Annotated in this window: 41 protein-coding genes, 1 tRNA gene and 1 riboswitch (1 of these 43 running past the window's edge); of the genes, 39 read left to right on the top strand and 3 right to left on the bottom strand. The window is 63.1% G+C overall.

From position 1 onward, the window contains the following. From KGZ40_06145 to KGZ40_06065, 17 genes are all read left to right on the top strand, one after another. Window positions 1-502: the 3' end of an aminotransferase class V-fold PLP-dependent enzyme gene (locus KGZ40_06145; protein MBS3957090.1), read on the top strand. The gene continues 713 nt to the left of window position 1, outside the view; the window shows 502 of its 1215 coding nt (coding positions 714-1215); its start codon lies beyond the left edge, outside the window; its stop codon occupies window positions 500-502. Then, window positions 502-747, top strand: a complete 246-nt coding sequence (locus KGZ40_06140) for a DUF3343 domain-containing protein (GenBank protein ID MBS3957089.1) — start codon at window positions 502-504, stop codon at window positions 745-747. Before KGZ40_06145 ends, KGZ40_06140 begins: the two co-directional genes overlap by 1 nt. A gap of 204 nt (window positions 748-951) precedes the next feature. Further along, entirely contained in the window at window positions 952-1815 is an 864-nt protein-coding gene (locus KGZ40_06135) for a cytochrome b/b6 domain-containing protein (protein MBS3957088.1), read from the top strand. Beyond that, a complete protein-coding gene (locus KGZ40_06130) occupies window positions 1812-2711 on the top strand; it encodes a hypothetical protein (GenBank protein ID MBS3957087.1) in 900 nt (299 codons plus the stop codon). The genes KGZ40_06135 and KGZ40_06130 overlap by 4 nt, the downstream gene beginning before the upstream one ends. Before the next feature lie 58 nt (window positions 2712-2769). Continuing rightward, window positions 2770-4032, top strand: a complete 1263-nt coding sequence (locus KGZ40_06125; protein ID MBS3957086.1) for a hypothetical protein — start codon at window positions 2770-2772, stop codon at window positions 4030-4032. A gap of 9 nt (window positions 4033-4041) precedes the next feature. Continuing rightward, entirely contained in the window at window positions 4042-5640 is a 1599-nt protein-coding gene (locus tag KGZ40_06120) for a hypothetical protein (GenBank protein MBS3957085.1), read from the top strand. Window positions 5641-5685: 45 nt separating this feature from the next. Then, entirely contained in the window at window positions 5686-6693 is a 1008-nt protein-coding gene (locus KGZ40_06115) for a tetratricopeptide repeat protein (GenBank protein MBS3957084.1), read from the top strand. Between the two features lie 12 nt (window positions 6694-6705). After that, window positions 6706-8235: a hypothetical protein gene (locus KGZ40_06110; GenBank protein MBS3957083.1), complete on the top strand. Its 1530-nt coding sequence runs from the start codon at window positions 6706-6708 to the stop codon at window positions 8233-8235. A gap of 196 nt (window positions 8236-8431) precedes the next feature. After that, window positions 8432-8552, top strand: a riboswitch (molybdenum cofactor riboswitch). A 255-nt stretch (window positions 8553-8807) separates the two neighbouring features. Continuing rightward, on the top strand, window positions 8808-9449 hold the full coding sequence (locus tag KGZ40_06105; GenBank protein MBS3957082.1) for a twin-arginine translocation signal domain-containing protein: 642 nt from the start codon (window positions 8808-8810) through the stop codon (window positions 9447-9449). A 48-nt stretch (window positions 9450-9497) separates the two neighbouring features. Continuing rightward, window positions 9498-12320, top strand: a complete 2823-nt coding sequence (locus KGZ40_06100; GenBank protein ID MBS3957081.1) for a molybdopterin-dependent oxidoreductase — start codon at window positions 9498-9500, stop codon at window positions 12318-12320. 15 nt (window positions 12321-12335) lie between these two features. Next, the gene (locus KGZ40_06095) at window positions 12336-13196 is read left to right on the top strand and encodes a hypothetical protein (protein MBS3957080.1); all 861 of its coding nucleotides are present in this window, start codon (window positions 12336-12338) and stop codon (window positions 13194-13196) included. Window positions 13197-13201: 5 nt separating this feature from the next. Continuing rightward, a complete protein-coding gene (locus KGZ40_06090; GenBank protein MBS3957079.1) occupies window positions 13202-14350 on the top strand; it encodes a hypothetical protein in 1149 nt (382 codons plus the stop codon). Beyond that, window positions 14335-15855: a hypothetical protein gene (locus KGZ40_06085; GenBank protein ID MBS3957078.1), complete on the top strand. Its 1521-nt coding sequence runs from the start codon at window positions 14335-14337 to the stop codon at window positions 15853-15855. Before KGZ40_06090 ends, KGZ40_06085 begins: the two co-directional genes overlap by 16 nt. 22 nt (window positions 15856-15877) lie before the next feature. Beyond that, window positions 15878-16765, top strand: a complete 888-nt coding sequence (locus KGZ40_06080) for a hypothetical protein (protein MBS3957077.1) — start codon at window positions 15878-15880, stop codon at window positions 16763-16765. Window positions 16766-16835: 70 nt separating this feature from the next. After that, window positions 16836-18326: an NHL repeat-containing protein gene (locus KGZ40_06075; GenBank protein MBS3957076.1), complete on the top strand. Its 1491-nt coding sequence runs from the start codon at window positions 16836-16838 to the stop codon at window positions 18324-18326. Window positions 18327-18435: 109 nt separating this feature from the next. Continuing rightward, window positions 18436-21714: a cell wall-binding repeat-containing protein gene (locus KGZ40_06070; protein MBS3957075.1), complete on the top strand. Its 3279-nt coding sequence runs from the start codon at window positions 18436-18438 to the stop codon at window positions 21712-21714. A gap of 106 nt (window positions 21715-21820) precedes the next feature. Next, window positions 21821-25288, top strand: coding sequence for an FG-GAP repeat protein (locus KGZ40_06065; protein ID MBS3957074.1), 3468 nt, complete (start codon window positions 21821-21823; stop codon window positions 25286-25288). A 7-nt stretch (window positions 25289-25295) separates the two neighbouring features. Here KGZ40_06065 and KGZ40_06060 read toward each other — a convergent pair whose 3' ends face one another. Then, the gene (locus tag KGZ40_06060; protein MBS3957073.1) at window positions 25296-26336 is read right to left on the bottom strand and encodes a L,D-transpeptidase/peptidoglycan binding protein; all 1041 of its coding nucleotides are present in this window, start codon (window positions 26334-26336) and stop codon (window positions 25296-25298) included. Window positions 26337-26529: 193 nt separating this feature from the next. Here KGZ40_06060 and KGZ40_06055 point away from each other — a divergent pair, with 193 nt between their 5' ends. The 14 genes from KGZ40_06055 to KGZ40_05990 all read left to right on the top strand — a co-directional run bounded on the left by KGZ40_06055 (window position 26530) and on the right by KGZ40_05990 (window position 49435). Continuing rightward, entirely contained in the window at window positions 26530-27459 is a 930-nt protein-coding gene (locus KGZ40_06055; protein ID MBS3957072.1) for a GGDEF domain-containing protein, read from the top strand. A gap of 88 nt (window positions 27460-27547) precedes the next feature. Next, window positions 27548-27916 (top strand): response regulator, encoded by a 369-nt coding sequence (locus KGZ40_06050; GenBank protein ID MBS3957071.1) that lies wholly within the window; start codon window positions 27548-27550, stop codon window positions 27914-27916. Between the two features lie 2 nt (window positions 27917-27918). Next, window positions 27919-29049, top strand: a complete 1131-nt coding sequence (cheB, locus tag KGZ40_06045) for a chemotaxis-specific protein-glutamate methyltransferase CheB (protein ID MBS3957070.1) — start codon at window positions 27919-27921, stop codon at window positions 29047-29049. Then, complete coding sequence (locus KGZ40_06040; GenBank protein ID MBS3957069.1) at window positions 29042-30346, top strand: Hpt domain-containing protein; 1305 nt, start codon at window positions 29042-29044, stop codon at window positions 30344-30346. The genes cheB and KGZ40_06040 overlap by 8 nt, the downstream gene beginning before the upstream one ends. A gap of 666 nt (window positions 30347-31012) precedes the next feature. Next, window positions 31013-34426: an Eco57I restriction-modification methylase domain-containing protein gene (locus tag KGZ40_06035; protein ID MBS3957068.1), complete on the top strand. Its 3414-nt coding sequence runs from the start codon at window positions 31013-31015 to the stop codon at window positions 34424-34426. Continuing rightward, window positions 34419-38060: a hypothetical protein gene (locus KGZ40_06030; protein ID MBS3957067.1), complete on the top strand. Its 3642-nt coding sequence runs from the start codon at window positions 34419-34421 to the stop codon at window positions 38058-38060. The genes KGZ40_06035 and KGZ40_06030 overlap by 8 nt, the downstream gene beginning before the upstream one ends. 113 nt (window positions 38061-38173) lie before the next feature. Further along, window positions 38174-38647 carry a hypothetical protein gene (locus KGZ40_06025; protein ID MBS3957066.1) on the top strand — a complete coding sequence of 158 codons (474 nt, stop codon included), beginning with the start codon at window positions 38174-38176 and terminating at the stop codon, window positions 38645-38647. 418 nt (window positions 38648-39065) lie between these two features. Then, window positions 39066-40199, top strand: coding sequence for a hypothetical protein (locus KGZ40_06020; GenBank protein ID MBS3957065.1), 1134 nt, complete (start codon window positions 39066-39068; stop codon window positions 40197-40199). A gap of 228 nt (window positions 40200-40427) precedes the next feature. After that, complete coding sequence (locus tag KGZ40_06015; GenBank protein MBS3957064.1) at window positions 40428-41210, top strand: DUF1837 domain-containing protein; 783 nt, start codon at window positions 40428-40430, stop codon at window positions 41208-41210. A gap of 548 nt (window positions 41211-41758) precedes the next feature. After that, entirely contained in the window at window positions 41759-44650 is a 2892-nt protein-coding gene (locus KGZ40_06010) for a DEAD/DEAH box helicase (protein MBS3957063.1), read from the top strand. A gap of 131 nt (window positions 44651-44781) precedes the next feature. Further along, window positions 44782-46275 carry a GGDEF domain-containing protein gene (locus KGZ40_06005; protein MBS3957062.1) on the top strand — a complete coding sequence of 498 codons (1494 nt, stop codon included), beginning with the start codon at window positions 44782-44784 and terminating at the stop codon, window positions 46273-46275. After that, a complete protein-coding gene (locus KGZ40_06000) occupies window positions 46272-47153 on the top strand; it encodes a peptidoglycan-binding protein (protein MBS3957061.1) in 882 nt (293 codons plus the stop codon). Before KGZ40_06005 ends, KGZ40_06000 begins: the two co-directional genes overlap by 4 nt. Before the next feature lie 2 nt (window positions 47154-47155). Further along, window positions 47156-48253: a C40 family peptidase gene (locus tag KGZ40_05995; GenBank protein ID MBS3957060.1), complete on the top strand. Its 1098-nt coding sequence runs from the start codon at window positions 47156-47158 to the stop codon at window positions 48251-48253. 78 nt (window positions 48254-48331) lie between these two features. After that, on the top strand, window positions 48332-49435 hold the full coding sequence (locus KGZ40_05990) for a PilT/PilU family type 4a pilus ATPase (GenBank protein MBS3957059.1): 1104 nt from the start codon (window positions 48332-48334) through the stop codon (window positions 49433-49435). On the opposite strand, the gene KGZ40_05985 is transcribed toward KGZ40_05990, so the two are convergent. Continuing rightward, the gene (locus tag KGZ40_05985; protein ID MBS3957058.1) at window positions 49429-49848 is read right to left on the bottom strand and encodes a VanZ family protein; all 420 of its coding nucleotides are present in this window, start codon (window positions 49846-49848) and stop codon (window positions 49429-49431) included. The genes KGZ40_05990 and KGZ40_05985 overlap by 7 nt on opposite strands. Before the next feature lie 136 nt (window positions 49849-49984). Here KGZ40_05985 and KGZ40_05980 point away from each other — a divergent pair, with 136 nt between their 5' ends. Then, window positions 49985-50887, top strand: a complete 903-nt coding sequence (locus tag KGZ40_05980) for a DMT family transporter (GenBank protein MBS3957057.1) — start codon at window positions 49985-49987, stop codon at window positions 50885-50887. A 123-nt stretch (window positions 50888-51010) separates the two neighbouring features. Further along, complete coding sequence (locus tag KGZ40_05975; GenBank protein ID MBS3957056.1) at window positions 51011-51313, top strand: J domain-containing protein; 303 nt, start codon at window positions 51011-51013, stop codon at window positions 51311-51313. Between the two features lie 42 nt (window positions 51314-51355). On the opposite strand, the gene KGZ40_05970 is transcribed toward KGZ40_05975, so the two are convergent. Continuing rightward, window positions 51356-51601 (bottom strand): DUF1462 family protein, encoded by a 246-nt coding sequence (locus tag KGZ40_05970; protein MBS3957055.1) that lies wholly within the window; start codon window positions 51599-51601, stop codon window positions 51356-51358. Window positions 51602-51889: 288 nt separating this feature from the next. Between KGZ40_05970 and KGZ40_05965 the strand changes: the two genes are divergently transcribed. The 6 genes from KGZ40_05965 to KGZ40_05940 all read left to right on the top strand — a co-directional run. After that, window positions 51890-53101 (top strand): methyl-accepting chemotaxis protein, encoded by a 1212-nt coding sequence (locus tag KGZ40_05965; GenBank protein MBS3957054.1) that lies wholly within the window; start codon window positions 51890-51892, stop codon window positions 53099-53101. A 1-nt stretch (window position 53102) separates the two neighbouring features. Beyond that, the gene (locus KGZ40_05960) at window positions 53103-53564 is read left to right on the top strand and encodes a RidA family protein (protein MBS3957053.1); all 462 of its coding nucleotides are present in this window, start codon (window positions 53103-53105) and stop codon (window positions 53562-53564) included. A 205-nt stretch (window positions 53565-53769) separates the two neighbouring features. After that, window positions 53770-55776, top strand: coding sequence for a NapC/NirT family cytochrome c (locus tag KGZ40_05955; GenBank protein ID MBS3957052.1), 2007 nt, complete (start codon window positions 53770-53772; stop codon window positions 55774-55776). 300 nt (window positions 55777-56076) lie between these two features. Continuing rightward, window positions 56077-56760, top strand: coding sequence for a hypothetical protein (locus KGZ40_05950; GenBank protein MBS3957051.1), 684 nt, complete (start codon window positions 56077-56079; stop codon window positions 56758-56760). Between the two features lie 462 nt (window positions 56761-57222). Beyond that, window positions 57223-57299: transfer RNA gene (locus KGZ40_05945), tRNA-Pro, on the top strand. 63 nt (window positions 57300-57362) lie between these two features. Then, a partial coding sequence (locus tag KGZ40_05940) for a DUF2085 domain-containing protein (GenBank protein MBS3957050.1) occupies window positions 57363-57671 on the top strand: 309 nt, incomplete at its 3' end.

Here is a 57671-nt window from a genome sequence, read left to right as displayed (position 1 = left end):
TAGGCCCGGCCTCATCCTCGACGAACAGATCGAGGGCGGTACCGGCGCAGGCGCGTCGGAGTCACTAGAGATGCCCCCGGAGCTTCCTGACCGTTACGAGGCGGGAACCGCGAACATGCCGGGGATCGCAGGCCTAGGTGCGGGGGTGCGATTTCTCGCCGCTCAGGGCAGCGCGCAACGCGAGCGCGAGGCGGCGCTTGCCCGGCGCCTCCACGAGGGGATACTGGGTATTCGCGGGTTTCGCGTCTTGGGCCCTCCACCCAAAGTCGACCGTGTGCCGCTCGTTGCGGCGGTGCATGCGGAGGTCGAGGCAGACAGGATAGCCTTCGAGCTTGACCGTGCGCACGGTATCGCGGTGCGAGCGGGCCTTCACTGCGCACCATGGGCGCACGACACCGTGGGTACGCTTGCGTGCGGGGCCGTCCGGTTTGGCATTGGGTGGGACACCACGCAAGCCCAAGTTGATCGCGTCCTCGAGGTGCTCGCGGGGACGGTCGCGTGATGGCCGCACGTTGCCAACACCACTTCGTGATCTTTGGGTTTACCACCACACATGCTGCGCTCGACGCGGAGCGTGTGTTACTTGACCTGGGAGTGCCGCTTATCCCGGTACCCGCCCCCAAGGGTTTCGGGGCGCTATGTGGCATCGGGCTGAGGCTGGATGTGGCTGACGCGGTGCGTGCCGCCGAGTACCTGGACCGCGCGGGAATCGAAGTCGCGCGCAGCGTAGAGGTGGCGGATTTGTGAGCGTCGCGGCGGTGAGTTGTCACCTTGCCCTTACGGGGGCGCTGTGTTGAAATGTAACCGTTGTTACTAGCCCCTCAAGCCGGGTGTCCGGCACACACCCGGCTTCCAGATCGTGAGCGTGCGAGCGCGTCTGGCACGGGGGCTTGTCCGATGGGCTGCGAACGCGATTGTTTCAGCGTGCGTGGCGGCGATAGGGAGTAGGGGGTGTCAGAGATCGCACTGACAGAACTGAACGTCTGGCTGGATGTCGGATTCACGGCATTGTATGTCGTGATGGTCGTGGCGCTCACGGTCCACTTCTTCGGCAATATCCTTAGCGGGCGTATCAAGAAGAGGTTTGTCCACAAGCAGTGGCCGCACCACGACGGCCCGCCGATTCCGTTCCTCCCGAAGTTCCTCCATTTCCAGCACGTGTTCTCGATGTTCGCGCTTGGATTCACCGGTCTTTACATCCGGTTCCCGTTTTTTGACGGCGGCCGTACCGCCATGCGGTGGATCCACTACGTGTTCATGATCATCGTGACGATCAACCTGATCTGGCGTTTGTGGTATGCGTTCTTCGCGAAGCAACGCGACTACAGGGAGTTCGCGATCACCAAGCAAGACATCGTGACCGCGCCCAAAGTCGTCCTCTACTACATCTTTGTGAAGAGTTCCAAGCCGCATCTCGGCAAGTACAACGTCATGCAGAAGGGCACGTACACCTTGTTTGTGCCGCTCCTGATCGTTCAAGCGTTCACCGGCTTTGCGCTCGTCGTGGCGCCACTTCCGCTGATCGACATGAGTCCTCGCGACCTTCTCCTCGGCTGGTGGCTCGGCGCCCTTCTCGGCTCGACTGATCTCGCGGGGTGGTACGCTCGGACGGTGCACTACATCATCACGTGGCTGTTCATCATATTGACGACGATCCACGCGTATCTTTCGATGACCGAGGACTTTCCGGCGTTTCAGAGCTTCTTCGGTCTCCCAAGCTCTCACGACAGCCACGGCGGCCACGATCACCCGCCTACGTCCACTCACGCTAGCGGCACCGGGGCACTCGCGCCGTCGATGGGTGAGCGTGAATGAAGCTCAGTGCGCGCGCATACGCGGCGACTGCGATTGCGAGTTTGGCGTTCGCGTGCGCGATGGTCGCGGTTCACGGGTCCGCTCATGCTGTCGAAGACGACGCGACGCGGACTCACGTGGTGCCGGTGAACGGCTACGACGTCGACTTCACCCTTCCGACCGCTGCGAAAGCCGGGTGCATGGTCTGCCATGGCGACGAGAACCTCATCCGCCTGAAAGAGGATGGGCTTAGAAGCTTTTACGTGGACCCCGCGCAGCTAGAGGCGGGTCCCCACGCTGCCGTTCAGTGCGCTGGCTGCCACCTTGACTTCGCGTTTACGGCGCCTCACGTCCAATCCGGTGAGGATTGGCAACGAGTGTCCCGCTCGGCGTGCAAGAACTGTCACCAGGATCAGAACCGCGCGTTGGGTCAAGGCGTGCACAGGGGAGAAGTGGACGCTGGCGGCGTGACGCCGTCAGCTGAAACGACGATCGTCCCGCTGTGCGGTGATTGTCACGGCGGGCACGACATCGTCGCGCTCACAGACAACCCCGCAGGACAGAGCGGTATGCACGCCAACGGGTGGGAGGTCTGCGGGCGCTGTCATGAGGAGCACTGGGAGAACTACAACGATTACTACCACGGCAGGGCCTACCACAGGGGTGCGCTCGATGCCCCCGCGTGCTGGGATTGCCACGGCTACCACGACATATATCCGTCGGACGACCGACGCTCGCGAGTGCACCCCGACCGCCTCGCCCAGACGTGCGGCGCGTGTCATCTGGGCGATGTCAACGAGGGGTATCTTGAGTACGCCGAGCTAATACATGGCCAGGGCGAGATGCTCGCCGCCAACCCCCTCTACAGCCTTATCCAGCGGCTCCGCTCCGCGGTCGCTGACATGTTCAGCCGATGAGCTCGCGGGAGGTGTCCCGCGGTCAGTATTTGACACGGAATCAGAAAGGGTAGGGGAGATGACCTACAGGCTCAAGGCGTGGACCGGCATCCTCGCCTTCGCCGTCGCGCTTGTGTGCGTGGCGGCACTCACGAGAGTTCCGCATGCGTACGCCGAACAGGTGACGATCGACACTGGCGCTCCCGTGGTTGCGAGCGCGTGCAAGGTCTGCCACGGCCAGATCGCGGAAGTGGAGAGCGATCTTGTCGACTTCACTCACGCGACGCACATGTGGTTCGCGTGCTCCAACTGTCACTTGAGCTACCCCCACACCCCGGCCGGAACGGATGTTCCGGCGATGGTCGAATGCTGGAACTGTCATGGCCTCCAGCATGGGCCGATGGGATTGATCGCGGGGGACACCTGTGAGAAGTGCCATGGTGCGCGCGTCGAACGGCTGCGTCCCGAGTCCCACGTTGCCGAGTGGGCGGAGACGCCTCACGTGGATCCCGCCGAGAACGCTCTTCGCACGGAGTGTGCGATGTGCCACGATCGTGCCGATTGTGATACGTGCCATGCCGAGCGTGACGTCGAATGGCGCTCTGACGGCTTGACGTACGACGTGGGCGACGGATGTCTCGCGTGTCACGGCAATCCGGATCTCGCCAAAGCGTCGCGAGGCGGCTCGGAGTCGTACTTCGTCGATGAAGACGTTCTCGACTGGTCAGCGCATCGAGACATCACGTGTGTCGAGTGCCACGTCGACTTCAACTACACCGGCGAGCGTGGGGCGACACCGCTGTGGCAGGTGAATGCGGGCCTGGCGTGTCTCGCGTGCCACGAGGGTGCGTACGGCGAGCGGCCCGCGCAGGCTGAACTCGTCTCGGCGTACGAAGCGTCGATTCACGGGACACTGATCGCCGAGGGCGACTACACATCCGCGACGTGCGGTTCGTGTCACGGAGGACACAGTATCGCGCGCCTCGATACGGACGCCGCGAGGCGCGAGTTGCACTTCGCGTCGGAGCGGATGTGCGCTCAGTGTCACTCGGCCGAGTGGGCCACGTACGATGACTACTATCACGGTGCGCCTTACAAGCGCCGCGCTGGCCGAGACACCCCTTCATGCTGGGACTGCCACGGCTCTCACGAGGCGCTGCCGGTAAGCGACCCGAACTCGATGATGTACCCGGTCAACGCCGTCGCGACGTGCGGGGAGTGCCATCGCGGTTCCGGAGAGGCGTTCATAGAACACTCGGCGGGGCTCATTCACGGCCAGAGCGTCGCGAGGGACGAGAACCCGCTTCTCAGGTGGTGGCGTTCGGTGAGGGGTGGGAGTTAGCGTCGACTGATGAGCATCCGCCGCCGACATGCGCACACGATTGCGGCGGTCGCCATCATGGCGGCCATCTTCGCCGTGTCCGGCTCAGTACAGGGCGCAGGCACGACGATACCCAGTGAGATCGATCTCACTGGACCGGTTACCGCGAGTACCTGCTCGGCGTGTCATGCGCGGATCGCCGAGTCCCCTAACCCTGAGCTTGTGTTCAGTCACGGCGTTCACATCAAGCTCGAGTGTTCAGTGTGTCACGTCCGTCCGGCTCACGAGGCGGGCGTGACGTACTCTCCTTCGATGCGGACGTGTTTCGCGTGCCATGGTCTTGCGCACAGTGGCGCGGGAGTTATCGCCGCCGATGACTGCGGCTACTGCCACACAAGTGCGTTCCGCTTGCGGCCCGCGTATCACGGCGATGACTGGATCGCCCAACCGCACGCCCGGGCGGTTTCGCGCGGCGGGTTCAATGATTGCTTGATGTGCCACGACGCGCGTGCCCAGTGCGATGCGTGTCACCAGGAGATGGAGGTCGACACTCCTCCCACTCCGCCGATTTACCTCCGCGTCGTTCCAGCGCCGGAACCCCGGCCCTCGCTCGTCGTGCGTACGGAGGATCCGGTTGCCATCGGGCAGTGCGTGTTCTGTCACTCGGGGATTGATGAGGGGCTAGCGGAAGACGGCCTGATCTTCACCCACACCGTCCATCTCGAGCGTGACTATCGATGCGAGGTGTGCCACGAGGCGTTTCCCCACACTCCCGACGAGACCGCGCTGCCTACGATGCGCTCGTGCTACCGGTGCCACAGCGTCCAGCATGCGGGGAAGGGCGAGGTGGCGCCGGAAGAATGCCTTGCGTGCCATCCGTCCGATTTCAACCTCGTCCCGGCCGATCACACACCTGATTTCATAGCGCGCGACCACAGCGGACCGGCAGGTGAGGACCTCGTCAACTGCACGATGTGTCATACATCGCCGGTTTGCGCCGAATGCCATCGAGGCGAGAGGCAACTTGCCGATGGCTCCTTGAGCGCGCAGGTGATCCCTGACACCCACGAGCGTGTCGAGTGGATTGCGCAACACGGCGCGCCGTATCTCGGCGGGCGCGGCGGGTGTTCGATATGTCACACGAGCGAATCGTGTTCTCGCTGTCACCAGACGGCCATGCCGCACCCGACCGCGTGGCTGGCGTCGCACGCGGCCAACGGTTACTCGCGCGACGATTGCGGGGTGTGCCACACCGACCGTGCGACGTGTCAGGAGTGCCACCATGTGTCCGTGCGCGACGCTGAGCTGCGAGCAGAGAACTGCGTCGAGTGTCACCCCGAGGCGACCACCGAGCCGCCGACCGCGATACGGCGGATGGGCTTCGTCTCCCACGCGGTGCACTTCGATGTCGCCGAGCGGGTCGGCCGTTCGTACGTGTGCGACGACTGCCACATCGGCCTGACTGTCGCGCGGGTGCGGGGTGCGGGACGTCAAGCGTACGACACCGGGGCACACGATTTGCGTGTCTGCTATGACTGTCATGGTGCTCTCGATTTCCGTAACGTCGAAATCGCGCCGTGGCCCGGCTCTCAGCTGTGCCGCCGGTGCCATGCTGACCTGAACATCTGAAACGCCGTGCGCCTGCCCGGCCGTCGCTGACGAGGTGAGTGAGTCATGAGAATGTTTGACAACGTGCGATGGCTCGATGTGGGGATCAAGGGCGCGGCGGTGCTTGTTGTCGTCGCGGTGGGATACCTTGCGTACTCTGTGGTGATCACGCAGTCAGCCGAGCGCCGCGGGGCGCCCGCTTCGCGTGCGGTCGACAACTTGATCGCGGCGATCGAGGAGAGTCCGGATGACGCAGGTTTGCGCATCGCGCTTGCCGAGGCCTACGCCGCGGCAGGACAGCCACGGGAGGCCATCGATCAGTTCAACGCCGCGTTGGAGCTTGAGGCGAACCATCCCGACGCGCTCACGGGACTTGGCCTGATCGCCATGTTCCAAGGTGAGTGGGAGACCGCCGAGGGATACTGGCGCACGCTCGTCGATGAGCTCGAAGGCGGGCAGTTCTCACGCCTTGACCAGCGGCTCGGGACCGGGTACCACCAGCTCGGCATGACGCTCCTCGAGCAGAAGCGCTACGAGGAGGCCGCCCAATCCTTGCACGAGGCGCTCCGCATCAACCGCTCGGCCGCCGACACCCACTACGCGCTCTCAGTCGCGTATCGGGAGATCGGCTCGGAACGGAATCAGCGCACCTACCTTGAGAGCGCGCTCATGTTCGATCCGGTGATGCCCGAGGCCAACTACGATTACGGACTCCTGCTACTGGCCGAGGGATACGTGGCCGCCGCCGCCGAGCGCTTCCGCACATCGGCGGATGGCGCGCCTCCGGGAGTTCGCGAACCGTTTCAGGAGCTTGAGAAGCTTGGTCAGCACGCGGATCGTCTCGAGGCCGCGCGCGCGCTCGTCTCGAGCGACCCAGTGGCCGCGCTCACGGAAGCGCGCATCGCGCGCGCCTTGGAGCCGACCGATCTTGAGTCCGCGCGGCTGGTCGCCACGTTATATGAAAGTACTGGAGACCTCGATGCGGCAATGGACGCGTGGCAGCGCGTACTCGATCTGGCACCGGACGACGCCGAGGCCGCCTCGGCCGTAGAGCGTCTATCAGACACGAAGTGACGGGAAGCGCTCATGGTAAACGATCCCACATACGAAAGTGATCCTTTCGGCCGCTCTAACGCGCCGGCCTCCAGACGCAAGATCGTCGCTCTGCTGGTGCTCCTCGCCCTTCTCGGCACGGCGCTTTGGGCGATCTACTACCACAACACCTACCGGCGCCTTCCCGTGCCTGGTATCGGGGGAGGCGCCGAGGAGGTCGTTACCCCTCCCGAGTACTTGTACTCGATCACCGGACCCGAGGGGGATGGCGCTTTGAGCGAACCGCTCGGTGTCGACGTCTCGGCCGAGGGACTCGTCTACGTCACCGATCCCACTGCGGGCGAGGTGAAGGTCTACACGGTCGAAGGCGAGTATCGGTTCTCGTTTTCCGGCATCAATGACGAAGACGCGACGTCGCTCGTTACGCCCGTGTACGTCGAGGTCGCTCCCAACGGCGAGGTATACGTCACGGACCGCCGCCACCGGTCGCTTTACGTGTTCAGCCCGTCCGGCGAGTACCTGCGCAAGGTCGAGCCCGCTGACGCCGAAGAGGCCCGCATTTGGGCACCGCTTGCGATCGCTTTCGACGATGCGGGCAATCTTTGGGTGAGCGACGTGGGCCGCAACGACCTTCACCAAATCATCGTATTCGACCCTCAGGGAGTTGAGATCAGGCGGTTTGGAGGATTCGCGGCCGCCGAGGAGATCACCGACGCCCCCGGGCGCTTCTACTTTCCAAACGGGATTGTGGTGAGAGATGGCTTGGTGTTTGTGGCCGACAGCAACAACAGGCGCATCCAAGTCTTCGACGAGACGGGTGCGTTCGAGCGCATTATTCGCACATCCGGCATTCCGCGCGGCATCGACATGGACGGACAGGGGCGCCTCTACGTCGCCGATGCGCTTGCTCACCAGGGCGACATCTACGATGCGGCTGGTGAGCGGATCGCGAGCTTTGGCGGTCCTGGCGTGGGGCCTGGGCAGTTCCGCTACACCAACGATCTGGCGGTCGACACTCGAGGCTTCATTTTCCTCACCGACAGGGTGAACCATCAGGTGCAGGTGTGGGGGTGGCCTGATCCTATCGCGCCTGTCCCAATCGTGCCGGAGACTCCCGTGCAGTGGGCGTTTTGTCTGAGCCCGCTCGTGCTTCTTCCCCTGCTGCTCCTGGCGCGCCGCCGCCGTTTCGTAGTGACCGAGGAGTTCCTCGAGCAGATCGCCGCCGCCGGTCTCATCGGCAAGATGGCCGAGAGGAAGCGTTGGCGGTGGATCGTTCCCGCCGAGGAGTTCGAGCGCTACAAGGGCCGCGAGATCAACGGCGTGGCGCTCGGTGATCTGCTCACCCCGGAGGTCTACTCCGACTCGGATACGAAGAACCTCATGGATCGAAGCGGCGTGTCACATGACGTAGCGGCATTGCTCGTGCTTGCCCGGCGCGCGAAGACGTTGTGCACCCAAGACCCGGAGATCGCGCGTGTAGCTCGCGCGCTCGGCATCGACGCGTACGATGCGCGCCTGTTCGCGGAGCGGGTACTCGGGACCTCACCTGAACGGTCCCGATAAGGGGACGAGGCGCGAACGGTCTCACACGCAACGGTCTGCCTGGCCGAGCGGCGCCCCGGCGTTGCGGAATACGGTACAGGGTATGTGATCCATCGGTTGACACGGGTGCGCCATATGGTATCCTATCCGTGGATGGTATTGTAACATTTGTTACAATACCGCTCGATACAGCAAGTACGTAGCTCGAAAGTGACAAATGGCTCATTGTTCCCGAGCTCCGTTCACCTAAAACCGGAATGGTCATGGTGGCGGGGCCGATAGGGTGTCGTGGGAAACTGCGGCGCCTCCCGGCGGAAAGGGAACTGATGCATCTAGCGGGCTCCCCGGCATAGGGGCCTGCGGTGGTCGGTGCGCGGGGTAAGGGAGCGGAGATGAGATGAAGACCGGTTCAGTGGCAGCCGCATGAGCGGTCGTCTTCTGTGCCGGTTTTTGTGTTTCTTCTCTCAACCCCCACGATGTGCGAGGGGAAGGAGGCGTTCTACGGCGACGCGCGATGCGGGCGGACTGGCCGCTCGAAGGACGATCCGCGAGGTCTCATGAGAGAAGCGCGGAAGAGAAGAGAGGGTAAACGCATGGGTACTCACGACAAGGGCAAGGATGGAGGGAAGTTGCACCTATCGCGCAGGGATTTCTTGAAGGCAAGCGCCGCCACCGCGGCTGTTGGCGCCGCGGGTCTTGAGTTCGCGGCCAAACCTTCAAGCGCCTTTGCTGCGACGGTAGCGGCCACCTACCACACCACTTGTCCGTACTGCTCGGCGAGCTGTGGACAGCTCGTGGATGTTGATTCCGCAGGTAACGTGCTTGATGTATACGGCGATCACATGTCGCCGATGAACGATGGAGGATTGTGCGCTAAGGGCGCCGGCGCGTACCAGCTCGTGACCAATCCGCGCCGCATAGGCGCATTTTCGAGCCATCCTGAAAACCCGGTCTTTAACTACGACCCGAGCTTCACTGATGGCGTGGCGTATCGCCGCGAGGGCAACGGGCCATGGAACAAGGTGAGCCTCGATGCCGCCATGACCGAAATCGCTACTGGGATGAAGGCGGCTCGTGACGCGAATGGTAGAGCGCCGTCGGTTGAGAACGGTTACAACTCCAAGCAGGTGGCGTTCTTTGGCTCATCACACCTGAACAACGAGCAGAACTTCACGTATCGCCGCTTGATCGCTCAGTTTGGAACGACAAACATCGAGCATCAGGCGCGTGTTTGACACTCGTCCACGGTGGCCGGTCTGGCCGCCGCGTTTGGACGAGGCGCCATGTCGAACAACTGGAGCGACATAGGCAACGCTTCGCTGATCGTGGTCATGGGAGCGAACCCCGCCGAGAACCACCCGGCGTGCATGGCTCACATCAACCACGCTCGGGACAGGGGAGGCAAGCTCGTCGTTCTTGATCCCCGCAAGACACGAACGGCGCTGCAGTGCGATCCCGCGAAAGGCGAGCGCTTCATCCGTTTCCGGCCCGGAACCGATGTCGCGATCATCAACGGCATCACTCGTGGAATCATGGAGAGGATGAACACCGGCACTGGAGTCGCACCGGCGGTTCGTGCGAAGTTCTTCGAGTTTCTCAACGAGACGAGTGCGAATCTGTTCTTCCCTGACGGCGGTACCGCGACGGTTTCTGTTCCGGGCGGCTCCAAGTACACGGACGCCCGCTTCGTCGTCAATCCTGCGGGAACGGACTACGTGCGCGAGACTAAAACCGACGGAGCGAACACGTTTTCAAACTTCCCGGTCAAAGCAGCGACTGTTGATGCGAATCCCGATACGGTCTACAACCGGCTCTGGGACCATGTTGCACCGTACACACCCCAGATCGTCGAGGATGTATCAGGTGTGAGTCCGGCGGATCTTGAGTTCATGGTCAACGCCTACATCGACCACAGTCGCGCTGCTAGCGTTGGGCCGGTCACGGGTACTGGTTCGCAGGATCCCAGGGTAGGTGTTGCGGGTGGCTACCGAGTCACCACGATGCTCTATGCCATGGGTCTGACCCAGCACACGCACGGCGCTCAGAACGTGAAAGCGTTCGCTGTGCTTCAGTCGATCACAGGAAATGTGGGTCGCGCCGGCGGCGGTATCAACGCGCTTCGCGGCATCCACAACGTCCAGGGCTCGACCGACATGGGAGTGCTCGCGCACCTCATCCCCTTCTACTCGGGGAACCCCACGCAGATGACCGCGGGCGGGACATATACGCTTCCGGGCACCACCCCCACCAACGATACAAACGCGTTTGGCAAGTACATGGACACCCTCTGGGGCAACTCGGTTAACTCAGGGGGCACCTACGATCGCGCGTACGTGACGACCGCAATGGGCGGCCAGCAGCGGGGCTTTACCAACCTTACCTACAATTTCTTTGGGGATGGGTCTTGGATGACCACCCCCGGTCTCGACCGTACGGTCACAAACGCGCTATACGACCTGTGGCCCAAGACCAACGGCGATCTGCACACGATGATGTTCCGCAAGATGGCCGCGGGAACCATCAAGGCCGCGGTGATCTGGGGGCAAAACCCCGCAGTCACTCAAGCCAATCTGAGCGCGGTCCGCAAAGGGCTAAGAGAGCTCGACCTGTTAGCGGTTACCGACCTCTTCGAGACGGAGACCGCTGCGTGCGATCGCAAGCCCGGCAGCGTGACTTTCTTGATTCCATCGTGCTCACATGTGGAAGAGGCAGGCAGCACCGCCAACTCCGGCCGTGTCCTGCAGTGGCGCGAGAAGGCCGTGAATCCCATCGGCAACAGTAAGTCAGATCTCGAGCTACTGTTCCGGCTCGCCTACGCGTTCGACCAGGCCGGCGCGTTTTCGCACATCACCGCACGGTGGTCTGCGATTGGCCGTCCCGAGACAAGCGCGTACGACGTCTTCTACTACAACCGCTACGGTTACAAGCCCGGCGTGTCCCCGTCGTTCGAGTCGCTCAGCGGAACCGCGGAGATATGGCGCGGTGACGATCCCGCGCCGCATTCGGGCACCGTCACCGGCAGCGAATGGATCGCCGAGCGCATCTATCGTGAGCTTTGCACCCCCGCGGTCGGCGCCTCGTGGCTCTACACGGGCGCGTACAACGCGAGCAGCAGTCCGATCAGCGGCACCGACACCCGGGAGCAACGGCTCTTTGCGAACACTCACCCCAACCAGCAGGCGTGGAAGGTCTTCAACCGCGCCAAGAGCCGCGACACCAGTGATCCTAACGGCACCCTTGCCTACCCGGGCTGGGGTTACGCGTGGCTCGTCAATCGCCGCGTTCTCTACAACAATGGCGACGTTCCCGGTGACGTGCTCGACTTCTACATGAGTCCTGATTCGATTTCTCGCTTGTTTGTAACGGACACGGCACTTGCGGGCATCAATCTCAACTACGCGAGGTGGTACCGTTTCTACCATCGGCTGTCGGACATGCCGGACAATGTAGGCTCTCCGCAGAGTGTCCATGTTATTCCGGGACGCTTCCCAGCCCATACCGAGCCATACGAGACTCCGTTGGCGCAGAGTGACCCGAAAGGTCTGCTCCCCAAATTTGGGCGCAACACCACGATGGGCACGGGGTTTGGCGGTCCTGGCGGCACGCAGTGGAACCTCGCGCCGACGGACACGCTGATTGTGGGCAAGAACGTGGCCGATTCGAGCTTCGACCTGGTGCTCACCACTATCAGGTGTGTCGAGCACTTCCAGGGCGGTCCCATCACGCGCAACAATCCGTGGAACCATGAAGCTGAGCCCGAGCCGTGGATCGAGATTAACTCGGTCGACGCAAACAGGTGGGGGATTACGTCCGGAGACTACGTCAACGTCATCACGGCCCGCGGTGAGTCGACACAGGCGAGCCAGGCGGTACTGTCGCCTAACGCCGGCACGTTCGCCAAGGGTTTTGTGGCTCGCGTGGGTGTTGGCATGGCTGACAATCAGCGGGTTGGTCCAGGCGTGGTCGCGATCCCATGGCACTGGGGCGAGCGAGGACTGTCTGTTGGTTCGCGCGCGAACGACCTTACGGTCGACGCGGGGGACGCCAACACGACGATCCCCGAGTACAAGGCGTGTCTGTGCAAGATCCGGAAGATCAATACGTAAAGGAGGTGGTGAACGATGAGTGAGATGGCGATCTTCCAAGATGTCGACAAGTGCATGAGGTGTCGCGGGTGCGTTCTGAGTTGCAAGCGCACGTGGAGGATGAAGGCTGACGACCCCGGCATACACAAGGTCGCGCCCGATTCGCGCGTGATCATCAAGTCGCAAAAGCGGATCGACAATGGTCCGTTCATCCGCTTCAGTTGCTGGCACTGTCCTGATCCACCCTGCGTGAAGCGCTGTCCGTTTGGGGCGCTTGCCAAGCAGGCGAATGGCGCGGTTTCCATCGATCCGGATCGCTGCGATCCGAGTCGCTGTAATCGTCAGTGTCAGCTGGATTGCAACCGGGCCGGTTACCCGAAGATCGGTGTGGGAAGCGACGAGTTCGCCTCCGCCAAAGCATGGAAGTGCACGATGTGCTTTGGGAGAGCCGGCTCCGCTGCTGCCATCGCATCCGCGACCACGCAACGCGGCAGGTCGTACGGCACACCGCTTCCTTCAAACGGCAACAATCTACCTGGCTCAGCACACGTCGCCGAGATGGATCACGAGCCGAGCTGCGTCTACACCTGTCCCGCCAAGGCGATGAAGTGGGATACTCGTTCCCGCATCCGCGCCTACATCAACGACCCGGCCAACGGGTACGTGTCGGCGCAAGGTGACGGAAACGTGTACTGGGCGAGCAAGAAGGCAGTCATCATCCAGCCAAAAGCTGATCCGTTCATCGAAGACCACATCACACCGATGGTGTCGAACCTGTTGAACGGACCGTTCGCGAAGGCGGCCCTAGTGCCGACCCTGCTCGCTGGCGGGTTGCTTGCCGTGATCGCACGCCGTCAAGCAAACATTGAAGAGCCAGCCGAAGTGAGAGAGAGGTGATTGGAATGCGGAAGTTGTCACTAGTGCTTGCGTTTGCCGTGGTCGCGTCCGTGCTCCTGATCGCCCCAAGTGTCGCTCTAGCGAACTTCGGTGTTCATGGTGGCTACTCGATGGATACCGACGCGTGCGCCGGTTGTCACCGCGCCCACACGGCCGCGAGCAGCATCACGTGGACGAATCGGGACGGCGATCGTCGTAGCGCGCTTTTGCTCTCGACGGCGACCGAGCTCTATCAGTTCTGCTTCACGTGCCACGGCGGTGCGGCCGCGGGTGCGGACACCAATGTGGTAGACGGTGTCTATGAAGGAACCGCTTTTGGCACAACAGGTATGGGCCTGAACAGCGGCGCGTTTGGTGACCATGTCGTTGGCAGGAACAAGCATACCTATGTTGGCGGTTCATGGGGTGCGTGGGGCGGTGGCGCCACAGGCCGAGAGGGCATCATCTCGACGGGTTACGGCAACCAGATCGTGATGACATGCGGCTCGTGCCACGATGTGCACGGCAGCTCCAACTACCGGCTCCTTAAAGACGTCGTCAACGGTGTGACGGTTGGCGGCTACACGGAGCCGACCCCGGGCAACTACGTGCCGAACCCGTACGTGATCTCAAATGAGGTCAACTACCCCGGTTCTGGTTGGTTGCTTCACGATCCCGGAGCGGTGCAGATGGGCCTGTACCAGCCCAACTACACGTCGCCGATGTATGCCAAGGCTCCCGGCAACGATCCCACTCGTGGCATCAGCGCATGGTGCGCCGCATGCCACACGCAGTATCACCGTCCAGACCTTGCGACTTCGAGCGTGTACGACGCGAACGACGGGTTCGGGTTCGTGACACGTCACCGTCATCCGGTGAACGTCGAACTCGGCAACTACAAGGGTCCGCGTTCGCTGATAGTCACCGACCAGGCGCTCCCGCTCGCTCAAGAGTTTGGCGGCTGGACTCCTGAGGGCAGCGCGACTGACTGGATCGATTGTTTGACGTGTCATCGCGCGCACGGTTCCGACGCGGAGATGACAGGGTACGCCAATGTGTGGAACTCCACGGATCCTGAGCCTGACACGGGTGTGGGCGCAGTGGATCCGGGAACCAAGAACGCGTTTCTCCGGATGGACAACCGGGGTGTCTGCCAGTCGTGTCACAACAAGTGACATTTGCGCATGATCGTAAGCGCGCCAAGCGCAATCGAGGGGAGGGCCGGGCCACGCCTGGCCCTCCCCGCTATGTCCCGCCCCTCAAGGCCGCGCTGCCGCTTGCGGCAGGCGTGTGGCTTGTCCTCGCGCTGTGCGCTACGGCGGCGTTTGTGTTGCAGACCGCCGTGGTGCCGCATGCGTCGACAGCGCAGCTCGTCACTGCGGTTACCGTAGGGGCGCTACTCTTTCTCGGTGTATTTGGAGGGATGCCCCGTGCGGGCGACTTGACGTCGCTTGGCGCGCGCGATGGGGCGTTCGTCGCGTGTGCCGGTGTTCTCGGCGCGGCGGCCGCACCAGCGCTTGTGGTGGCCAACCGTGCGAGTGACGTGCCGCCCGGCGCGGTGGTGGCATTCTGGACGATGGCGATCTGGGGCGCGCTGTTCTTGCTCATTGGGGCGGTTGCCTCCCGCATGCCCGTATACGCCGCGGCGGCTCTGCTCGGGGTGGCCGGAGCGATGGGTGTTCTTGGTAATTGGGAGCGGCCAAGCTCGTTTTCTCTGCTCGTAAGGTATCCCGATCGCGAAGTCGCGATGTTGCTTGCCGGTGTGCTGTTCGTTGGCGCTTCGTACACCCTAGCGCGACTCGCACAGAAGCACGGTCAACGCGGCGTGTACCTGCCCGCGGCCATCAGCGGGGTTGTTGCCGCTGTCGCGGTAGGGACGTTCGCGGGCGCAGGCGGTCTCACCGGGCTTGCGCCCTCGCCAGCTGTCGCTTCGTACGGTGCGGCCGGCGGACTGATGTTCGCGCTCGCCGTGCACGTGACGCGAACGGTGGGAACCCGCTTTACGGGGACCGCGTTTCTTGTCGGCCCGCCGCTCATCACGGCTCTTCTGTTCGTGGAGGAAGCGACGGGGGTTTTCGGCCCGCGACCGGTTCTGCTTGAGGCAGCCGGGTGGTCGACGTTGGTGATCGGCGCGGCGGTGGTTGCGGCATTTATTCCCGTGCCGGGCACGGCGACGCATGCCCCAGTCTGGGCGCACATGCGTGCGTCGCTCGCTCGCAACGCGCTCGCGCTCATTGCGGCGGTGTTCGCGATTGCCGGTTTGGTGGCGCCGGGGGTCGCGGTGACGGTCACGGGCCGGACAGGCGAGGGTGCCGCATTTAACGCCGAGTTTGTTCTGGAAGGGTTTCGCACGACGGGTGGATGGCTCGCGTTGGCGATCGCGATCCTCTTGGCTGCTACGTTGGCACGTCCGCTCGGACGCCGCGGGAGAGCGGCGGCGGCGGTCGCGGGCGTCTGTGCCGCAGCAGTGTACTTCTCTGTGCGCTTCACACCGATCCAGACGTGGATTCCGTGGATCCCCCCGGAGTTGCAGCACGATTACGGCACCGAGTATGCGAATATCGTGTTTGCGCCGGTGGAAGTCACACTGCAGGTTGCCGCCGTCGCCGTCGCGTGCGTCACGCTTGTCGCCCATGCGGCGTGGAAATCGCGACGCCCCGAGCCAGATGCCGAGCGTTAGCCCCGCGTACATCAGGAGGTAGATGTCAATGAGGCGAGTGACACCGATCATCCTCGCTATCGCGGTAGCAGGGGCCCTTGCCTTTGCGCCCGGCTGCAGTCGCAAGATGGTGCAGGTGGAGTCAGGCGAGATTGTTCTTTGCACCGAGGGCCACGTCGTTTCTGACACTGTCGAGCAGCGTGAGGTGCCCGCTGATGAAGTGGCCGAGCATGGCGTGACCACACGAGTGATCACGTGTGACCTTCACACCAAACTCGCGGCGCTCGATGAAGCTGCTGAGAAGGCACGTGCCGCAGGCGATCTCGAAGCGGCTGAGCGGGTGTTGGCCGAGATGGCAGAGCTGGATGCGGAGTACAGAAGCGCCGGAAGGCGCCTCGCCGAGATCAGGGGAGAGCGCGGTGCTGCGGGCACAGGCACCTCCACCGGCGCTGCGGGTGGCGGCACGTCCGGCACGTCGCCCGGGCCAGGCGACGGCGGAGGTGGGACGCCTCCTGGTGAGGGCAGCCCGGTAGTGGGTCCGATCGCGAACCTCGTTCACTACGTGCCGGACAAGATTCCCGGCTTCGTGGGACAGTCGCTCGTGTCGGATCCGTTTGTGTTGTTCCGTGACTACATGCCTGTCAATAGCGGTCCAATCGTTCAACTCTCCGTCGAGGTCGAACAGTTCAAAGACGCAAAGCAGGCGCAACAGATGCTCGGTGAGCGGGTACGTGAACGCTTCGTGACGTCAGGTGAAGACGTGAGGATCGGCTCGCTCGACGGGTTTGTTGGCACGCGCCCGAACTACGTCCGGCTCGGGATGACCGATCGTGGCATCTTGATTCTGCTCGAGTTCTACACGACATCGGACAATCCGGCCGAGCACAAGGGTGCGATCATCGAGGCCGCCAAGGCGATCGCTGGATCGTGAGCCGGTGAACGCGACCACCCGCCGCGCATCAGCGCATGATCGCGCCCGCCCCCCCTCCAGGCTCACAGGAGTGCGGCGCAGGCGAAGACGGCTGGTCGTAGCGGTATGTGCGGCGTTCGCACTGGGCGTTGCGGGTGTTTCGGCGGATGCGCGCCGGTTGCTCGCTGGGGAGGTGGCACCGCAGCTGATCGCTGACGCGGCAAGCGCGCTCATCGCGACACCTCGTTTCGCTTACGAGTTCACCGGGACGGAGGAATTGCCTCTTCAGCGTCCGGTGGGAGTGTGCGTGGCAGGGGAAACGGTCTTTGTCACCGACTCGCTCGCGGGGCACGTCGTAGCGTTTCAGGGCACGGGTATCTCGGCGCGCGCCATTGGAGGAGAGCGGCTAGAGGTTCCGGTTGGAATCGCGTGCGACGAGGCCGCCGAGCAGATCATCGTCGTTGATCGAGGAATAGGTGCCCTAATGGTGTTCGCGTTCGACGGCTCGTTCGTCGAGACGATCACGCCGGTTGATGCTGAAAGCCAGCCGGTTGAGTGGGCTCCTGTAGCGGTCGCGTTTGCCGAGGATGGCTCGATTCACGTGACGGATACCGCCAAGACAGGGCACCGTGTGTGGCACCTTGACCGCTCCGGTGAGGTGCTCGGCGTGTCACCGCCTGCAGCCGTGCTGCCTGGCACCCCAGGCGGGTTCGATCACCCCAACGGGATCGCCTCGCGTGACGGGCGCACCTGGGTTGCCGACAGCAACAGCCGCCGTCTCGTAGAGCTTGACGAGGACGGTTCGATCGTCCGTTCGATTCCCCTTGGCAGGTTGATCAGGGGAGTTGAGCTCTTGCCGCCGAGCGAGCAGGCAAGACGCCCGCACTTCGCGCTCGTCGACGCGTTCTCGCACGAGGTCGTCCTTGTCAACGATATCGGGACGGAACTCGGACGGATCGGAGGCCCCGGTTTGGGAGCCGGCGGCCTGTCCTTTCCAAACGATGTCGCGGTCAGCGCGGACGCTCTCTACGTAGCGGACACCGGGAACGCCCGAATTCAGGTGTTCGAGTGGGCCCCTCCGGACGCTCGCGTGCCTTTGGCGTGGCCGGGTGGCCCGAGCTGGTACGGTTTGATCGCGGCACCATTTCTCCTCTCGCCAATCGCGTTACTCGCGCTCGTCCGGACCGTGCGTGTCGTCGCCTCCCGTGAGGCGCTCGACCGTCTTCGTGATGTTGCCCAGGCTTCGAGGGGATGGCGGCCGGTGCGCCTCATCGTGACCCCCGAGACCGCCGATGGAGCGCGTCGCCGTCCCGGTCCCACCGCGGAGGTCTCTGAGTACTCGCATCCCGATGCGACCGCGCTCGATGAGAGGTTCGAACTCGGGTCTGAGCTCGCGGCGACGCTCTCGCTCGCTCGGCGCCACCGGGTCTTACTTACCGAGCACTCATCGCTTGCGGCGGTAGCAGCCGCGAGCGGCATCGATGTACTTGACGTGGCCGGATTCGTTGAGGAGTTCGCGTACTCGGCGCCACGCCCAGACGGGGACCGTGCTGTTAGAGACCCGGAGGACGCAGACGGATGATTGGCCGGATGCGGGGCATGTCGTTTGCTGATGTGTGCATGTTAGGTGCTCCATGTGCTCGTACTGTGCGGCCGGCACCGCACCGGCGTTACTTAAAGGGGTGTGTCGCATGTTGAATCACGTGATGGATGCTTCCGCGAGAGTTCTTCTCGCATGGGCGCTCGCGCTTTCGATGTTTCCGCTCGCCACCCCAATGGAGGCCCATGCGGTTACCGCTTCCACCGTGCGAATCACCTCGGCCAGTCTCAATGCGGTAACGTACGCGACCAGCCAGCTTGTCGTTGCCGTGGGGTCCTCGGGAACGGTCGTGCGCTCGACTGAGGGCGGCAAGCCGGGGACGTGGGTGCGGGCGGCCGTCATGCCTGGTGGCACGCATGAACTGACGGGAGTGTCGTTTATCGACGCGAATCGCGGATGGACGATCTCACGCGCGGGGGTGCTCTTTCACACTGCCGACGGTGGCAAGACGTGGGCACCGGCGTACCCTCACGGTTCGACCGGAACAGCGCAGAGCATCTTCCCTTCGCAGGGTCCCGGGGCGGTGTTCGATCTTGCGGTGATCAGCGAAAGCCTCTCCGGCGGTGAAGGGATGACGGGACTTGCAGCGGGGCGACAGGGAACGTCGTCATCGGCCGCAACGCTTATGTTCCGGCGCTTCCCGCCCGTCCTCTACGGCGAGTGGGCGACGCTCTTCCAGGCCAGGGAGTATCTCGACCCCATTACGCACAATGAGCCGGTATTCCTCGGCATGGGTGAGTTCTATTCGGTGGATGTCCGAATTGGCGCGGCGGGTCCTGAGAGGGCGTGGGTAGCTGGACACGATCGCTACCAGGCCAACCGTGACGCTCCTGTCGCCAACAACGGTTTCGTGTGGACGCGAGCGTACGATCCGGTCACCAGGCTGTTTGGACAGTGGCAATCCCAGGACAAGACCGCGTTCGCGAACGCTGGACCGCTTCTTGGCATCGCGTTTGGAACGTCGAGCGCGGGCGTGGTCGTGGGCGCGGGCGGCAGAGCGTGGCGCACCGTGAACGGCGGGGATGCATGGACCGCGACGGCGACGGGGGTGACCGTCGACTTGAGGAGCGTCGCGATGTCCGACGGGAACCGCGCGTGGGCGGTAGGGCCTTCGGGGAGGATCATCAGCACGACCAACGGTGGCGCGTCGTGGAGCGCGCAGGCCGTCTCCTCGTTCGATCTCAGGGGAATCGCCGCGCGTCCAGGCACTTCTGAGGCCGTGGCGGTGGGCGGCGTTGGCGTCATTTTGTATTCGAGCGATGGCGCGACGTGGGAACGCGCTGACTTCGCCGCACCTCCGCCTGTTGTCACAGGCCTGGTCTCATCGTCGCATCCCGACCCGTCGGCGTGGAAGTCTCAAACGGCAGTGAGCCTCGTGTGGGACGCCGGCAACCCGGAGTACATCGTCGGGTACTCGTACGTGCTTGATGCCTCTCCTGCAGCGGTGCCGCCGACCACACTGATGTGTGGCGTGAGCTCCCCTTCCGCTGGCGTGACCGCGCAAGCGAGCGGTGAGTGGTATGTGCGGGTCAGAGCGCTTGACGTGTGGGGCCAGTGGGGGCCGCCGAGTGATCCTCTGCCAGTGCGTGTCGATACCGCGCCCCCGGTCTTCTCGCACGACATCAATGCAAGCGGCTATATCTACGAGGGGCAACCCGTCGCGGTGAACCTGTCAGTTTCCGATGCGCATTCGGGCGTTACCGGGTTTGAGTACCGCATTGGCGGTGGCGTATGGACGCCGGTCATGGGAACCTCGTCAACGCTGTACTTCGATGCGATTGGGACGTACGAGCTTGCGTATCGTGCGACCGACCGTGCGGGAAACGAGCGGTCAGGCTCGATGGAGGTCGTGTTGCGCTCACCAGGCGCGCCCGCTCCGCCCGAGATAACCGCATTGAGCTCAACGAGCCATCCGGTTTCCACTGCGTGGTACGGAAACGACTCGATCGCGCTTGGGTGGGAAGCGTCTGGCACCGGTATCAGGGGCTACTGGTACTCGCTTGACCCCGCAGCCGCCCTCGAGGTGATGACGACGGAGACCTCGGCCACCCTGAGCGGCGTCCCGAGCGGAACCCATACCGTGTACGTGCGTGCCAGAGACGCCGATGTGTGGAGCGCCGCGGCAACGGTCCAGGTACGTGTCGACGTGACCGCACCTGTGGTCACCGCAACGGTGGTTTCGCAGCAACCGCTCGCAGGCACTGTCCGGATAGCGGCGGCGGACTCGCACGCAGGACATGTGGCGCACCTCGCGTACCGCCTCGATCCGAGTGCTCCTTGGGTGCCGGTCGCGGGCGCCTCGGCGGATATCGTGATATCGCGTTCGGGTGTCCACACCATCCACTTTTGGGCAACTGACTCCCTTGGCAACTCGTCGCAGGGCACGCGTGAGGTGCGGCTCGATCTGCCGCCAGCGTTTACCGAGGTCGCGGGTGCGAACAGGTACGCGACCGCCGCGCGCGCGACCGCGATCGCGTTTCCCGCCAGCCCGATGCCGCGAGGACCTGACGGCAGGCGCACTGTGGTGCTCGCCTCGGGCGAGTCGTTTCCCGACGCGCTCTCGGCGTCTGGCCTAGCCGGCGTGCGTGGGGCGGCCCTTCTGTTGACGCGCAGAGCGTTTCTGTCCGCGGAAGCTCGCGACCAGATCGTGCGTCTCGGGGCTGATCGGGTCGTCATCGTCGGGGGCAGCGCGGCCGTCGATAGCGCCGTGTCGCGCACGCTCGCACAGATGGGTCTTGACGTGCAACGATTCCAGGGGACGCACCGTTACGAGACCGCCCGAGAGATCGCCGCGCGTATTGTGGCAGAGAACACTGGCTGGGACGGTACCGCCTTCGTCGCTACAGGCCGCACGTTTCCTGACTCCCTTGCCGCAGCGCCTATCGCCGCCGCAAAGGGGTGGCCGCTCTACCTGTTCGACACATCTGACGCGGTGAATGCCGCGACCATCGCGGCGATGAAGGGACACGGAGTCAAGAGGGTCATCGTTTTGGGCGGCGAGGGCGCGGTGAGCGCGCTGTCGTACGACTCGCTCGCGGCGGCGTTCGGGGCGATTAAGGTCGAGCGTCGCTATGGCGCCGACCGCTACTCGACGGCGGTCGATATCGCGCAGTTTGCCGAGACGGTAGGGCTGGACTGGACTAGGGTTGCGCTCGCCACCGGGCAAAACTTCCCCGACGCGCTTGCTGGCGGCGTTATGCAGGCCCAAGCTGGGTCCGTGATGCTTCTCACTCACTCGGCGAGCCTTACTTCTGTGACGGGAGACGCGCTTGCCGCTAACAGGAACGCGATCGACGAGGTCCGCTTTCTCGGCGGTACCTCCGTGCTTACTCAGCAGACGCGCGACCAGGTGCGTGCACAGGTAGAGTAGGTCCTGACCGGTGCGGTGCGTGGCTTTGACGGGTATACTGGGCCGGAAGGTTCTCGGGTCTGGTCGCCGGCATGACCCGCCGAGGCACCAAGAACGGAAGAGGCCGATGACGGATGGTCGCGGCGTCCGTACGGCTCGTACGTACGCCGAGGTGGGAATACGGGGTAAGGTGAGGCCGTCGTTCGCGAGCTGCGTGGTTTTCGTGCTCACGGCGTGCCTCTATGTCGCAGCGCCCGCTCTCGCGTTTGGTTCCGCCGCGCCGCATGTCGTCGACGCGGACACTCCCGAAGCGTGTGCGATGTGCCATCGCGCCCATACCGCGCCTGGCGTGGTGGAGCGCACTATGCCGGGTACCTGGGAAACCACCGGCTCCGCGCTTGTTATCACCGAGCCTACCGGCGCGGGGGACACGACGCTGTGTTTCGCGTGTCACGGCATCGACACGCTCGGATCGGGCACGGGCGTCCAAGATGATTTTGCGCACGCATCGGCGCACGTGCTCGCACCGGACACGTCCGCCTATGGGCCCACTCCCAAACAGTGCAGCAGCTGCCACGACGCTCACGGTGCAGCGCGCACGCCGACGGATGAACCGTGGCAGGCGCTTTTGCGTGCGTTGACCTCAGACGGGACGGAGCGAAACACTGCCGAGGAGTTCTGCGCAACGTGTCACTTCGAGGCGCGCGCGCCGAGCGCTTTCCGCGGCCTTACCGTCTATCGCGACACCGCACACGCTGGACTCACGCCGCGAGCAGGTGCCGCGCAGATCACGTGCGGTGTGTGCCACGAGCCGCATGGATCGGCGATCGCTCCGCTCATCCGCACCCGTTTCTCACCCCCGTCAGCGCCGGCGACGGTGACGATTGCTTCGAATGATCGCACGATGTGCTACGTGTGCCATACGCTGGCCGGTGCGGGAACCGCGTGGAGCGGAGAGGCGACGTACACCGCTTCGTCGCACGGTTCTACCATAGCGACGGTCGCGCCGCTCGGCGAATGGGCGTCAAGAGAGAGCACGCGTCTGGCGGGCGAGTGCCAGTCGTGCCACAACCCGATGGGTCGCGAGGACGGCCGAGGCGGGGTCATCACCGCGCTCGCCGACGCCGAGGGCCGCGAACTGTGCTATCGCTGTCATGATGGCCAAACGGCCGCTACCGATTTTAAGGCGATGGCGGTGCCGACTGACCTTGCCGGAGACGAGGTCGTGGTCGCGTACGATCCCCTCGTCCTTCCGCACGCGTATAGCTCGCTCCACGTGTGGACCCCTGCGAATACCCCTGCCCCTCGCGCGCTCGAGGGTCCGCGACGCTACGTCCCGTCCGCTCCTGAAGCCAGGAGCGGCTCCGTTGCCGTGGCGTACGGTGGCATCGATGGTGACGCGGCGGCCGGTGAGCACGATCTCGTGGTCGCTGACCCTTCCGTCGGCTCCCCCGGCCGTGTCCACGTCTACCGCTACAACCTGCTCGACGGTATCGCGGCCACGTCGTACTCGCTGGAGGCTACCGCCTCGTTGCTTACGGCGGGGGATTTTTTGCTGGACGCGAGCGGCAGGCCTGAGGCGGCGGTCGTAAGCGTGGACGCCGATGGCGCAAGTACGCTGCGCTTCTACCGCCACGACGGCACGACGCTCACATCAGCGCTCGCCACGTCGTTTCCGTTGGGCTATGACGCAACCGGTATCGCGGGCGGCACTCTCGGTCTTGGCATCGCACCCGATCAGCTCGTGGTGACGGCAAGGTCAGCGGCAGCGACAGACAGCCCGTGGGCCGTGTACGTCGTGAGCCAGGCGGATACGGCGACCGTCGCGGTCACTTCATTTGAGACGCTGCACCCTGAGCCGCGCGGCCCCTCCATCGGCCCTGTTCTCGCGGGAGGAGCCGCAGGCATCGCCGTGGCGGATGCGGGCGCCGCTACACCGAGTATTTCGGTGTACGCGCCAGCATCGGCTGACGCCGTTCCCGAGGCGACCCGGGCTGTCTTTGGCACCGTCGGCGCTCGCGCGTGGGACACGGTAATTGGCCCGTTCATGGCGGGATCTGTTCCGGGTGTCGCGGTAGCGGTCCGCAATGAGTCGGGGATGAACGCCGTGACCATCTTCGAGACCGGTGCGACCGGTCTCGGTGCACGTGTCGATGTCGAGACGGGAATGGGAGTCGCGTCCGCCGCGCTAGCCGCTGGAGACGTCAACGGCGATGGCGTCGCGGAGATCGCGATTGCCAATGCGGGAACTTTCTCTCGCACCCCCGGTGTCTCCGTGCCACCATCGCTCCAGACGCTCGTCCGCGACGGTGCCACGTTCGTCATTAACGAGACTGCCCCCGCAGGCGGTGTCGAGCTTGCGGGGACGACGCCAGGCATCGTGGTGGCCGATCTTGGCCCGGTAGGCCGTAGCCGTCATCCCGCGAGCGCCGTAGCGGGAGCGCACGTGTCCGGGGAGCAGGGAGCGTTCCCGCGCCACGTTGAGTGCGTCGACTGCCACAATGTCCATGTGGCCGACGGTTCGGCCGCGGTCGCGCCCGTCGCCTACGGTGTGCTCAAAGGATCGTCTGGCTACGATCCAGTGACCGGGACACTCAAGCCGCGTGTCGACTACGAGTACGAGACGTGCTTCAAGTGCCACGGCCCCGCCACGTGGGGCGGCTCGCCGCGCGACGTGGCCGCTGAGTTCGATTCGGTGGCTCTTGGCGGCTCGGCGCATCCAGTCACGGGCGATCATCCGGCCTCGGGCGCGCGCATCTACTGTGTCGATTGTCACGGTAACGCGAGCGCGTCCCAGCCGATCGGCCCGCACACGAGTCCGGCGTCTCCATTGCTCAAAGCGTCGGTCATCGGTATCGAGCCTGGAGACGCGGGGATGTTGTGCTACCGGTGTCACGCCTCTGGGGTCTACCGTGATGGCACAGACGGTTCGCCCCAGGTCAGCCGGTTTTACGACGCGACAAGTGGCGCACAGCTTCACGCGCGCCACGTGGACGAGTTTCGCCTGAGTTGCCAGACATGCCACACCAATCACGGAAGCGTGAACCGCTACCTCATTCGTTCCGATGTGGACTGGGTGGACGCAGCCCCTAATGGCGGTGCGTGCTACACGTCGTGCCATCTCGGTAGCACCGCGAACGCGTACAGCCGTATCGTCGGGGAGGCGGGGCCAACCGCGATCACCGCTCCGGTCAACGATGGCGTCACGGGGGGACTCGCCGACGTGCTCCATCAAGACGGTGCGTACTACGTCGTTGATGAGCGGCAGGGTTCACCCGCGATGCGAGTGGAGATCGGCTTCACGGGATTGACCGCCACACCCGTGGCGTTGCGGCTGTGGGGCCGCTACGACCCGGCGGGCGTGGCGCTTGGCCATAATGTGGTGGTGCGGGCGTGGGACTTTGCAGCGGCGACGCCGGGCTGGGTCACCCTCGGCAAGCTGCCTGCCGCGAGCGTCAACGGATTGTACACGTATCCGATCGCTCACCCGAGGTTCGTATCAGGTAGCGGAGAGCTGCGGATACAGATCGACCATACGAGCGGCGGCCATCAGGACCACCGGCTCTACCTCGACAGGGTGTGGCTCCAGAATTAGATGCTCGTTAGCGGACGATAAGCACCCGCGTGCCTACGTCGACCAGATCGTAGAGCTCTTCGACGTCACGCCGAACCATGCGGATGCATCCGTGACTCGCCGCTGTGCCGATCGAAGCGACGTTTGAGGTGCCGTGGATCCGGATCCCGGGGACGCTAAGATTGAGCGCTCTCGTGCCGAGCGGGTTGCCGGGTCCTGGAGGGATGAACCTGGGCATCTCGGCGGCCCAGGCGCTGCCCGGGTTGCCCCACGTAGGCCGGTAGCGTTTCTGTACGATCTCCCAGCTCCCGCGTGGCGTCGAGTACCCGGGCTTGCCGACCGCGACACGGTACGTGCGGTCCACCTCGATCCCGTCGTAGAGTTTGAGCGTGCGGCTGCGAAGTGAGACGACGATCGTACGTCCGAGGTCGGTCTCGCTTACTGCGGGGGGTACCGGGTCTACCGGGATCGTGACCCGCTCACCTCCGGCAAGAAGCGTTCGCTCGAGGATGGAGACCGCAACCGTCACGTCCGTCGAACGCCCAGGCACCGACTCGCGGATGAGTATCGCGCCAGATTCGATGGTGATCGTCGCGTCGACCGCGGGGCGGTACACGGACGCGGCGATCGTGCGCACCGTCGAAGCCAAGGACTCACGGTCGACGCTGACAGCCGGCTCGATGTCGTGGTAGACGGGCTCATCGGCCAAGGTACGCCAGACCCGCTGGTTAATCGCGGAGTCGAGCACCGGTTCGAATGCGCTCGCAACCGCGCCTTCGATGTCGATCGTGAGGTGGCGGCGCAAATCGAGCGTGAACGTTTGGCCGTCGGCGGTGATGGTGAGCGGTTCGCGCGACGACGCGGCGATGTCATCCAAGAGCGCGCGGCGTACTTCGCTCGCGGTCATGCCGCCGAGGTCACGGCCTCCCGTTAGAGTCACGCCCATCGGAACGCGTGCGCGGGCAGCGTAGTCTTCGGTGGCGGCCCACGCGAGCGCGCCAGAGGTCGCGAACAGGGCGATTGAACTCAGCACGCCGATGGTCTTCACAATGGCTACGCGAACCTGCATCCGTGCTCCCCGAAGGACTGGTTCATAGGGTGAAAACATCGCATGTTACCACGGAATCGACGCTAATAAGAAGTCTGCCGCATGCGCACATGTGCCGCTGCGCCAGATGCAATGCTTACACGTAGCTCGTTGGGCACGCGATGTGCTACATGGGGGATGCACGGGGCGCCGGCACTCGCGAAACAGAGCCGACATGACAACACGTCCGGACAAGCCCGAGTCGCGTCCTGACCACACACGCGATGAATACCGCGCGCTCTTTGAGCACATGAGTGACGTGGTCTTCTTCGTGAGGGTGCGTGATGGACGCATCCTCCAGGTGAATCCCGCAGCTGAGTCCCTCTATGGAGTTGCCCGCGAGAGGCTCATCGGCGCGCGAATCTACGACCTGATCGCCACTCCCGATGGCGCCCCGCCCGCTCCTCCGGATGCGACCCGCGACAATCAGATTACGGCCGAGGGCACCTTGTTCGAGTCGGTCCACCGGCGAGCCGACGGGAGCGAAATTCCGGTCGAGGTCAACGCTCGCGTGATCGAATCGGCGGTGGAACCCTACATCATCGCGGTGATCCGCGATATCACCGAACGCAAACAGGCCGAGCGGCGCGCGGAGCATCACGCTACCCACGATTCACTGACCGGCCTTCCCAACCGCTTGCTCCTCGGTGACCGGCTGGAAAGCGCTCTCGCTCGCGCTCGTCGCGAAGGAGTCACCCCCGCGGTGCTCTTCTGCGATGTGGACGGTTTCAAGAGGATCAACGATACCCTCGGCCATGCGCGAGGTGATGAGGTTCTCAGTCTCGTCGCGCACGTCCTTGCCTCGTCGGTGAGGGCGAGCGACACGGTGGCGCGACTGGGAGGTGACGAGTTCGTGGTCTTGCTCGCCGACGCCGGGGTGCCTTCAGCGGCGGTGACCGTGGCCGAGAAGATTCTTGCCGCGCTGCAGGCGTACCGTACGAACACCGAGGGAATACATGCCGCGATGGCGAGCATCGGCATCGCACACTTTCGTGAGGGTGACGACGCGGACTCGCTTCTCAAGCGAGCCGACAGTGCGATGTACCGGGTGAAAGCACGAGGAGGAGGTGGATACCTGGTCGCTGGGACGTATAGAGGGAAGTGAGGGGTGCGTCACAGTGTCGCGCGTCTGTTTCAGGTATTATGCACGGGGAATCCGTGACGCGGCACGCTGGCGCGAAAGGACATGAGGGATGGGTGCGACAATCCTGGTCGTCGATGACGCTGCGTTTATGCGCATGATGCTTCGCGACATCCTTGAGGCCGCCGGATACGAGATTCACGAGGCCGGAAACGGACCACAGGCGATCGAAGAGTACGCTCGAGTCACACCTGATCTCGTCACAATGGATATCACCATGCCGGCGATGAGCGGCGTGGAGGCGGTGCGGGGCATCCGTGAGCGCGATCCCGGTGCGCGGATCATCATGGTCAGCGCCATGGGTCAGGACTCGATGATTGCCGAGGCGCTCGCGGCCGGCGCGGCTGACTTTATCGTTAAGCCGTTCCAGCCAGCCAAAGTTCTTGAGCTCGTCACGAAGTGTCTTGGCGCCCAGCGATAGCAGTGCCGCGTCCAGACCACATGCGGGCGACGATCAGGGTCCTCATCGTCGACGATTCGGCGCTTGTGCGGCAGATGCTCCATCAGGCGCTATCGCTTGACCCGAGTATCGAGATCGTTGGTGTCGCCCGCAATGGCGTGCAGGCCGTTGAGATGGCGCGAGCGTTTGATCCGGATGTGGTGACGCTCGACATCGAGATGCCCGAGCTCAGCGGACTTGAAGCTCTGCCGCATATCCGTTCGGTCAGTGATGCGCGAGTGGTCATGCTCTCTTCCGCGGACGACACCGATACCACGTACCAGGCGCTCGCGCTTGGTGCCGTAGACTTCCTGCCCAAACCGAAGGGCCGGTTCACGATGTCGGTGGGGGAACTGTCAGAGCAGCTCATCAAAACGATCAAGACAGCGTATCGTGTCTCGCCCGACGTGGTGGCGATCGACAAGAACGCCATCGCGCGGACGATGGCCGCGATTGCGGCACGCGCCGCCGAGCCACGCGTGTCAAGGGCGGCATCTAAGCCGGGTAGTATCGAATCCGGCTGCGAGATAGTGGTGGCGATTGCGGCCTCGACGGGGGGTCCCCCAGCATTGGAGAAGGTCTTCAGGGGGCTCGAATCTTCGCTGGCCGCGGCGGTACTTGTCGTGCAGCACTTGCCCCACGGTTTCTCGGCGTCGCTGACGAGGCGGCTCTCACGCGCCGGCGGTATCGATGTCGTAGAGGCGCAGGAGGACATGGCGCTGGAGTGCGGGCGCGGATATCTCGCACCGCATGGAGTTCACATGGTTGTAGTGGGTCAACCGCCCGATGCCCGGATCGCGTTCGATGCGTTCACGCCGCCGTTGCACGGCGTCCGGCCAGCCGCCGACCTGCTGTTCTACAGCGTGGCCGAGCGGTTCGGTTCCCAGGCGGTAGGCGTAGTGCTCACTGGCATGGGATCGGACGGCGCGCTGGGGCTGCGCGCGATCCGAGATGCGGGCGGTGCCCCTATCGTGCAAGATGAGAAGACAAGTATCGTGTGGGGGATGCCGGGTTCTGCGATCAAGGAACGCGCCTCTAACCGGACCATCAGCATCGATGCCATACCGGCTGAGATCCGGAGAACTGTGCGTGCGAAGGAGGCGACGCGTGAATGAGATGAGCGCCTATCGTGATCTGTTCGCCGAGGAGAGCGAGGAGTACCTCGGCGTGCTTGAGAGCAGGCTTGCGGTGCTCGCCCACGATCCGGATGACCGGATGACGGCCGAAGAGATCTTTCGCGCGGCGCATACACTCAAGGGGATGTGCTCAGCGATGGGCTTCGATCGATCGGCTGAGCTTGCGGCCCGCATGGAGCGGCTCGCGCACTCGGTGAACACGGGCGACGCGGTGGTAACCCCGGCACTCATCGGGGCTCTGGGAGAAGCCACTTCAGCGATGAGGCCCCTCATCGGAGCCGATATGAACTCGCAGACGCCTCCGGATATGCCGTGGCCCGATCTCGATCCTGACCGGTACGGCGCGTACCACGCGATGCCGTCTGCCGCCGGACTCGCAGCGCGCGACATCGCTCACGCCATCGTCCGCGTTGATGTCACCCTGGAGGAGTCGTGCGTGCTCAAGGCGCTCCGCGCACACGTTGTCATCAAGCGCTTGTCGGAACTCGGCGAGATTACGGGAAGCGAGCCGACACTGACGCGTCTTGAAGAAGAGCGCTTCGAGCGAGCCTTTTCCGTGACGATCCGGACGGACCGGTCGCTGCAAGACATAATCGACTCGATCGGAGAGATCGACGAGGTCTCGGAACTCAGCGTGGAGCAGTTGCTCGTCTCGGAGAGTGCCAGCACACCAGAGAGGCTCACGCCGTTACAGATCGACGCGCTTCGTGAGGTAGGGAACATCGGCGCGGGACATGCCGCAACGGCGCTCTCGGAGATTCTTGGACGACGCTTCTCGTTGTCCCCGCCAGTGCTGCAGACCGTTCTCGCCGGTGAGGTATCGTTCGCGTTTGGGATCGCGAAGACGCTCGTAGGCGCTACGTGCGCTCGCGTGTCTGGCGACATGCACGGAGCCGTGCTCATCATCGCGACGTGCGATACCTTGCTCGAGCTCTGTGACATCGCAGAAGGCAGAGCTCCCGGCGCAACGCGATTGTTTGGCGCGGCTGAGGAGGCGCTCGTCGTGAAAGCGGGTACCATACTCGCCGAGAAGTATGTAGGCGCTATTTCGCAGCTGGCTGGTTTAGACGCTCGCCTTGAGCACGCGGTGTTCGAGCTCGACTTTGCTGGAACAATCCTCCAAGAGGCGACCGCCAAGGTGACCGGGGGAGCGCCGTGGGCGGCGCTTGTGCGGACCACGTTGAGTGCGGAAGGGCAGAGTTTCGATGTCGCTGTCGTCTTCGTTCCTGAGCAGGAGAGCTTGAGCGTCCTGTTCGAGCGGCTGGGCGTCGCCTGAGTTCTTCGCGGTGCGGAACCGCTCGATAGCCATGCACAGGGGTCTCATGGCTCGCACCAGTAAGATCAACTGCATGCCGGATGACGGAAGAAACTATTCCGTCGTCGATGCTTGCTTCTTGGCGAACCGACTCTGTAACGACTGGTGGGATGAGATTGACAAGCAGCTGTCTGATCTCGGTGGATCGCTTCTACGAGTTGTTCTTCAAGAACAAGAAGAACGTTTCTCTCCCTGATTTGACCGTGGTTGCGAGCGCGAAGTACCTAGTGATTTCTACGACACCCCAAAGAGACAGCTGCATATCGTTACCATGGGTCGCACACTGCGTGATGGCTCCAAGACCATTCAGGAGCTACCCAACGCCTCCGTCCAACAGTTGAGGTTGATGCGCGTGAGAAGGTGTTCGAGTAGCACGGCTGCCCTTGCTGCCACACAGACGGCACACCCCGTGTCGCAGGTTCGGGTTGGGAGCGGAGCGTCGGCGCAGTGGTTCAATGTCGGCCGTTTACGCTGCCGCGATGCAGTCTGTAAGCATGAGCATGGGCGGTGCAAGTATCATGGACAGAGGTCCAGTCCGAGTTGTGTGCTTAGAGGGAGAGCCTGTTGACCGGTCGAGCCATTCTGAGAAGCGCCCTCGCGGCATCGGCAAGAGGGGCTTGGGCCGGTGTGTCCGAAGCCCTTGGCCTGGCGCCCGTGGCATCCCCACTCGACTTCGCCGCCGACACAAGCACCGAGATCGGCACTCGCCTCGCCGACGTGGTCACCAGCCTCCATCGTGTCGGCGCTCTTGAGCAGGTCGGCAGGGCGGCCCTGTGGGTCGCTACGATCCCCAAATGGGGCGACCGCCCGTCCGCTCGTGAGCGCGCGCGTCGCCGCATCGCCAAGGCGCTCGTTGAACTCGCACCGGCCGGCGATCGCAACATCCTTATCGCGCTCACCGGCGAAGGTGTCGACGACATCGAACTCGTTCTGCCACGTCAGCGCACGAACGGTCAGCTCGGAACGATTCGCGCGATCGTCGCCCGCTCGAACCCGAACCGGCACCACCTCGAGCTGCTGGAGGGTCTCGAGCTCTCTCCCGGCATGGGTACCGCGGCAATCACCCGCAAGTGGAACGACGCTTTCAGCGTCGAGCGGGTCACCGACGCTTTCTACAGGGAGTTCCGCCTTCTCCGCGACCGCTTCGTCGCCGCACTCGCGGAGTCGAACCCCGGGCATCCGCTGCTTGACCCGGCCGAAGACGACGAGGCCACGCAAGCCGAGCTGCGACGCTTCGTGACCCGCAACCTCGGACGCGTGCTCTTCCTGTGGTTCATCCAGGCGAAGGGTTGGCTCGACGCCGACGCCTCGTACCTCGTCAATCTCTACGGACGCACCGCCTCTGACCACCGCAACTACTTCAACGACGCGCTGCTGCCACTGTTCTTCAACACGCTCGCTGTCGAACCGGCGCGGCGTACCGAGAAGGCGCAAGCACTCGGAGACATCCCGTACCTCAACGGCGGACTCTTCGTTCCGACTGCCGTCGAAGACCGGCTCTACGGCGACGGTCGCGAGCACATCGATATCGTTGTCCCGAACGAGCTCTTCGACCCTCGTGCACACGACGGCCGTGCGCCCACGCTTCTCGGATTGCTGTCGAGCTACCGCTTCACCACGCAGGAATCCACGCCCGACGACCTCTCGGTCGACCCGGATCCCGAGCTCCTGGGCAAGGTGTTCGAGAACCTCAACGAGGACCGCAAGAAGACGGGCACCTTCTACACGCCGCGAGAGATCGTCCGCTTCATGTGCCGCGAGGCACTCGACGGCTATCTCGTCGAGCGGACCGAGGTCAGCCGGGAGACGCTCGCGCGGTTGCGGCTCGAGGCAATCGACCCGGCCGCCACCGACGTGTACCTCACGCCCAAGGAGCGCAAGCGGCTTGAAGAGGCGCTTCTGTCGGTCACAGTCTGTGACCCGGCCGTCGGTTCGGGTGCGTTCCCGGTCGGCATGCTGCAGGAGATCGTGCAACTGCTCATTGGCATAGAGCAGAGCGCCGACGTGAAGGTACAGATTGGTGGCCAAAAGGTCGCCGAGTGGAAGGAGGCAGTCATCACCAACTGCCTCTACGGGGTCGACATTAATCCGGAGGCGGTTGAGATCTGCCAGCTCAGGCTGTGGCTCTCGATGGTGGTCGATGCCGAGCGTCCCGTCCCGCTGCCGAACCTCGACTTCCGCTTCGAGGCGGGCGACAGTCTTGTTGACCGCATCGGGGATACTCGCCTGCGCGAAACGCTGCCGCGCAGCGGACACCAGGACGCGATGCTCTTCGATGATCTTGCCGAGGCCGAGCGGGAGCTCGAGGCGCTTCGTGCCGAGTACGCGACGCTTCGCGACTCGGTCAGGGCCCGTGAGCTGCGGCGCGAGATCAAGGGAAAGCAGCTCGAGCTGGTGGCGCGCCAGATTTCCGACCAGCTTGCCGGGGTGGAGCGGTCGCTCACTGACATGAAGACCCGGCTGGACAAGCTCAGGCGCATGGGCGCAAGCGCGCGTGACCTCAAGCGTGAGGAGAAGGCGGCTGCCGCGTTCGTCGAGCGCCATGAGCACCTTCGCAAGGTTCTCGACGGCCTGTCTCCTGATGCGCCCTACAAGAAGCCGTTCCTGTGGCCGGTCGAGTTCTCCGAGGTCTTCGAGCAGGGCGGGTTCGACATCGTCATCGCCAACCCGCCGTACGTACGCCAGGAGAAGCTCGCCGCCATCGATCAAGAGACGTATGCGTTGAGCTTCGCCGAGGTGCACACGGGTACGGCCGATCTGCTCGTCTACTTCTTCGCCCGCGCCTTGCAGATTCTCAAGGATGACGGTCGGCTCGCCTTTATCACGAGCAACAAGTTCCACCGGGCGGCCTACGGAGAGGGACTCAGGGCGCTCCTGCCAGCCGACCTACAGATCGAGCATGCCATTGACTTCGGCGACCTTGCGGTGTTCGCGGCAATCGCGTATCCATCCGTGCTCATCGGCCGCAAGACCGCCCCGGATCCCGCTGACACGGTCTCGGTCGCTCGCCTCACGCATCCGGTGCGACAGGCGCTTGCCGAGGCAGGAGCATCCGAGAACGTCTCGAGTGTGCGTGAGCAGCTCGAGAACCTCGACTCGCTGCTCGAGCGCAACCGCATCGACGGCTTCCCGCAGGCGCTGCTTCGCAAAGACGGCTGGGTCTTGGAGGACCCGCAGCTCGTGCGCCTGTTCGACCGCATCATGGCGATTGGTACGCCGCTCGGCGAGTTCGTCCAGGGGCGGATGTATCGGGGCGTCCTGACCGGCTTCAACGAGGCGTTCGTCATCGACCAGGCCAAGTGCGCCGCGCTCATCGCGGCCGACCCCGAGAGCATCGAGCTCATCAAGCCGTGGCTTCGTGGACGAGACATCAAGCGTTGGAAGCCCGAATGGGCGGGCCTGTACCTCATCGCGATCCAGAACTCGGGCGATGCCGACTGCGCGCACCCCTGGAAGTACGCTACGACCGAGAAGGACGCGCGAGCGATCTTTGCGGACTCCTTTCCAGCGATTCACCGGCACATGACTGCCTACGAGGACCGACTGCGCCCTCGTGCCGATCAGGGCCGCTGGTGGTGGGAGCTGCGCTCGTGCACGTATTACAGGGAATTCGAGCAGCCGAAGGTTGTCTGGGCAACCATCACGCCCGAGCCCCGGTTCCTTTGGGACGAGGACGGGTTCTACACGAACCAGAAGTGCTACATCGCAACCGGGCTCCCTAAGTGGGGAGTGGCGGTCATGAACTCGTCCCTGATGTTCGTGCTGGCGGCGGCAACGCGATTGAGCGAGAAGCAGGGCGGTTTCTTGGAATGGGAGAAGTCCCCCATGGTCCCTCTCCCGATTGTTGAGCCAAGGCCGGAGACAGCGGCGCTTCTCGAGAATCTGGTAGACGCTAGCGCGGAGTCCCCGGGTTCGCAAGACGATGCCATCAATGACTTGGTAGATGATGTCTACGGGGTGACGGCCGAAGAGGCTGCGCTGCTGGCTGACTGGAGGGCGCAGCGAGCCTACCTCACGAATGCCGAGGCTGAAGATGACTGATATCCGCCGCTTCATCGCCAACGATGAAATCACCGGCACGATGCTCGCCGAACTCGCCCGTGCCTTCAGCGAGGTGCAGCCCGACAGCGTGCGTATCGCCACCGCCTACTTCACCCCGGATGGCTTCCGCGAGATCCAGTCCGGTCTCCAAGATGCGAACCAGGTGCGTATCCTGCTCGGCGAGCGCCCCTTCATGCGGCGGCGTGGCCCAGGTGAGCTGCTCTCCGGCCAGTCGGATGACGCTGAGCACGCCGGCCCGCTCGAGGCGATCGACTGGTTCGAGTTCCTCGAGGGCGACTTGCCTTGGGTGCTGATGACGCACGAGCAGCGCAGGCAACTCCTCGAGGATGAGGGCGAGGAGAGCTACGAGGCGCGCAAGGAGTTTGATCTCGCCGCGTGGCACAAGGTCCAAGAACTCGTCCGCTTCCTCTCGCGCCCCGAGGTCGAGGTTTGCCGCTATCTCGGGCCGGCCACTGGCACCGTACCCGAAGGTGAGGTGCTCTCGGCGAACACGTCCGAGCGCCTTCATGCGAAGGCGTACATCCTTCGCGAGGAGAAGGCCGCCTACGGTGCGGTGGGCAGCAGCAACCTCACCAAGGGTGGGCTGCAGGACAACATCGAGGCCAACCTCATCACGATGGAGACCGGGCCGACGCCGGTGGTCGACGAGCTCGAGGCGTGGTTTGACCGCAAGTGGGACGAAGCGCAGGACTGCAAAGACGAGTTCATCCGCCTGCTCGAAGAGTGCGTGCTTTTCGGTCGGCGCTTCACGCCGTGGCAGGTGTTCCTCAAGGCTCTGCACGCGGCATACGGCAACTTCCTCGGCATCGGTCTCGATGAGGAGGTGGCTGGTCGACTCGCGCTCTTCCAGCAGGAAGGTGTCTCGCGAGCCGTCGAGCTGCTCGAGCGGCACTGGGGTGCTATGGTCTGCGACTCAGTGGGTCTCGGCAAGACCTACATCGGCCTTGGTGTGCTTCGCGAGTACACGCTGCGTAAGAGCAACCGCGTGAGGGCGCTTGTCGTGTGTCCGGCCCAGCTCGAGGGCAACTGGTCGTCCGAGCGTCTGCACGCCAACGGTATCTTTGGCGAGACGGTGAGCATGGAGTACCTGCCCCAGCTTGCCGACATCGACGAGATCGAGGACAACCTCGAACGCGAGCGCAGACGCCGCAAGCTCAGGGCGCTGCAGGACGCCGACATTGTGCTCGTGGATGAGAGCCACAACTTCCGCAATCCGGGCACAAAGCGCTACCGGGCGCTCATGGAGATCATTCGGGCCGGCGCCAAACCGGACAAGCGTGTGCTGCTCTTGACCGCCACCCCTATCAACAACACGCTGTGGGATCTCTACCACCAGCTCATGCTCATCACGCGCGGCGACAACAGCTGGTACGCCGGGCGCGGGCCGGTCGGCAACCTCGAAGGCGAGTTCCGCGCGCTCGAGAAGACCGGCGGCGGACCGGGGCTGCTCAACACGATGCTGCTCACACTCGTACGACGCACGCGCCACGACATCCGTCAGCGCCAGGAGGCCGGAGAACCACTTGAAGTCGACGGGCGCCCGCTCGTGTTCCCTGAGCACGAGATTCCGCAGGCCATCACCTACGGACTCAAGGAGCTCTACGGCGATGTCTACTCACGTGTCATCGAGGCGATTGAGTCGCTCAACTTCGCCGTCTACAACCTCGAGGCGTACGGCATCGAGCGTCCGGGGATGAAGCGCACAGACACCGAAAGCGTTGTGAAGCGTAACGACGCCTATATCGGCATCATTCGAACGATCTATCTGAAGCGCATGGAGAGCTCGGTTGCGGCGCTCATGGCGACCGTCCGCAATCAAGTCAATTATCTCGACCTGTTCCTGTCCTTCCTCGACCAGGGCAAGGTGCTCTTCGCCAAGGAGCGGGATCGCCTCCGCGTGCTGCTAGGCGGGGCACTCGATGACGAAGCGCTCGAGGCAGCCGGGGGTGACGAGGACGTGAAGGCGCTGCTCGATTCGCTGCAGCAGGTCGACACCGCACAATGCGACGTCAGCAAGCTGTCCGAGGCTGTTCGCGCTGATCGAGATTCGCTGCAGGGTCTCCTCGCCGCGCTCGAGGGACTGGAGGCGGCGGACCCCTCGAAGGATCCGAAGATCGCCGCTCTGCGCGCGGTCATCGACGGGCTTCCTGCGCTCGACGACAATGGAGTGCCGGTCAAGGTGGTCGTCTTCACGAACTACAAAGACACGGCGGCGCATCTGTTCCAGGCCTTCGGTGGTCCGACCGACGGACTCAAGGGTGATGTGCGGTGTCTCTCGAATCTCACGGGAGAGCGCTGGCTGTCGGTTCTCACCGGCTCAGACGACAAGAGGCGGCGGGCCCAGGTACTCGCCCACTTCGCGCCGCTTGCCGCGCTTCGCGAGGACCGCGACATCGATGACCCGGAGCTTGCAGTTGAGATCACGCCTTTCAGAGAAGCGCGCATCGACGCGCTCATCACAACCGACGTGCTAAGTGAGGGCCAGAACCTGCAAGACGCCCAGTACCTGCTCAACTACGACCTTCACTGGAACCCGGTGCGTATGATCCAGCGGGCCGGACGCATCGACCGGCTCTTCTCGCCGCATAAGCGCGTGTACTTCTACAACGTCATGCCCGAGAAGGGCCTCGAGGATCTGCTCAAGCTCGTCAAGAAGCTATCGTCACGAGTGAAGGCGATCGATGCCACGCTCGGTCTCGATGCATCGGTACTTGGAGAGGTCATTGAGGCGAAGGCGCTCGACGACATGATGCGCATCCAGCAGGGCGGCAACGAGGCCGAGGCCGTCTACCTCGAAGGCGAGCGCCGCGCGGAGTTCGACGATGCGCTCGACCAGCTTCGCGCCTATATCGACCTCGTGAAGTCACTCGGCACCCAGGACGTCAGGAGTCTCCCCGACGGCATTCACAGCATTCGCGAGAGCGACGAGCCTGGGGTGTTCGTGCAGCTCAAGATGCCGGACGAATTTGGCGGCGAGGTGTTTTGGCGGTTCTATCCGGCAGACGCTTCACCGGTGATCTCGTCAGCGATCGAGGCTGCGTCGCGAATCGCCTGCAATCCAGAAGACGCACGTGCCGAGCTCGGCCCCGAGGACAACCCCTTCCAATACCTGATCGAACCGTTGAAGACCGCGATCGCGGAGCTGGGGCAGGAGTACCAGCGTCGCATGAGCGCTCAGGACCCCGGCGAACTGGTGCGCCAGATCCGCTTGCGGTTGCAGGACCCCAACGTGCAAGAACGTCTGGGCAATCTCGCGGACACACTCTTTGACTGGTGCGACCAGCCTCACCCGAGCGATCTGCTGAAGCGTGAAGACAGCGTTCAGGAGGCGTATAGGGCGCTGAAGGTGGCTGACGCTGATCCTGCCGTGGTGTCAGGGGCGCTCGAGAGGCTGTGGATGGGGCTCGAGGCGAAGGGCCTCGATAGGCCCCTGCCACGGCCAGCGACGCGTCCACCGAGCGAGCGCGACCTTCAGCTCGTGTGCTGGGAGCTGGTGGTGCCGCCGAGGACATTGGGCGCAGCCGTCGCGGCTGATCAGGAGGAGGCGTGCGCCGAGTCAGGCACTCCGCCGAGCCTGCTTGACTCTACCGTACAGCTGAAGACGCCGCTCTAAGGGAGCCTGTGAACTTGTACACGGTGACGGCTAGCCCTGAGATCGAGCGGACGACGCTTCGCGTTGCCGCTCATCTCAAGTGACGTTCGCCACATGATCGGGGGAGGTTTCACGTGTGGGAAGTGTTTGGGGCAGTAGTGACCCTTGTACTGGGCGCGCTTGCCGGAGTCATTGCGACGTCACTAGTTCAGGATCGCATCGATTCCGTCCTGTCGAGCTTTGACACTGGCGCATTCATCACCGGTCAGGACCTGCGCGGGAACTGGGACTTCGAGTACCTGATTCATCACGATGAAGGCAATCACGCTGAGCGGGCAATGATGCGGACAGTGCAGGTCGGTAACAGGGTCCGCGGCATCTGCGAACCCACGTCTCCTGGAGGGTTCTGTCTCAAGGTACGGGGCGTGCTGCGCGGAGCGACCATCACCGGCTCTTGGACCGATATGGATCCCGGGAGCCGGATGTCAGGTGCGTTCTTTCTTCACTTGAACGCGGATGGTAGTGCGATGGTCGGCAACTGGCTGGGCCCGCATCAGGGCGAAGGGGAACCTAGAGTAGGCAGTCTAGAGTTGACGCGAATCGCCTGAATGCGAGGAGTGGTCCCGTGCGCCGAACCTCAAAGAGCGCGAATGGAAGCTTGGCTCTCACCGAAGCCGTCAGGAATGAGGACTGCTGGCCCGAGGGGTCTATGATCGATCAAGAACGGAGCTCAGACTCGCGACTTGCAGCCGCGTCCTTTTCATGGAAGCGCTTCCAGCAGAAAGCGCCGCCCGTAGGGTGTGCACGGGTGGCAAGGCAACGGGGGCGGCGCTTCAGCTGAAGCGCAACCGCGTTATCCCCATCGCCCAACGACCTGAACCGACAGCACTTGACGGCGGTCGGGCGTACTGTAGGCTTCCGATAGGGGTGTAGTTGCGCGACAGGTGACGCCGGGGGACAAGTGCCGTATAGCACACGCATGATCTGCCGACGGTCAAGCCGGGACAAGCGCGGAGGGAGGCTGCTATGCCAGACCATTCAGCGGACGAGCAACGGGCCTTCCTAGACGCGTACACGGAGTACATTGAGTTCACGCTTCTCCCCGCACGTGACGAACTGCTCCAGATCATCCTTCCTTGGCAGGATCCAGTCTACTGGGAGTCCCGCGTCGAGCCCGAGAAGCCCCTGCCGACACCAATCCATCGTCTCAGGGATCGCGTGAAGCGACCCGAGAGTGTCATCGATAAGATTGCGCGAAAGCCCGCCGACTTCCCGCTGGGACTTAAAGCCGAGAGCATCGAAACGATGACCGACACGCTTGGCTTCCGTATCGTCACGCACTTCCTGACGGACTTGGCTCGCGTTGACGAGGCAATTCGGTCAACACCGGAACTCGAGCTGGCCACAGACGATCCTCCAGTCGCGTATCTGGACGAGGAACTTGCCCAGCGCATCGGGCTCTCGATGAAATGCGAACAGAAGGACTCCGGCTACGCGTCGGTGCACTATTGTCTTCGGGTTCGGCCGGATGCGTCACGTCTCTACGAACCGCCATGGGTAGAGGTTCAGGTTCGCACACTGACCGAGGACACGTGGAGCGAAATCGAGCATCAGCTGGGCTACAAGCCAAACAAGCAGACGTCGTTCGCTGTCTCGAAGCAATTCGACATCATCGGGGCGCATCTCCAAGCCATTGACGAGCACTTTCAGTTCCTGGCTGATGAGCTGGCCAGGTTCCAGGAGGAGAGGGAGATTCTGGACAGTGATCCGCTGAATGCGGAGAACCTGCCGCGAGTCCTGGAGAAGATCGGCATCCGTTGTGGTCAGTCGGAAATCGATCCTCTGTTGAAGGCGCTGTTCAGCCGTAGTGTCGTGACGGTGAGAGACCTCAGGCGAATCGCAGGCAGTCATCGTGTGATGGAGCGCATCACGCGAACGCACAAGCATGAGATTGGCCGCGCACCGATCAGCTTCGAAATCGTCACTTGTCTAGCCAACCTCGGGGGCGTGTCCAAGCCGGCGAAGCAAATCGAACTCATCAAGGCCCAAATCGAGGCAAACAAGGTGTGGCAGGAGACTCTCCAAAAGCTGCGGGGTGCGCATGGTAGCGCACCATCACCGAATCCAGGCATCGACGGTTCTGGAGACTGCGACCCATAGCGAACTCGTCTCGATTCTGTACTAGGGGTAGTGTGGCCCGAATGGACTAATAAGATGGCATGAAAAGGACGCTCCGCCGACACTGTCGTTGTTACCAGCAGCGACAGGGAAGGAGAAGCGGATCGGACGGCCGCGAGCGTTAGACTGAAGCGAAGCGGGTGGGCCGCTGCTCATCCGCCCAAGGTCATGCAGTGCGCCCACTGAGCGGAACAGACTGGGGAGGGTTGAATGGCTGACGCCGCACTTGGGGTCACATGGAGCACAGACCATGTTTGCGCTAAATGGCTTGATTCGTCTGTCACCGAGGCCGGGAAGCATTCCCTAGTACTTCTGGTCGAACGCGATGCTGCGCGCGACGCAATTCTTGGCGACTTGAGTGAACTGGTTCGAGAGCACTACGTCGCACCTGAGACTCTGGCGAGACGTCTTGAGGAACATGGCGCAACGCAGACCGCAGCCCTGGTTCGAGCGCAGCTTCCCACCGGAAAGAGAAGTCGCTCCGGTGACATGGGGGAGATCCTCGCAACTGAGCTTGCGGAACAGACACTTGGCTTCTCGGTGCCAGTGCGTCGATTGCGCTGGAAGGATGGGCGCGAAATGGCACTGCGTGGCGACGACATCATCGGTGTAGCTGGGAGTCTTGATGCTCTCGTCTTCCTGAAAGGAGAGTCCAAGAGCCGTGCCAGTCTTGCCACTGCAGCCATCGACGAAGCAGCCGCAGCCCTCGAGCGAGATCGCGGTCGTCCTACTAGGCACTCGGTTCTCTTCGTGGCAGACAGGTTGCGAGAGCAGGGCCGCCACGATATTGCTGCCGGACTCGAATCGGCCGTCATCAATGGCTTCAAGGGTTGCCGTGTAGAACACCTGCTCTTCGTTCTGTCTGGCAACAACCCAGGCAACCTGTTAGCTGCGCACTTGGCGGCCTGTGCGACGCACACTAAGCGTCACGCAGTCGGGCTGCGAGTCGCAGACCACAGTGCTTTCATTAGCACCGTCTACGGAGCTCTCTAGGCGTGCACTCGCTGAACGACATGATTGCTCTTCTCGAACGCGTGGTCGCCCCGGGCTACGGCGGCCGACTGCTGGACAAGGGATTGGCGCGAGGACTCATCTGGCGCGACGGAATGTTGCCGCAAGGATCCCCATCCTTTCCGGAAGCCCTGACGGAGGACTTGCTTGACTATGCCCACGGTGTTGCTGCGCTCGCTCTCCGGATACAGTCACAGGACCCACACGCCGACATGCTGGAACGTGCCTTCTTGGTTGCCGGGGAGTCGATAGAGGCGGTCGTTCTCAGGGGGCAAGACAGTCCGAACTGCGGTTTCCATCGCCTGACTGCCGCCGTTGCCTTTCATCTTGCCGGCTACTCAGCGCGTGCATACACGATGTTGCCATCTCTAGCGGAACGACAGAATCTCGCTCCGCCGGAGTGCGTACTGCTGCATCTGCTTAGGCGAAACTTAGTCGAGATGCACGCTGAGTACTCGGCGTGGCTGCTCGGCGGGCATCACTCGGATAGCGAAGTGGCGAGGCGTCTTCAGCACGATGACGAATTTGATGTGCCGGACGCCGTTGACTCAGTGCTGACCACCTCCCTCATGAAGTCCCTTGCACTACTTGACCACGGCCTAGCCATCGGAGATGGAGACGCTGTTGCAGATGCAACCGCTCGCTTACAGTCGGTGGAAGCCGCAGCACTGGAACTGGGTGCGGTCAGTCACTGGTGGACAGCAGCGCTCTCTGGAGGCTTGGCGAAACAGCTCTGGGAAATGAGCCTACATCAGCAGCTTCCGGAGCTTGCGGAGGATGATGTTCATCACGCCCGATGGTCATCGCTGCGAACGGACTACATCAGGCGCTTGAGGGCGAGTGATCGTGCTTCGATTGAGCTTTGGCCATCACAGATTCAAGCGGTCGGTCGTGTCCTGGACGCTGATGATGACCTGGTGGTGGCTTTGCCGACCAGTGCAGGCAAGACACGCATCGCTGAAATGTGCATTCTCCGTTCCCTAGCCAGCCACCAGCGTGTCGTGTATGTCACGCCGCTGAGGGCGCTCTCTGCACAAGTCGAGAGGGACCTCTCCGACACTTTCGTGCCACTCGGATTCGCGGTCTCATCTCTCTACGGTTCGGCTGGAATCGAGATGGAGGACTCGGAGGTTCTTGGCCAAGCGGATATCGTCATATCCACACCGGAGAAGCTCGATTTCGCGCTCCGCAACGACGACTCGATCATCGATGACGTTGGGCTTGTAGTGCTAGATGAGGGGCACATGCTCGGCCCACAGGAGCGCGAAGTCCGATACGAAGCGCTCGTCCAGAGGCTGCTGTCCCGCGCTGATGCAGCTGCCCGCAGACTTGTGTGCCTCTCAGCGCTCTTCCCGACGCCAGAGGAGATGGAAGATCTGGTGGCGTGGCTGCGCCAGGATCAACCCGGCAACCCGGTGCACTCTACCTGGCGGCCCACACGTCAGCGTTTCGGAGTGCTCCGATGGGGAGGAAGCGCCGCCCGCCTAGAAATCAGCTTGCATGACGAAACTCCTTTCGTGCCGCGGTTCGTCGAGGCGCAGGAGCCACCTGGGGGCTCCCGTCGGCGAAACAGCTTCCCTCAGGGCAAGCAGGAACTCACGCTCGCAGCAGCTTGGACCTTCGCCCAACAGAATCAGGATGTGCTGGTCTACTGCTCGCTCAGGAAGTCGGTCGAAGCGCTCGGCAAGACTATCAGCAGGTGCATACGACACGGGGTTCTGTCCCCGCTAGTAGAGCCAAGCGCACGAGTTCGGAATGCCATTGTTACCGGAACGGAATGGCTTGGGGTGGATCATCCCGCAGTGGAATGCCTCAATTATGGCGTTGCACTGCATCACGGTGGTCTACCAAGACCGTTCCTTAGCGAGATAGAGGGGCTACTGCGTTCACGTGAGTGCCCCGTTGTTATTGCGTCGCCCACCCTGGCGCAGGGGCTCAACTTGTCTGCCAGCGTTCTGCTTGTACCTTTCGTTTGGCGCAACGGCGAAGTCGTTCCGACAACCGAGTTCGCGAACGTCGCTGGTCGGGCGGGTCGGGCGTACGTCGACATGGAGGGACTCGTCGTCCACGTGGTGTGGGAGGATGAGCCGCGCCGCGCCCGAAGGGCAGTGAAGACGTGGGAGGACTTGGTGGCATCCGCCAAGGCCCCCAAGGTCGTAAGCGGGATACTACTGTTGACCTGGGAGGTATACCAGCGCATCGCGAAGGCTGCCGCCATTCCGCTGAAGGAGGTCGTTGAATACGTTGCCGGCAACGACTCAGCTTGGGACATTCCTCAGGCCAAGGCTGATGAACTGGGCCTTTCTGTTGCCGAGTGGGAGAGGGATATCGCATCCTTGGATTCTGCGGTCCTTGCGCTCCTGGACGCCGATACTTCCGCCGAGTGTCTGGACGAAGCGCTCACCAATGTGCTGCAGGGATCATTGTTTGCGAGGCAGCTGTCTGAAAAGACACCAGAGACTCAATCTCTCCTCGCAGGCTTCATCGCGGCCCGAGCGGCCCACGTGTGGACAAACACAAGTGAGCAACAACGGCGCGGATACCACGCTGCGGGCGTGGGTCTGCGAGCAGGCAACTTCCTAGATGAACACCTCGACACTCTGGTGTCCCTCCTGCTGGAAGCCGAAGCGGCGGTTGCCGACATGGACGTCTCCGCTGTTGCAGGGCCAATCGTGGAGTTCGCGGAACTTGTCCTTGAGACGGCCCCGTTTAGAGCTCCACGCGCGCTACCGAATCGCTGGCAGGACGCCTTGCGCGGCTGGATCGTTGGGGAGCCAGCATCTGAGATTGTCAGCCTCTGCGATTATGGTGTCGACCTACTTCAGGAAGCCCTGTCGTACCGACTGCCATGGGCGATGGAAGCAGTGAGAGTGCATGCTCTTGCCATGGGAGTAGCTGACGCAGAGAAACTTGCAGGCATCGCTCCGTTGGCCGTCGAGACGGGCACGGCGAACCGCAGTTCAATGCTTCTTCTGAGCAGTGGCCTTGAGTCTCGTGCGGCTGCTTTCGTCGCGATCGACTCGACCGCTGCGACTTTCGGGGATCGCACTGAGATGATGCAGTGGTTAGATTCAGATGCCGTGAAATTGGCGGAGACTGACGAGTCCTGGCCAACCCCAGGCAGCAGACACCAATGGATTGCCTATAGGGAGCGGGCCCGAGCAAACCGATTGGGGAGGTGGCGGCGTATGGCACAGAGCATCGAAGTAGTCTGGGAATCCGCACCCCCGTCGCCCGGCCAGCGCGTAGTCCTTGAACCGTCTGCCTCCCCAGGGGAATGGCTGGTACTCACGCCGACATACGATCGCTTGGGCGTTACAACCGCAGATATCGCTCACGAGCACCGTGAAATCGTCTCCGTGCAAGTATCCCAGGACGGCGAAGCGGTTGAGGTGGAGTACTTTGGACGCGTGAGTCGCTAGCAGGCCTGGCGCCTGCTAACCTCGACCTGACTCGCTTCGCTCGTGAGATCCGTCAGACGTCACGGTGCGGCCGCTTGGCGTTCGCATGATAATGTGACAGCGGCGAGTGCGGTTCCAGAAAGGCAGAGTCGATGGCGGACACGGGAGCGATGGGCGGTCTTGCGAGGACACGCCCAGGCGCGGGTTCGAGCATAGCGATCGTCGGAGGCAGCCTGAGGGCGGCTGCGATCTTGCGCTTGCTGAGCGAAGTCGGCAACGTGCGTATCGCGGCGCTCGCCGGTGCTCCGGTGGCCTCGCCCGCCGCGCGTCTTGCGGCGGATCTCGGTGTGTTCGTGGCCTCCGACATCGATGACGTGTTTCAGCTGGATGGACTCGATCTTGTCATGGACATGTCCGAGGACGCCGAGATGCACGAACTGCTCGCGACGCGCAGACCGGCTGGTATCGAACTCGTGGGGACCTCGGGGTCGGAGCTTGTATGGGATCTCCTGGTCGCGAAGAAGCGAGGCGAGGAGCAAGAGAGGCTGTTCGCCGAGCTCCAGATCGCCTACGACAAGATCCGCAGCCACGAGCGACGCCTTCAATCCAGCAAGCGGGAGCTAGAGCGCACCAATGAGGAGTTCGAAAGCAAGCTCGCCGAGATATTCTTCACCCACGAGTTCTTCAAGGCGCTCACCCGGTTCACCGGTGTCGACCAGGTCTGCAACCTGATCGTCGACGGCGCCAACGGCATCCTCGGCGCGGAAATCAGCTGTGTGTATCTCTTGCAGCGGGAAGAGTCGTTCCTGCGTATTCGCGCTTCCCAAGGCAGGCCGCCGGAGGTCTTCGAGCCGGAGGTGCCGGTGGCACAGACCATCCTCGGCGCGTCGTTTCGCGAAGGGCTCGTACAAGAAGCAAGCGCGGAACCGTCATCGCCGTCACTCGCGTGGATGCGCGAATCGAGTGATATCCGGTCCCAAGTGGCGGTTCCGCTCCGGTCAGGCGAGACGGTGCATGGTGTCATCGTGATCGCTTCCGCGAACCCGCGCGAGTTTTCGACGGCTGAGCTGGAGCGCCTTCAGGTCATCGCGAACCAGTCCTCGCTCGCGCTCGAGAATGCGTTGCTCCACGGCGAGCTTGAGCGGCTTTCCGTCACCGATCGTCTTACCGACCTGTATAACCACGGGCACTTTCAGCAACGCCTCGACGAAGAGATCAAGCGAGCGGAACGTTTCGGACATCCGCTCTCGATCATCCTTCTTGACATCGACGACTTCAAGCGGCTTAACGACGCGTACGGGCACCCGCGTGGCGACGCGGTTCTCAAAGTGGTCTCAGCCATCATTCGCGACAATCTTCGCGAGATCGATCTTGCCGCGCGGTATGGCGGCGAAGAGTTTGTCGTGCTGTTGCCTGAGACCGGGACGGACGGCGCCAGCGCGGTGGCGGAGCGTGTGCGCGCACGGGTCGCGGATGAGGCGATGCGGCTCGATGGTGTTGACAAGCCTGTTCGCACGTCGGTCTCGCTCGGAGTGGCTACGTTTCCGATCCACGCCGAGACCCACACCGGGTTGATTGACGTCGCTGATCGCGCCCTCTACGAAGCGAAGGCGGCCGGTAAGAACCGAGTCGAGGTGGCGACGTGAGACCGATACTGCCAGGCCAGCGTGGTGCGGCGGTCGAGGACGTGCAGCGCAAGCTTCATCTGCTCGGCCACGATCTCGGTCCTACCGGGGTCGACGGTGTGTTCCTTGGCCAGACGCGCGAGGCGGTCGTGGCGTTTCAGCGGGCACACGGGCTTTCTGAGGACGGGGTTGTTGGAAGGGAGACGTGGACGGCGCTCGTCGATGCGACATTCCAGCTCGGTGACAGAGTGCTCTACCTGAGGCTGCCTTACTTCCACGGTCAGGACGTGCGTGCGCTGCAAGAGGCGCTCGGGGCGCTCGGTTTCGCTGTGGGGCAGGTAGACGGGATCTTTGGTCCCGCGACCGGACGCGCCGTGCGCGAGTTCCAGCGGAACAGCGGGCACATCGCCGATGGGATAGCCGGTGCCGAAACCATCCAGGTTATCGAACGGTTACGGCACGTATGGGAGGGCCGATCGGCGACCACGCACACACGGCCCGTATCTGAGCCGCCGCCCGGGGGCTTGTTTGGAAGGCGTTCCGTAGCCGTCGCGGGATGCGACCTGGTGGCTGCGGAGGTGGCTGAGCGCGTCGTGAACGTGGCGCTTGCCACCGACCCGCACGCGCGGATCGAGATCGCCCAGGATCCCGGCGCGGCCGACGTCACTGTGTTCTTGTCAACCTTACCGGCGATCGAGGAGCGCACCGGGCCGTGCGTGAGCGGGGGAGACGACGACGTCGCAGCGTTGGCCGCACGGCTCGTGACAGCTGTCGAAACCGCGCCGGAAGACGCCGGGTCGATCGCGATCGACCTCGGTGACGTCGCGGGCGAAGACCATGAGATTCAGCGCATGTCCGTACGTGTGTTCGACGCGCTTCGCCGCGCGATGGCTCGTTAGACATGATTTGTGCTATCATTGCGCGGTTGTATCGTCGTTGTACCACAACAGGAGGTAGCGCTCTGATTTCTAGCAGACGCACACCTGTCGCCCTGGTTCTTGCCGTCGTGCTCGCGTTTAGCGCTGTTTCCGCGTACGCGTCACCGGCTTCGGCTAAGCGTGAGCAGGCCCGGCAGGTCAAACAGCAGATCGACGCCCTCGATGTCGAAGTCGAGCTGGCCGCCGAGGAGTACAACGAGGCACGGATAGCACACGAGTCTCTGGTCAGCGAGATGCGGGCGACCGCCACGCGCATAGCTGAGACTGAAGCGGTCATCACTGACTTGCAGACCCGTCTTGAGGCGCGCGCCGAGGCGATGTATCGCAATGGGCCGTTCAGCTTTCTAGAGGTCCTCTTAGGAGCGCAGGATTTCGAGCAGTTCTCGACGATGTGGGATCTGCTTCAAGACATCAACTCCAGCGACGCCGGCAACGTTGAAAACCTTCAGGCCGCACACGTGGAGCTAGCGGAGGCCAACGCGCGTCTCGCCGAACAAGAAGCGGCCGCAAAGACGGTGCTCGACCAGATGGCGGCGAACAAGGCGGCGATCGAGCGCAAGCTCGCTGATCGCAAACGTATGCTTGCCGGCCTCGAGACGGAGATCGCCGCGATTGAGGCCGCTGAAAGGGCGCGCGCCGCCGCCGCCGAACGCGCCGCCGTCTCGCGCAGTTTCCCGCTCGTGCGCCAACGGTCGTTCCCGCCACCTACCCGCGCGCCCCGAAGCGAGGTCGTCGATATCGCGAAACGATATCTCGGCGCTCCGTACCGCTGGGCGGCATCGGGCCCCGATATGTTCGACTGCAGCGGGTTCACCCTGTTCGTCTTCCGTCAGGTCGGCGTGTCGCTTCCTCACTCATCCAGGGCGCAGTACGGGGTGGGGGAGAGGGTATCGCGGGCCGATCTGCAACCAGGTGATCTCGTGTTCTTTGGGTCCCCGATTCGCCATGTCGGCATTTACGTTGGCGGCGGACAGTACATTCACTCGCCACGTACTGGAGATGTCGTCAAGATATCGTCGCTGGGGGGCCGCAGGGACTACGTTGGCGCCACTCGGCCCTAAACGCTCGATGTGGCGCGGCGGCGCTTCGAGTACGGTATCCTGTACGCACGCCGAAATCGAAGCACGGGGTGAGACGCGATGGCTCAGATCGACGGACTCCTGAGGCTGATGACCGAACAGGGATCGTCTGACCTGCACGTGAAGGTCGGGAGTCCCCCCGCGGTCCGGCTTAACGGCAAGTTGCGTGTCATGCGCGAGATGCAGCCGCTGAGCCCCGACGACACGCGCCTTCTCGCCCTCGGCATGATGGACGATCGTCAGAAGGTCTCGTTTGAGAACCATCGCGAGATCGATTTCGCGTATTCGCTTTCGGGAATCGGCCGTTTCCGCGTCAACGTGTTTCATCAGCGAGGCAGTGTGGGCATGACGTTGCGCCGCGTCGCCACAGAGCGGGCCAGCGTCGAGGAGCTCGGGTTGCCTCCGATCGTGCGCCGTCTCGCGGATGAGCCTCGTGGGCTCGTGCTCGTCACGGGGACCGCAGGCTCCGGCAAGACCACCACTCTGGCGGCGATGATCGATCACATTAACAGCACCCGCGAGGGGCACATTGTGACGATCGAGGATCCGATCGAGGTTCTCCACAACGACAAGAAGTGCATCGTGAACCAGCGCGAGATCGGCATTGACACCGAGTCATACGCCGATGCTCTCAGGCACGTGGTGCGCCAAGATCCCGACGTCGTCCTCATCGGCGAGATGCGTGACCACGAGACGGTGAACGCGGCGCTTACAGCCGCTGAGATAGGAAACCTGGTTCTGTCGACGCTCCACACCATAGACGCCACCGAAACCATCAACCGGATCATCGATTTCTTCCCGCCCTACCAGCAAAAGCAGATCCGTCTCATGCTGGCGTCCACGCTCAAGGGCATCATCAGCTTGCGTCTCATACCCACCATCAACGGCGGACTTGTTCCCGCCGTCGAAATCATGGTCATGACCGGTACGATCCGTGAGTACATCAACGACGCCGAGAAGACATACCTCATCCGAGACGCGATGGAGGAGGGCGAGTACTACGGGATGCAGACGTTCGATCAGAGCCTGCTCCGTTTGTACAAGGACCGGATGATCACACTCGACGACGCGATCGGGATGGCGGCTAACGCGCACGACTTCAAGATCAAAGTCCGTCACCTGGGAGTGGAATCGCAACACGCCGCAGAGAGCGGCATCTACTGATCCCGGTCGCCGCCGCCTCGCACAGCCTCGCGCCGCCTCCGTAGCGCCGCATGCGTGGTGAGCGCTCCGGCAAGCGAACCCAGCGTATCGATTCCCCAGTCGACCACGTCTGGAACTCGTCCGGGGACAAACGCCTGGTGGAACTCGTCACTGACTCCGTATGCCGAGGAGATGAGAACGGCGAGCATGATCGCTCGGATGCGATCGGGGGTTTCGTGCGAGATCGCCAAGTACAGCAGGCCGCCGAGAACCCCGTACGTGACAAAGTGCGCGATCTCGCTCCCGGTTCCCGGGATTGCCGATCCGGGGAGCGAGGACATCGCGAAGATCACCGCCATCCAGGCGGCAGTCGCCGTCCACGCTACGCTTCTGCCGAGCGTCGCTCGTGGCGGTGCCTGGGGTTTGTTCAGCACGTTGCTCTCCATCGTGCGTTGATGTCAGGACCGCAGAGAGTCTAGCAAAAGCAACAGATGTTGACCCGCCCAGCGACGAGTGGCAGGGTTGTCATTTGTATTGAGCCCGTAGCCGTCAGTAAGGATCCATGTGGCCATGAAGCGCCGTACCGCCGTGATCGCGGTCATCATCTCCGCAGTGTGCTTCGGCACACTCGCCATCTTTACGTCCCTGGCCTACCGTCAAGGCGCTGAGCCGCTTCAGTTGCTGGCGTGGCGGTTCGGTGCCGCGTCACTGTTGCTCGGAGGGTACTTTGCCATAATCAGGCCGCGGGCGCTCTGGGTGGGCCGCGGTGATCTGGGCCGCTACGCTGTCCTTGCGGTAGCCGGGTACGGAGCCGCATCTCTTTGTTTCTTCTTCGCGCTCCTCCACGCGGACGCGGGAGTGGTGGCGGTGCTCTTCTACACGTATCCGGCCCTGGTGACGCTGGCGGCGCGGCTGTTTGGGCGCGAAGCGCTCGATCTTCCCCGCGCCGTGGCTATCGCGCTCACGTTCGCGGGATGCGCGCTCGTTGTTGACCCGTTTTCCGGAGGACAGGGCGTTTCCACGGCGGGTGTCTTGCTCGGACTCGGTGCCGCAGTTGGATACGCGTCGTTTAACGTACTTTCGCACCGCTGGTTGCCCGGCCGGTCGCGCGGTGTGCTGATGACGTACACGTTTGGCTTCAACACGATCGCGATCGTGTTCATAGCCTCGCTTGTCGGCGCCCCGCTCGCACCCGTAGGCTGGACGTGGGAGACGTGGATGTTGCTCGGCGCCATCGTCTTAGTCCCGACGTTTGCCGCCGTACTCTTGTACTTGAGGGCGATGCGGCAGATCGGACCTGCCCAAGCCTCGATCATCTCGACCTTCGAGCCGCTCGTCACGATCGGGCTTGCGGCGCTCGTGCTCGGTGAGAGGCTGTCGATCCCACAAGCTGCGGGTGCTGTTCTCGTGCTGGCTGGCGTGGTGCTCGCCGAGTTCCATGTGCGCGACTTAGACGAGGTGGCGATCGTCTGACCACGCCGCGCATGTCGTCTCGCGGACGGAAGCGGGCAGGGGAGCTTGTGGACGCGGAAGGAGCGGCGCTACTACACTGGCAGGTGCGGTTTAAGGAACCGTGATGGCACATCGGAGGAACTCGTGGACCACTACCGTACGCTGCAAGTTGCGCGCAACGCCGAACCCGAGGTCATCGAAAAAGCGTACCGCGCTCTGAGCCTCAAGTACCACCCGGACGTCGTTCCTGAAGACAGGCGGGAGGGTGCGACCAGAGCGATGCAGCGGATTAACGAGGCGTACCGGGTGCTGCGTGACGCCGAGTCGCGATCGCGCTACGACCGCTCTCTCGTGCCAGAGGCGGGAGGAAGAGGAAGCGCGTGGGACACCTTCATGGCGAAGGGGCTCGTCGGGATGTTTCTGGAGCGAGTGATCCCTGACCGGTGAGCATGGGTACTCGGTGTTGCGTGCGGCGCCTGGCGCGATCACCTATCCCGCGATAGCCCGTTCGAGCTTGTCGCGAAGCGCCCGGATGATGCCTGGGTAGGAGACCGCTCCGTCGTAGATGGGGACGCCGTCGATAACGGTGACCGGGTAGAGCAACCCCCGGGTCTCGATCTCCTTGATGATCGACGCCGAATGCTCCCTGACGGTTTGGCTCTGCGCATCGCGATAGACGACCGTGGCGGCGTCGCCAAACTTGCGTGCGACTTCGTCACGGATGAGAGCGGTGATCTCCTCCGGAGACCATGACGGCCCTCAACCTCCCGAGTAACACGACGTATGGGTTGGCATGTCAAACACCTCGACCGTGACCACGGCTTCAGACACGTAGACCTCCATCAATCCAGGGGCTGCGACGTTCACCGTGAACGTACGCGGCATTAGGTTCAGCACCAGCGAGTAGCGAATCTCATACCTTATCGGCAAAGGGGGAGACTTCCTGAACGATATGATACCCCATAGGGTATATATGCGCAACTCTGCCACGCCGATGGTGCTGCTGGTACCATAGGAGCACGTGTGAAGCGCGCTTTGGGTGCTGGAAGTGAACCGCGTGAGACGGGGGTAGCTGTGAAAGAACGTAGCGGGGAAGTGGGCTCGCGTTCGATGCTGCTCGTGATGGTGGGTGCCGGAGTCGCCATCGGCGCAGCCTTCCCGCCGATAGCGAGCGTGTTCGTCGAGCCTAAGGGACCCAGTGCGCTCGCGGGTTTCTGGGTGATGTCGCTTACCGCGGGTGTCGTTCTCGGGACCGCGTGCTACTTCATATCGAAGCGCATGGCGGAGCGTCTCTTCTCCGCGGTTCTTGAGGAGACCGCGGCTCTGCTTGAGGTACCGGTCGCTCGCGCTAAAGGTATCGCGGGTATCCGCAACGAGTTGCTCCGTGAAGCGGGAGACCTCGGGCGACTGCTTGCGCGGGTGCAGTCGATGAGCAACGAGGTGCGCGCGCTCACCGCCGAAGTTCTCGCCGCTACCGAACAACAAGCGTCCGGCGCCGCGGAGCAGGCGGCTGCGGTCGCGCAGACATCGGCCACTGTTGAAGAGCTCGCACAGACTTCCAAGCAGATCGCCGAGAACTCCTCGGCGGTGGTGGCCGTCGCCGAGCGTACGCTGCAGAGCGCCGAGGAAGGCATGGGCGCGGTCGCGGACACCGCGGCGGGAATCGAGGAGATTCGTGCCACCACGAACGCCTCATCCGACCGGATTCTCGCGCTTGGAGAGAGAAGCCAAGAGATCGGACGGGTGCTCACCATCATCGACGAGATCGCCGAGCAGACCAAGATTCTCGCGCTCAACGCCGCCATCGAGGCCGCGCGCGCCGGTGACGCCGGGAAGGGATTCGCGGTGGTGGCCGAGGAGATCCGAAAGCTCGCGGATTCGGTGACCGAGTCGACGCAGGAGATTGGCCGCGTGGTGCGTGAGATTCAGGCATCGACGTCCTCGCTCATCATGTCCACCGAGCGTGCCGCCAACAAGGTTGATGAGGGCAAGATGCTCGCGCAGCGCACCGCGCAGGCGCTCGAACGGATCGTGTCACAGGTCGAGGAGACAACTGACGCCGCCAAGCAGATATCGATAGCCACGCAGCAACAGCGCACAGCGTCTGATCAGGTAGTGGTCTCGATGCGCGAGGTTGCCTCCGTCTCCCAGCAATCGGCGGAGACATCACGGCAGGTATCATCGGTGATCGCTCAGCTCGACAAGCTCGCCGACTCCCTGAAATCGATTCGCTGAGGTGGGCGACGTCGTTGACAGGCTCGCCGCTGCGGGGATTGTGATTCCTGGCGCTCCGGCAGCTCTGGGAGCGTATGTGCCGGCGGTTCGAGTCGGCTCGCTTGTCTTCACCGCAGGTCAGCTGCCGCTTGCAGACGGCGAGCTTCTCGCGGTCGGTCACGTGGGCGCCGACGTGACCGTCGAGCGCGGGCAGGAGTGCGCGCGGATGTGCGCTGTCAACGCGCTCGCGGCGGCGTCAACGGTGTGTGATCTCGACGAAGTGGTCCGCGCGGTCAAGCTCGTCGCGTATGTCGCCTCGGCTCCGGGGTTCATCGCTCAGCCTCTTGTCGTCGATCACGCGAGCGAGGTGCTTGTAGTCGCGTATGGAGAGCGAGGGCGGCACGCGCGCGAGGCCGTAGGAGTGGCGGAGCTGCCCAAAGGCGCCCCGGTCGAGCTCTCGATCGTTCTCGAGCTCGGCCGGTAGATCCGGTCCGCTGGGCTGGGATCCGGTCGCGGTAGGAGTTGTGCCATGCGTAGTGAATCAGACAGTGTGAAGATTCGGACGCTATATACCCCCTCGGCTGTTGATGGACGCAGGTGCATTCAGGTATCGTCAGTGTGTTAATCGGCGTGAATGCTTGTGTCTTGACGAAAAGCTCGGCTTCATGGGCTTGTGAGGAGAGGTGTGTATGCCAAAAGTCTCTCTGAGCGGATTCAAAGATCCGCTTCGGCGACCGCGGTACATCATCTGGACGGGTGTCGCCGTCCTGGTGCTGGCTGCGGTCATGATCGTCGCGTTAGGGGCGACATCCACGTACTGGTTTTGCGCGGAGGGGTGTCACAAGGTCCAGGATGACACCATCATTGCCTTCAATCGCTCCTCGCACTCCAACGTGTCGTGCATGGCGTGTCACATGAAGGTGAACGCCGACCCGATAACCTTCGTCCTTCACAAGGCAGAGGCTCTTGGGGAACTCTACTTGACGGCTACGAACAAATTCTCATTGCCGCTCAATCCGACTTCCCACCTCGCCCTCGACGCGAAGTACATGGGGTCCGAGCAGTGCACGCAGTGTCACAACCTCGCGACGCGACCGGTGACGCCGAGTCCGGGCATAATCATCGATCACGACGTGCACTCTGAAGCCGAGATCCACTGTACGGTCTGTCACAACAGGGTGGCGCACCGTGAGGACTTCGAACTCACCCTTACCGATCCCAACACGGGTGAGCCAAACAGGAAGCACGAGAACTTCATGCTCATGACCGCGTGCTTCCGCTGTCACACGCTAATCAGCGAGTCACCGGGAGGTATAGTGGCGCCCGGCGCGTGCGAGGCGTGCCACACGCCCGGCTTCGAGCTCAGACCAGACTCCCACTTCGAGGAAGGCTTCTATCCTCGCGGACATGCCGATCTTGCGCTTGCTGAACTGGAACAAGAGGCACAGGCCGCAGACGGTGATGGGAGCGCGTATGCCGCTGAGGAAGAGACTCTTGGCCCCGACGCGCCTATGTACAAGCGCTTGGCTCAGCTTCCCGCCGTCGCGGAGATCGATTACTGCTCCACGTGTCACGTGACCGATACGTTCTGCGGGGGCTGTCATGGGATGGAGATGCCGCATCCCGTCGAGTTCGTCGAGAAGACCCACTCTGAGAGCGCGGCGAGCCAGCCCGAGAAGTGCATGATGTGTCACACCTCAGTGGATCCAGCGTTTTGTGACTCGTGCCACCACGGTGTCGAGTCTGGTTGGGAGTTCGAAACTGAGGTGGCTTGGGGTGGTTCGCAGCACGCGGAGGCTGTCCGCACGAACGGTGTTCCCGGGTGCCTCGGCGTGTGTCATGAGCCGGCGTACTGCCAGGACTGCCACACAGCTACGAATCCGCTTCCCACTTCGCATGGGGCAGCTGACTGGCTGCGACGGCCAGCGGCCGAACTCGGTCAGCATGCGGTAGACGCTAACAACGAGATCTCAGCGTGCGAGGTGTGTCACGGTGAGGGCGGGGCTAGCGCGCCGTTCTGCAAGAGCTGCCACGTTGTGGACGTGCCTCATCCGCAGGAATTCAAGCAGTTCCATGCTTCTACGGGACGCAACAATCCCCAGGCGTGCTCCAACTGCCACACGTACGTCGAACTGTGCAGCGATTGCCACCATGAGGGCGCGGTCGATGGCCAGCCATGGCTTAGGGTGCATGCCGACACCACGAACGAACAGGGTGCCGAGGGCTGCTTCGAGATGTGCCACGACAGAGCGTTTTGTGTCGAGTGCCACACCAGCCGTGCGGTTCTGCCAGAGAGCCATCAGGCAGGCGACTGGACACGCCGCGCGACGATAGATGCGCCGGCCAGGCATCCCGCCGCGTTTGATGAACAGCCCGAGAACTGCTCGTACTGCCACGGCGACGGCGGTGCCAAGGCTAAGTTCTGCACCGATTGCCACAAGCTCGAGATGCCGCACCAGCCGGACTTCAAAGAGACGCACGCTCCGAGCTTCCGTGAGGAGGAGTTCGCTAAGCCAGCGTGCATGAACTGCCACTCCCAGTACTTCTGCGACAGGTGCCATCATGAGGGCGCTACCGGCGCACAGCCGTGGACGCAGGAGCACGCACCGCTCGTGAAGGACAAGGGCGCCGAGCCGTGCTTCGTGTGCCACGAGCCCCCGACGTGCGCGGCATGCCATGTGCGCCTCGGTCGATAGCACAAGCTGACGGACTCGAATAGTGTGTGAACGGAAGGCCCCCTCTGCCGAGGGGGCCTTCTTTTTTGTGGGGCACTATTCCGGAGAGCTTGCCTCGACGTGAAGGGTGCGGGGTGGGACAAAGGATTTGGAGGAATAGGCCGGAGGGGACGCGCTGGCCTTGACCGGAAATGCAATGCATGAGGCGCCTTACGCTGAGCGGGGCGTGGCCGCGGAGAACTGGATATACCATCAAAACTGCAACTTCTACAGTAATGACGGAATATACTCCTACAAGCTCTAACAGGGGGCGAGTACGAGATGAACGTGAATAGACTGGCGCTTGTTATCTTGCTGTGCGGTGCCGCGCTGACAGTAGGGTGTTCCTCACAGCAGGATAACAAGGTCTCGGAGGGGCAGGCTCCCGCAGAGAGTCTCGAGCCGGAAGACCCCGATACGGGGGTCTTGTATCTCGGCAAAGAGGGTGAGACTGGGATCGACTACGTTTCTCTCGCTGGCCAGGCAGATCGCGTTGATGATCTCGATGCGATTGGCAGCTGGCTTGGTTCTCGCCTATCACTCGTGGGAATGCCTGAGAGATCGAGACCCATCGCATTCTGGGTAGCGAAACCAGAGTTCAATGGCTACAGGCATGCTTTGATCGAACTGAGCGACGGAACCCTGATCGAGATAACTGTCAACTCGGATGTGGAGGCAGCGCGGGCAGGTGCGGCGATCGAGGTCGACCCTACGCTCTCACGGAAAGAAGCACACATTCAAGAGATGTCGCTTGGTTCCATCACGGCCGAGGCGCGGGAGAAGCTCGACATTCCGGTGGTCATAGACAAGGATACTGGGATGGCGCTGCCAGGAACCGGCCTCAAGACTGGCGTGGCGAAGATATCGTGGGCACAGGACCGCTTCTCGATTATGGTCATGAGCGAGACGGCAGCCGTTGCTCAGCTACTTCCTATCGCAAGGGCAGTCAGACTCGACGCCGAGTGACCGGGCCGCAAGATGTGAAGCTCGAATTCGAGTAGGAGACCTACGCTCCCTAGCTCGTCCTCCCCGACGGGCCCCACCCATTCTTCACGAGAGTCGTCGATGCTTGCTTGGCGGAGGTGTCGCGCACATTGCCCCCAAAAGGTCTCTTCGATGACGGCGATGTCGACGCTTCGCGAGACGGGCGACCTGCTTGAGGAGGCGGCAGCGCAAGAAGGGACGAGGGATCGAGATCAAAGCCATGTGCTCCTACGAGGGCAAGAAAGACGGCGCGCGCGTCGTGTGCGTGCAACACGCCCTCGTCGGCGACCCGAAACGCTTCTGGGAAGATGCCGTTTCGACGCGTCGGCAATTCCTGGCGATGTTCGGTCCCTGGAACTGAGAGTAGACCCCCCGAATCCTTACACGCTCATATTCCACGATGTTTTGCCCTCGCGATGCGGAGCGTGTATCATAGCGCCTCGTCGGGATGTGGCTCAGCTTGGTAGAGCGCTGCGTTCGGGACGCAGAGGTCGTGGGTTCGAATCCCGCCATCCCGACCATTCGTCCACTCTCACAGGACCGGTCGGGATCGACCGGTCCTCCCGTGTCCCTGAGGAGACTGCGTGATCCAGCAGATCATCGATTTTCTTGGATATGGGCTTTGCCATCAGCTGCCCGAGCGGACACTTTCAGGGACCGGGCTCACGTTGCCCGTGTGCGCACGTGACACGGGGATATACGTCGGCTTTCTCGTGGCTGTGCTCATCCTTACGTTCTTAGAGCGGCAACGGCCTTCGTTACTGCCGCCATGGTGGGTGAACGTGATACTCGGAGCAGGGCTTGGCGCCATGGTGATCGACGGCTTCACTTCGTATTTCGGTGTGCGAGCCACTAATAACGAGTTGCGGCTCGCTACTGGACTGGCGGCTGGG

The organism is Clostridiales bacterium, from assembly GCA_018333995.1.
Lineage (GTDB): Bacteria > Actinomycetota > Coriobacteriia > Anaerosomatales > SLCP01 > JAGXSG01.
Note: the sequence above shows the minus strand (reverse complement) of the source record. Positions and strands in the feature narration are given on the sequence as shown.

Excerpts from the sequence above, each read along its gene's own strand:
- KGZ40_06140 (MBS3957089.1), top strand. The coding sequence starts at position 502 with ATGGCCGCACGTTGCCAACACCACTTCGTGATCTTTGGGTTTACCACC.
- KGZ40_06130 (MBS3957087.1), top strand. The coding sequence starts at position 1,812 with ATGAAGCTCAGTGCGCGCGCATACGCGGCGACTGCGATTGCGAGTTTG.
- KGZ40_06125 (MBS3957086.1), top strand. The coding sequence starts at position 2,770 with ATGACCTACAGGCTCAAGGCGTGGACCGGCATCCTCGCCTTCGCCGTC.
- KGZ40_06120 (MBS3957085.1), top strand. The coding sequence starts at position 4,042 with ATGAGCATCCGCCGCCGACATGCGCACACGATTGCGGCGGTCGCCATC.
- KGZ40_06115 (MBS3957084.1), top strand. The coding sequence starts at position 5,686 with ATGAGAATGTTTGACAACGTGCGATGGCTCGATGTGGGGATCAAGGGC.
- KGZ40_06110 (MBS3957083.1), top strand. The coding sequence starts at position 6,706 with ATGGTAAACGATCCCACATACGAAAGTGATCCTTTCGGCCGCTCTAAC.
- KGZ40_06105 (MBS3957082.1), top strand. The coding sequence starts at position 8,808 with ATGGGTACTCACGACAAGGGCAAGGATGGAGGGAAGTTGCACCTATCG.
- KGZ40_06100 (MBS3957081.1), top strand. The coding sequence starts at position 9,498 with ATGTCGAACAACTGGAGCGACATAGGCAACGCTTCGCTGATCGTGGTC.
- KGZ40_06095 (MBS3957080.1), top strand. The coding sequence starts at position 12,336 with ATGAGTGAGATGGCGATCTTCCAAGATGTCGACAAGTGCATGAGGTGT.
- KGZ40_06090 (MBS3957079.1), top strand. The coding sequence starts at position 13,202 with ATGCGGAAGTTGTCACTAGTGCTTGCGTTTGCCGTGGTCGCGTCCGTG.
- KGZ40_06080 (MBS3957077.1), top strand. The coding sequence starts at position 15,878 with ATGTCAATGAGGCGAGTGACACCGATCATCCTCGCTATCGCGGTAGCA.
- KGZ40_06070 (MBS3957075.1), top strand. The coding sequence starts at position 18,436 with ATGTTGAATCACGTGATGGATGCTTCCGCGAGAGTTCTTCTCGCATGG.
- KGZ40_06065 (MBS3957074.1), top strand. The coding sequence starts at position 21,821 with ATGACGGATGGTCGCGGCGTCCGTACGGCTCGTACGTACGCCGAGGTG.
- KGZ40_06060 (MBS3957073.1), bottom strand. The coding sequence starts at position 26,336 with ATGCAGGTTCGCGTAGCCATTGTGAAGACCATCGGCGTGCTGAGTTCA.
- KGZ40_06055 (MBS3957072.1), top strand. The coding sequence starts at position 26,530 with ATGACAACACGTCCGGACAAGCCCGAGTCGCGTCCTGACCACACACGC.
- KGZ40_06050 (MBS3957071.1), top strand. The coding sequence starts at position 27,548 with ATGGGTGCGACAATCCTGGTCGTCGATGACGCTGCGTTTATGCGCATG.
- KGZ40_06030 (MBS3957067.1), top strand. The coding sequence starts at position 34,419 with ATGACTGATATCCGCCGCTTCATCGCCAACGATGAAATCACCGGCACG.
- KGZ40_06020 (MBS3957065.1), top strand. The coding sequence starts at position 39,066 with ATGCCAGACCATTCAGCGGACGAGCAACGGGCCTTCCTAGACGCGTAC.
- KGZ40_06015 (MBS3957064.1), top strand. The coding sequence starts at position 40,428 with ATGGCTGACGCCGCACTTGGGGTCACATGGAGCACAGACCATGTTTGC.
- KGZ40_06005 (MBS3957062.1), top strand. The coding sequence starts at position 44,782 with ATGGCGGACACGGGAGCGATGGGCGGTCTTGCGAGGACACGCCCAGGC.
- KGZ40_05995 (MBS3957060.1), top strand. The coding sequence starts at position 47,156 with ATGATTTGTGCTATCATTGCGCGGTTGTATCGTCGTTGTACCACAACA.
- KGZ40_05990 (MBS3957059.1), top strand. The coding sequence starts at position 48,332 with ATGGCTCAGATCGACGGACTCCTGAGGCTGATGACCGAACAGGGATCG.
- KGZ40_05980 (MBS3957057.1), top strand. The coding sequence starts at position 49,985 with ATGAAGCGCCGTACCGCCGTGATCGCGGTCATCATCTCCGCAGTGTGC.
- KGZ40_05955 (MBS3957052.1), top strand. The coding sequence starts at position 53,770 with ATGCCAAAAGTCTCTCTGAGCGGATTCAAAGATCCGCTTCGGCGACCG.
- KGZ40_05950 (MBS3957051.1), top strand. The coding sequence starts at position 56,077 with ATGAACGTGAATAGACTGGCGCTTGTTATCTTGCTGTGCGGTGCCGCG.